The organism is Streptomyces sp. NPDC048521, from assembly GCF_043199855.1.
Classification (GTDB): domain Bacteria; phylum Actinomycetota; class Actinomycetes; order Streptomycetales; family Streptomycetaceae; genus Streptomyces.
Genome location: NZ_JBICWR010000013.1, coordinates 1 through 57671, shown reverse-complemented (window position 1 = coordinate 57671; position 57671 = coordinate 1). Strand labels below are relative to the sequence as shown.

Below are 57671 nucleotides of genomic sequence, written 5' to 3'. Positions count from 1 at the left end.
CTTCCCCTGCTCCGTAAGTCCTCGAACCCCACTGTGGTCACCGTTTCGAGCAGTGCCGGCTCTTTCTGGGCAGTGACCAATCCGGACCGGCCGGAGTTCAACTTGCCGTTGGCGCTCTACTCCGCGTCCAAGTCCGCAGCCACCATGCTCACGGTCCAGTACGCCAAGTCCCAGCCGGGCATCAAGTTCAACGCAGTGGAGCCCGGCACCACCGCGACCGACCTGACCGCGGCATTCGGCGTCGGAAGGGCGCCGGAGGAGAGCGCCAGGGTTGTCGTGCGTCTCGCAACTCTCGACGCGGACGGTCCGACAGGGACTTTCCAGGACGAAAACGGGGAAGTGCCCTGGTAGCTCCGTGAAAATGGTCGGAGGGGAGCCCGCGAGTCCGCCTGGGCTCCCCCACCACCATGCCCGCAGGCGCTCTCGTCGTAGACACGTCCACGTGGGCGTCGGTCAGGATGGAGACGTGCTTTTCAAGCGACTGGACAGCATCTACGAGCCGTCGGGTGAGTGGAGTGGTTCTCTGCCGGATGGCGCAGCGAAGGGACGCTGAACGTGACTCACGTGCGTCCCGAGCCGGTCATCGACATCGGCTCGACGTCGCCCGCGAAGCGACCGGCCTCCGGCGGCATTCCCCACCATGGCACCCAGCCGCGGCCCGACGTGTCCCTGGGAGAGGTCGCGCCCTTCCACTGCTGGGTGCCCCGGATAAGCCGGCGCATCGGTCAGGGGCAGTCACCGGACCAGTCGAAACGCGTCGGGTCACGGGGGCGTGGATCGTACAGCGCCCGGCCGCCCGGCCCGAACTGCCCCAGATCCGTCATCAAGGCAACGCCGGTGCCGATCCCATCCGGCGTCCAGCCCGTGACATCCAGCAGCAGGCCGTCCAGCGGCCCGCCGACCAGTTCGACGTACCTCCGGTTCGGGAGCGGACCCGGGTGGCCGGGGTCGGCGCCGTACACCCGGCCGCGCAACAACTGCTCATCGTCGCCGTTCATGTATTCCAGCTTTTCAGCCACCACTGACAACGGGCCTGCCCAGGGCCAACTTGGGCTGGCTCACGTTGCTGGGGCCGGGGCGTGCCGCATCAGGTGTGGCAGCGGGAGAGTCAGCCGCCGGGTTTCTGCTCTGGGGACGCGGGCGCCGGGCATGACTTACCGCAGCGGTCTATCCCATGCTGGTGCGGGCCCGCGATCAGGTGCCTCCCGCCCGGTGCGCTGGCCGGGGGTTGGTCTTCAGCCCAAGTCGTGGCCAGGGCCCACGGCTGTGGCAGAGCCGAGCAGTAGTCAGCCAGGGTCCACCAGATGGTGAGTGCCTTGAGGGCAGCTCTTCCTACTCGGGTGAAGCCGGTGCTCAAGTCCCTCGTCAGCGGTCCGTCGATGCCTCCGGGCCCGGTGACCCCACCTCCCGGATCATCCACAACAGGAAGGGGAAGTCATGCCGGACCCGAAGGCTTGCGGCCCCTTGCGGAGCTACGAAGAACGTGACGGGGTGAGAAGGTGTCCGGGCCTGTCAATCACCTGACCACGGCCGGTGCGGAGAGGTCAGGAGTGAACGCCGAAGGGGCCGAGAATGCCCGTATTGACGCGCAGGGAATCCAGCAGTGTGGCGGCGTGATCAGTGGTGAAGACGTCTGCGCCGGCCAGCACGCCGGTGTACTCGGCGGTCACGGGGTCGGCGGCCTGGCGGGCGACGGCGTCGAGGTAAGTTTTGAATACCGCCCAGGAGTTGTTGCCCGGACCGTACTTGTCGATGTAGGGGGTGGGGTCCACGGTCGCCATGGCATTGCGCACGGCCGTGTCGAGGTCGGTCAGATACTGCTTCTGCAGTTCGGCGTCCGCCCGAGCGCCGAGTCGTCCGTTGTGACCGCCGACCAGGGTGTGCCACGGGTATGTCATCGCCACGTCGTGCGCCTTCACCCAGGCGGGGATGTCTTCGGACACGGCGAGGTTCTTGTACGGCACCCAGCCCGGGTAGAAGACGTCCACCAGCATGAGGGTCTTCTGGGTGGGCGCGTAGATGTAGATGTTGTCAGGCGAGTGGTTGGGACCGTGGTGGGCGAGTTCCAGCCTCTCGCCTCCGACCTCGAGAACGTAGTGGTCGTCGAACGTCTCCGTCGGCAGTGGACGGTTGGGGTCCCGATCGAACTGCAGCAACGCGCGGGTCTCCGAGTGCGCGATGCGTACCACGTGCTTGCCCAGGATCGCCGACGCGCCGATGTGGTCGGCGTGCGAGTGGGAGTACACCAGGTGCGTGACCTTGTCGGGAAGGCCGTTGGCCTCGGTGACTTCGCCGATGGCCCGCAGTAGGTTGTGCCCGAGCGTGGGCGGCGCGTCGACGAGGACGACGCCCTCACGGGTGGTGAGGAACATGGCCTGGTAGTTGGCGTCGGTGACCCAGTAGAGGTGCCCCCGGATCCGGCCGACGTAGTAGCCCTGCGCATTCGGCGTCGGGCCGAGCGCTCCCGCGGGCACCGGCGCGAACTCCGGCAGTGCGTCGCGCTCGGCCGCGTCGGCCGTACCTGCCGGCACGGCGCCGAGCAGCCCCGCGACCGCGGGCACAGTGGCAGCGACCGCAGCCCCCTTCAGCAGAGTACGGCGCGTGGTCGGCTCGAGACGTCCGGGCCGTTGTGTCATCACTTACATCCTTAGAGGAGGCGGGACATGTGCCGAGCGTGAGTCACTGGAGGCCGGGGCACTATCACGTCGTCGCCCGCACCCGCGTCAGGGGCGTGAGCCCCGCCAGTACCACGGGAGCGCCTGGCGCCGGCCCCGCGAGGTGCCACAGGCCGCCCCGCCCCCGAAGGATGGCCAGCACGGCCGCTCCGGTCACTGTGACCCTCGCTCACGCGGTCCCCAGGGGGACCGCAAGGACCGCAGGTGGCCCTTCTTGCATAAGGGCCGGGCGAAGAGAAACAGCTCAGGCGCGGTCTTCGGGTGCGACGTACTCGAAGGTCGGGCCGGCGGCCATGCCGTCGTCGTCCTGGATGGCCATCAGGCTCTGTGCCTGTCCCTTGAGCGCGTACATCGTGCCCACCGACATTCCCAGCATCGCTGGGTTGCCGTTGAAGGCCTGCTCGAGCTGTTGCAACATCTTGCAGTACGTCTGGTTGAACGCTTCCTGCGCGGTGCGTATCGCGCTGCCCTCGGGGTGATCCTCCAGCCGCGGGTTGGGGCGCAAGGGGCGAACGCCGGCAGGGTCCACGGTCACAGCCTCCCCGGTGGGGCCGGACTCGGGCGTGTCACCGGGCTGGTAGCGCCGGCCCAGCGCGAGTTCCTGGAAACGGTAGTAGTGGGAGACTGCCTTGGTCTCGGGGTGGAACAGGTCCATGTCCCCGTCCCAGACGTCGGCACGGGCCGCCCCTTCACCCTGCTCGACGATCTCCTCCAGCGCCACAAGCGCCGAACTGAGGTCGGTGACCGGTTTGAGGTGCCCTGCCGTGTGGGCGAACGGGCCGCCGGCGACCTGACGGGTGGGGTCCCCGGTGAAGACCTGGTCCTCACCCAGTTCGGCGCACAGGCGCCGCAGACCCTTCTCGATCGCGTCGTAGAACTGCCCGATCGTCTCGTAGTTGTCGCCTTCGGCCGGATCTTCCGGGTGCGCAGGCTGTTCGATACGGAGGAACATCTCCACGGCCTCCTGCCCGAACGGCAGAAGGGACAACTCGATGGACGGGTCGGCGTGCGGCATGGTCCGCGGGTGCCGAGGCAGCAAATGCGGCGCGTCCAGGCGGGGCTGTCCGCCGACCGCGTTGAGCAGGTTCGCGGCCAGGGCGAGATGGATCATCTCCTCGACGAAGACACCGCCGATGAGCTGTGCGGCCTCCGCGTTCCGCTCGGGGTCGAGGGAGTACAGGGCCGTGAGGTACGGCGGCAGCGTGGCATGTTCGAGTTCGATGGCCCACTGCAGGTGCCTGCGCAGATCGTCCAGCGTCGCGATGCCTGTCGTCGAGGCCGTATCGACATTGTCGGACTGGTCCTGAAACATGGATGAGAGGCTCATTTCGGTGTCGTAGGGGCAAGGGTGCACACCTGCGGCAGCCGACGGCAGAACGCCATGGTCGAAAGGGCAGGCACACCCCCTGGAGTCACCTCACTGACAAGGCAGGCGACATATCTGTGACACGCGGCCGGGGAACACCCTTCACACACCGACGTCGCCCGCAGCGTGCGGTCGGTGGCGTGAACGATGCTTCCCGCAGTACACCGCCACAGTTGACACCGTTGCATCGCTGACGCTTATGCACCGTCGATGCTTGGTGTGAGATAGTGTTTCGACCGTCGGCCGGCGGTGGTGCTGCCGCAGTTTCCTTGGTTCCACCCCGGCAGGACACGTGCCGTTCCTCCTGGCCTTGTTCTCCGTATGCCCCCACTCTCCGGAGGCGCAGTGCTCACTTTCGGCCCGCTCTCGGCAGGCATGCCGCCCGGCGAGTTATCCCTGAAAGGTGTTTCCCATGGCTGAGCTGTTCTATGACGCTGACGCCGACCTGTCCGTCATCCAGGGCCGCAAGGTCGCGGTCATCGGTTACGGCAGCCAGGGCCACGCCCACGCGCTGTCGCTGCGTGACTCCGGTGTCGACGTCCGCGTCGGTCTGCACGAGGGCTCGAAGTCCAAGGCCAAGGCCGAGGAGCAGGGTCTGCGCGTGATGAGCCCGGCCGAGGCCGCCGCCGAGGCCGACGTCATCATGATCCTCATCCCGGACCCGATCCAGGCCCAGGTCTATGAGGAGTCCATCGCGCCGAACCTGAACGACGGCGACGCACTGTTCTTCGCCCACGGCTTCAACATCCGCTTCGGCTTCGTCAAGCCCCCGGCCGGAGTGGACGTGTGCATGGTCGCCCCGAAGGGCCCGGGCCACCTGGTGCGCCGTCAGTACGAGGAGGGCCGTGGCGTTCCCTGTCTCGTGGCCGTCGAGCAGGACGCCACGGGCAATGCCTTCGCGCTGGCGCTGTCGTACGCCAAGGCCATCGGTGGTACCCGTGCCGGGGTCATCAGGACGACCTTCACCGAGGAGACCGAGACCGATCTGTTCGGTGAGCAGGCCGTGCTCGCGGGCGGTGTCTCGGCATTGGTGAAGGCGGGCTTCGAGACGCTGACCGAGGCGGGTTACCAGCCGGAGATCGCCTACTTCGAGTGCCTGCACGAGCTGAAGCTGATCGTGGACCTCATGTACGAGGGCGGTCTGGAGAAGATGCGCTGGTCGATCTCCGAGACCGCCGAGTGGGGCGACTACGTCACCGGTCCGCGGATCATCACCGACGCCACCAAGGCCGAGATGAAGCAGATCCTCGCCGAGATCCAGGACGGCACGTTCGCCCAGAACTGGATGGACGAGTACCACGGCGGTCTGAAGAAGTACGACGAGTACAAGCGGCAGGACGCCGAGCATCTGCTGGAGACCACCGGCAAGCAGCTGCGCAAGCTGATGAGCTGGGTCAACGAGGAGGCGTAAGTCGTCGCACGGGAACGTCGGTTCAGGACGGCGAAGCAGTCGGGACCGTTGTCGGTCGCGCCGGAAGGTGGTGGGCATCGTCGGCGCGGTCACCGGTGGCCCGGCGGCGCGCAGGACACTGCTGATCGGTCGTTGCGGCACCGTAGGCCGCCTTCAGGGCGCGGCCGTACGGCGACCCTGGCTCTCGATGCGGGCGGTGGGGTTGTCGGCGGCGATGTTCCACCTCCGGCTGGTGGCACCGCGCCCGCCCCGTACTCTCCCCTGACCGGGCGCCTCCCCGGACGGGCAGCGCCGCCGGGCACCGGAGCCCTCGACGCATGAGGAGGCCCCCGGCGTTGAGCGGCCGGTCAGGTACGCAGGGACGGCAGGTGAGTCACGTCGGACGCGGGGCTGGGCGCCGTATGGCCGCGCATGTCATCGCGGCTGCCGACGACGAACCAGACGGCCTCCACAGGGGCATCGGACTCGTTGCTCAGGCGGTGCGGTGTCATCGAGTCGAAGGTGACCGAGTCACCCTCGGAGAGTTCGTAGGTGTCGAAGCCGATCTGCACACGGATCCGGCCGGAGAGGACGAAGCCGTACTCTCGCCCGCCGTGGCGCATCATGTCGTCGGCCGCGCACGAGGCGCTGCCCGGCTCGTAGCGGACGTGCAGGAAGTCCACCAGAGCATCCGACGCCTGGGTCAGCCGCTCCCAAGTGACGCCCGGGAAGCGGATCCGGGCTCGGCTGTCGGCCCGCTGCACCGGACTGCCCACCGCCGTGAACCGGCTCACCTGCACATCCGGTTCGCCACCGGTCGGAGAGCCGGCGGCACACCCTGATGGCACCGCTTGCGCGCCGCGGGTCGTCGCTGACTCGGCCGCCACCAGGTGATCGAGCGACAGGTCCAGGGCCTCCACGAGTGCGTAGAGGGTACCCACGCTCGCGTTCGCCTTGTTGCGCTCGAGTTGAGAGATGAAGCTCGGGGACACGCCGATCTGGCGCGCCAGGGCCCGCAGGGACATACCGCGTGCTTCCCGCGCGGCTCTGACAGCGGGCCCGATGTGCTGGCCCGGCGATGGCACCGACCGCGCTCCGTCCGGTTCCACTGTCCCCTTCACGCACCCTTCGTTCTGACGGCACCGCCGCCTTGTTTCAGTGCCATGGCGCTCGCCGAGGGGCGGCGACGCCGTGCCCCACGCATACCCTGGGCATTGTTGAGTGGCACTGTACATTCTGAAAACGATTGCTGAACAGGCCGTATGGCTCACGGTGACGATCACTGCCACCAGCGCCTCGAAGGCCGACAGTCTGTGCCGCGTTCCGCAAGGGCCGCCATGACTCCCGTAGCAACGACCTGACGCTGGTTTCCGTTCTGGGCATCGGTGGCCGTCTCGGAGGATTGGATCCATTGTGAAGGGGGTTCCGCTGCTGTCAGACGGTCGTGCACCGGTCGACGGGGTCGCATCGCTCGGGCCGTCGCCCTGGAGGGAAGGGCCGCGGGCCCCTGTCAGGCGTCGGCGCCGTCCTCGAAGAGTTCTTCGTGGCGCGCCAGGGTCAGCCGGGTCCGGTTGATGTGCATGCCCAGGATCGTCGAGGCCGTTTGTGGCTCGCGGCTGCGCATGGCCTCGATCAGCAACCGGTGCTCGGTGAACACCACCCAGGAGGTATGGGCGTCGGTGAGCCGGACCAGCGCTCGCCGGTAGTGGTGGGTGGTCTCCCAGAGCCGGGTGATGATGGCCGCCAGCGCCGGGGAACGGTGCCGCCGATAGGAACACCAGTGGAACCGGCGGTCGAGCCGCAGGAACTCCTCCGGGTCCTCGTTGGCCTCGATCAGATCCTGCAGCCGCTCCAGTTCGGCCACGTCCTCCTCGGTGAAGTGCCGCAGGCTGTCCGCGAGCAGCAGCGGCTCGATGCGCTCGCGGATCTCGTAACTCTGCTCGAGGTCGTGCCGGGTCATGCTCGAGACCCAGGCGCCGGTGTTGGCCCGCAGCACGACCAGTCCACGCGACTCCAGCAGCCGCAGCGCCTCACGGACCGGAATGCGGCTCGTGTTCAGCTCGGCCGCCAGTTCGTCCTGGACGATCCGGGTTCCGGGAGCGAGCGTTCCGTCGAGGATGCGGTCCGCGATGATGCCGGCGACGCGGGCGCTCGCAGGCTGCTTGGACCCCTCGGCGCCGTGGGTCATACGGAGTCTCCTGCCGGTCAACTGACGGTGTGCGGGTCCCGGTCGTGGGCCTTTCCGCCGGGGTAGGAGACTAGCTCACACTGCGAACCCCAAGGGTGTCTTGTGGCAGGCCCCGCGCCACCTCCGGCTCGCACCGCTGCTCACCGCCGGGCGGCCCGGCACCTCGACGCCGTGCGCGCGCAGTGCGGGGACCGCCTCGTCGAGGTCGTCCACGTGGAACGCCAGGTGATGTCCTGCGCGTGACGGGGCCGGCCGCGCGTCATGGGCCCCCCAGGAGAAGGTGTCCAGTACCGTCCGCCCGCCCCGACGGAGGAAGCGCGGCTCCCCCGGTGGGCCTTCGTCCGGGTCGGGGCGGTGAGGTCGAGGTGGTCGGCTCCGTGCAGTCCGGCAAGCGCGGTGGGCTCGCGTACACACTCTTGCATTGGATCCAATTGTGATTCACGATTGAACGAATCCCTACTGCCACCGAAGGCGGGCAACCCCTCCACACCGTGCGCGGGGACCGGATTCCCTCGGACGAGAGAGGCTGATCGTGGCCAAGCACACAGAACTCGTTCCGTCACCACCGTGGGTCGAACTGAGCCTCACCTCGGCGGAACGGAAACAGGTCGACCCGGAGGTGATCCTGCGCATGCTCGCGCTCACCCAGTGGGTGCGGACCTTCGAGGAGTACGTACTCGAACTCGCCGCCAAGGGCCTCGTCCATGGCCCCGCGCATTCGAGCATCGGCCAGGAGGGCGGGGCAGTCGGCTCACTGGTCGACCTGCGCTCGGACGACTTCGTCAACGGCTCCCACCGCGGTCATCACCAGTTCCTCGCCAAGGCGTTCGGTCACGTCGTCCCCCGAAGCCCGGGTCTGCCCGAGCTGACGAGCGAGGTGAGGGACGTCCTGCGGCGCACTCTCGCCGAGATCTGCGGGCTCGACCAGGGCTGGAGTCGAGGCCGGGGCGGATCGATGCACCTGATGTGGCGCGAGGCCGGCGCGATGGGAACCAACGCCATCGTCGGCGGCGGCGTCCCGCAGGCCGCCGGCTTCGCCTGGAATCAACGCCGGGCGGGCACCGATGCGGTGACCGTCACCTACTTCGGCGACGGCGCCGCCAACATCGGCTCGGTTCTGGAGACGTTCAACCTCGCCGCAGCCTGGCAGCTGCCGCTGTGCTTCTTCATCGAGAACAACCTCTACGCCGTCTCCACCCATGTTGCGGACGTCACCGCCGAGTTCAGGCTCTCGGCCCGCGGCTCCGGCTTCGGGATACCGGCCTGGCGCGTCGACGGCATGGACCCCTTGGCGGTGCGCTCTGCCATGGCCGAAGCCGTCGCTCACATGCGGGCGGGCAACGGCCCGACCATCGTCGAGGCCGAGGTCTACCGCTACTTCCATCAGAACGGGCCGTTCCCGGGCAGCGCGTTCGGCTACCGGAGCAAGGCTGAGGAGAAACAGTGGCGCGCCCGTGATCCGCTCACTCGGCTGCAGAACCACGCGGTGGAGTCCGGACTGCTCACCGAAGCGGACGTGGTCGCGGTGCGGACGCGAGCCGTCGAGACCATGGACGAGATCGGCGCCTCCTTCCTCGAAGAGGTGCCCGGGGGCGACCCCGGGGAGCGGCGGATCGTGGCGAATCTGTGGCCGGACACCGCTTTTGTCGACGTCGGCGTGCGCGGGGACCTCTCGGAGCTGGACGGGGTCCGGTACGCCGAGGAGGGGCCGGCCGGCGAGACCGAGGAGATGCGATTCATCGACGCCGTGTCCGCGGTACTGGCGCGGAACATGGCGAAGGACGACCGGATCGTGGTCCTCGGCGAGGACGTGCACCGGCTCAACGGCGGGACGAACGGTGCCACCAAGGGGCCTCTGCGGGACTTCCCCGACCGGGTGCTCGGCACGCCGATCAGCGAGAACGCGTTCACCGGTCTGGCCGCCGGTATGGCGATCGACGGCCGATACCGGCCGGTCGTGGAGTTCATGTACGCCGACTTCATGTGGGTGGCGGCCGACCAGCTCTTCAACCAGGTTGCCAAGGCTCGGCACATGTTCGGCGGCACGACCGAGGTGCCCTTCGTGCTGCGCAGCAAGCTCGCCGCCGGGACCGGCTACGGCTCACAGCATTCGATGGACCCGGCCGGCATCCTGGCCACGGCCCCGGGCCTGCGGATCGTCGCGCCCTCCACCCCGGGCGACTACATCGGTCTGATGAACACCGCGCTCGCGTGCAACGATCCCGTCGTGGTGCTGGAACACGTCGACCTCTACCCGACGACCGGTCCGGTCCCGGCGGGCGACCTGGACTACGCGCTACCGGTCGGCAAGGCGGCCGTACGGCGTCACGGCGACGACGTCACCGTCATCTCCTACCTCAGCATGGTCGGTCACTGCATGGAAGCGCTGGACATGGTGCCCGGGATCGGAGCCGACCTCATCGACCTGCGCTGGCTCGACCGCGCCTCGCTGGACTGGAAGACCATCGAGGAGAGCGTGCGCCGCACCAACCGGGTCCTCATAGTCGAGCAAGGGGCGCGGGGTACTTCCTACGGCTCCTGGCTGGGCGACGAGATCTCCCGACGCCTGTTCGACTGGCTCGACGCCCCCGTCCAGCGAGTCACCGGACGCGAAGCCTCACCGAGTATCAGCAAGGTCCTGGAACGGGCCGCCATCGCCCGGACCGACGAAGTGGTGGCCGCGCTGCGGGCCGTCAAGAACGCCTGAGGGGGAGCCATGCCAGAACTGATGCGTGTCCCGGAGGTTGCCGCGGGAGCCACCCATGTGGTCATGGGTGAGTGGCTGGTGCCGGAGGGTACGGAACTCACCGCCGGAGCCGCCCTCGCGGTCATCGAGACCGACAAGGCACAGGTAGAGGTCGAGGCCGAGACGGAGGCCGTGCTCCTGCGCACGTTGGTGCGGCCGGGGGCACAGGTCGCCGTCGGGGCACCCATGGCCCTGCTCGGCACCCACGCCGAGCAGGGATCCGACCTCGATGCCGACCTGGCCCGGCTCGGTGTCACCGACCCCGCAGCCGCGGACCCGGCACCTCCTGCCGCGTCCGCACCACCCGGCGCCGGGCCTGCGGCGGCATCGCCCGCCACGCCACCGCCCCCCGACACGCCGTCCACCGAGGGCCGACGCTTCGCCAGCCCTCTCGCCCGCAGGTTGCTGCGCAACGCAGGCATCGACATCAGCACGGTCACCGGCAGCGGACCGGGCGGACGCATCGTCAGACGCGACGCCGAGGCGGCCGTCGAACGAGCCGCACAGGCCGCCACGCCCCCCGCCCGCCCACCGGAGCCGGTATCGGCCGCTCGGGACACCGGTGGGTACATCACGGCAGGTCTCGGCTCGCCGACCCACGCCACTCCGCACAGCCGCTTGCGCCTGGCCATCGCGAAGAGGCTCGGCGAGAGCAAGCGCGAGGTGCCGCACTTCTACATCAAGAGAACCGTCGAGGTCGACCGACTGCTGCGGTTGCGAGCGGACCTCAACGCCGGCACGGGGGTGAGGACTTCCGTCAACGACCTTCTGATCAAGGCCGTCGCCGTGGCGCACACCGCCGTACCCCAGGCCAACGTGACGTGGACCGACGAGGCATTGATCCAGTACAGCTCGGCCGACGTGGCGGTCGCGATCGCCTCCCGACGCGGGCTGGTGACCCCCGTACTGCGCGGCACCGACGGCAAGTCGCTCGGCACGGTCTCCGCCGAGGTACGCCGCTTCGTCCGCCAGGCGGACGAGGGGACCCTGCAGCAACGGGACCTCGAAGGCGGCTCGATCACCGTCACCAATCTCGGTATGTACGGCGTCGAGGAGTTCTCCGCCATCATCAACCCCCCACAGTCGATGATCCTCGCGGTGGGGGCCATCCGCTCCACACCCGTCGTACGCGAGTCCCAGGTGGCCACCGCCTCGACCGTCGCACTGGTTCTCTCCGTCGACCATCGCGCCGTGGACGGAGCGCTCGCGGCCCAGTGGCTCGACGCCCTGGTGGACGCCGTGCACCACCCTTTCCGACTCGTGGTGTGACACGGCAGACCCGCGGCTCCGTCGAGCCGGCCGGTCAGGCGTGAGCCACGGCCCGGACCCGGCGTTAAGTCATGGACAACATAACCGCCTGTTGCGGCACGTGCGCCGCCGAGGACATCGCGTAGCGCTGGAACGCCTCTCACCAGCATCTACCAACGTATTTACCCCCGTTGACCTCTTCGTCGGCAGGGCGCCTCAGGGTCTTGCGGCCACAGCGCCTCACTCATAGCGTTCAGTATCAGTAAACAGCCGGGTACAAACCACGGAACCGGCCGGCGAGAAAGGCTGCAGATGATCAGCAGTACGGCGAGCACGGGAACCAACGGGGTCGACTGGGAGGAGAGAATCGACTACGGGCGCCTGCGCAGCGACCGGCTGGCTCGCCTCAAGGCACAGTTGAACGCCTCCGACTGCGGTGCGGTGCTGGCTTTCGACTTCTCCAACATCCGCTACATGACCGCCACCCACATCGGCACGTGGGCGATGGACAAACTCATCCGCTTCAGCCTCCTGACGCGCCGGACGGACCCGGTCTCCTGGGACTTCGGATCGGCCGCCAAGCACCACCGGCTGTACAACCCGTGGCTGTCCGAAACCACGGCGGAGGCCGACGCCGACCCCCACGCGCCGCACCACGGCGCGGTCCGTCCACGCGCCGAATCCGGAGCTCGCGCCGGAATCTCCACCCTGCGCGGCGCCTTCAGTCCGGACGCGGAGATCGCCCGCTCCGTGGCGAGGAAGATCAAGCGGGAGCTGGAGAAGTACGGCGTGGCGGACGAGCCGCTGGGCGTCGACGTCATCGAACTACCCGTCCTGTTCGCGCTGCGCGACGAGGGCATCGACGTCGTCGACGGCCAGCAGATCTTCATGGAGGCGCGGCGGGTCAAGACCCACGACGAGATCGCGTTGCTGACGCAGGCCGCGTCCATGGTCGACGCCGCGTACGACGAGCTCTACCGATTCCTGCGCCCGGGCGTGCGGGAGAACGAGTGCGTCGGTGTGGTCTCCAAGACGCTCTACGACCTCGGCTCCGAGTACGTCGAAGGCGTCAACGCCATCAGCGGCGAGCGCTGCTCGCCTCATCCGCACGTCTTCTCCGACCGGCTCATCCGGCCGGGTGACCCGGCCTTCTTCGACATCCTGCACAGCTTCAACGGCTACCGCACCTGCTACTACCGCACTTTCGCGGTCGGCTCGGCCAGCCGGGCACAGCACGACGCCTACAAACGAGCCCGGGAGTACATGGACCGTGCCATCGCACTGGTGCGCCCCGGGGCCACGACCGCCGAAATCGTCTCGGTGTGGCCCACGGCCCAGGAGTTCGGATTTCCCGACGAGGAAGCCGCCTTCGCCCTGCAGTACGGCCATGGTGTCGGCCTGTCGATCTGGGAGAAGCCGATCTTTTCCAGGCTCGTCTCACTCGACCACCCCGAAGTGCTCCAAGAAGGCATGGTCTTCGCCCTCGAGACCTACTGGCCCTCAGCGGACGGCGTAGGCGCGGCGCGGATCGAGGAAGAGGTCGTGGTCACCGCCGACGGCTGCACGGTGATCACGAAATTCCCGGCTGAGGATCTGATCGTGGCGGGACAGAGGTACTTCGCCGTGGGCGGCGCACTGCCCACGGTGCGCGACTCCCAGTCCCACCTGAACACCGTGGCCGGCAGGAAGGGCACCGACTGACCGGATGCCGACTGGGGGCCTGCATGCTGCCTCCGTTCGGTCCCGTGCGAACGGAGGCAGCATGGTCGAGGAGAGGGGCAGCGGGGACTTGGCCCTTCTCCCCGGGATCGGGGACCTCGCCAGGAGGCTCAGCCCATCTCCTCCAGCGCCTTGCCCTTCGTCTCCTTGACGAACTTCAGGACGAACGGGATGGAGAGCGCGGCGAAGACCGTGTAGATCACGTAGGTGCCGGAGAGGTTCCAGGAGGGTCAGGTCTCGGCGACGCCCCAGAACTCAGGCCATCAGCATGGACAGCTGTCGCTCGGTCGATGTGACACAAATACGCCGGCGGGGTGCCGAACGTATATGGGACGCCGACAGCAAAGAGCGCGAAGAGGATGGCCCATGGTGGACCACATGCCGAGCCCAGGGGGCCCCGATGATCAGTCGCGCCTTTCGGGTGGAGGGGTGGCGGAGGTCTCCGCAGCCGGCGGATCGGGCAGGTCTTCCAGGAAGTCCGAGGAGGGCGTGAAGAACAGGGAGCCCGTGACCGGAGTGGAGAAGTCCAGAATACGGTCGTACGGCGCTGACTCCGTGCCCAGGAACATCCGCTCCAGCATCGTCTCCGTGACCTCGGGAGTGCGCGCGTAGCCGATGAAATAGGTGCCGAACTCCCCACGGCCCACGGATCCGAACGGCATATTGTCACGGAGGATCTCCCGCTCGTTGCCGTCCGGATCGGTGACAGTGGTGAGAGCAACGTGTGAGTTCGCCGGTTTGACGTCGTCCGGCAGTTCCACGTCGGACAGCTTCCGCCGACCGATCGCCTTCTCCTGCGCCTCGACAGGCAGGGCTTCCCACGCGTCGAGGTCGTGCAGGTACTTCTGCACGACGACATAGCTGCCGCCCGCAAACCAGGGGTCTTCCTCGCCGACGAGCACAGCCGCGTGCGCCGCTGGGTCCGTCGGATTCTCCGTACCGTCGACGAAGCCGAGCAGGTCGCGTTCGTCGAAGTACTTGAAGCCATGCACTTCGTCCTGGACCGTGACCGCTCCGCGCAGTCGGCTCATGATCTCCGTGGCGAGCGCGAAGCACAGGTCCAGCCGCGAGGCGCGGATGTGGAACAGGAGGTCGCCGGGGGTGGCGACGGCTCGGTGCACCGGACCGTTCAGTTCTCGGAAGGGATGCAGCCGGGCCGGACGCGCTCCGGCGAACAGGCGGTCCCAGGCGTGCGAACCGATGCCCGTGACGCAGCTCAGCCTGCCGTCGGGCTGGGCACGGAACCCAACGGCCCGTTCCAGTTTGCCGAGGTCTGACAGCAGCTCGCGAACAGTGGCCTCGCCGCCGCCGTCGACCGTGACGACCAGGAAGATCGCCGCACTGGTCAAGGGAGACAGAACCATTTGAGGCACCGGTTCCGCTACGTCTCCGGACATGAGTCATCCCCTTTCTTTTCACACCTCAGCAGCAGATGCCCTCAGCGCCAGTAGTCGTTCAGACGATCGGTGCGGGACAACTCGCGCTCCTCCTGTCGCGTCAGCGGTCGCGGAGTGGCGGCGGCATTGATCGCGTGGAAGGCGTTCTCACTCAGTACGCCCTGGGAGTGCAGCTCCTCCAGAAGCTTGGCCAGTGCATCGGTGTTCGCGATGGTCCTCTCCATGGTCCGGCCGAGCTGCGGTTGGTTCACCAGGGCGAGAGGAGAGGGTGCCGCTACGGCCTTGCCCTCGTCGGCGACCAATTCCAAGTGGTGACGCCGCCTCCCGTCCGCGACCCGCTGCCACACGCAGCGTCCGAAGCGCATCCGCAGAGGTGTGTCGCTGATGCCTCGACGAGTGACGTCGTAGAACGCATCGGGGTCCCTGAGGAGCTCTTCCAGGCGTTCGTCGTCCTCGCCGGTGACTTCCGCGACGAGCGTCACCGTGACAGTGTCCTCGTCGACCTGCTCTTTGTACCTGCTCGGAAAGAGGCTCAGTCCTTCGATCTCCAGAGCTGAGGCCTCGAGGACCTCGACCTCCTGGACCTCCATCCGGTAGATGTAGATCTCGGGTCGGCGTCCCTGGGAGTCCGCCGTCCAGCCCTCTGAGACGCGCCAAGCGGCGTCCGTCCCGTGAAGGTGCTTTCCATCGTTCGCGGCGGCCTCCTCCAGCTCGGCGTCCAGTTCCTGGTGCCGCTCGTCCGGAACGTGAAGTTCCAAGGCGAAACGGCGCAGGGGCCGGCCACTGTGGACGGAGGTGACAGAGGGCAGCTGTACGGCCGCGAGTTCGCGGACTGCGCCGAGCAGGGCGAGTTTCAGTGACGTCATCGGTGCTCTCCCCTACTTGGGTTACTTCTCAGATTAGTTCTTTACTGGAGCGCCCTCAGCGTCTCGTACGCCTCGCGCACCTTGTCACAATGAACGGGTGTGTCAGCGCGATGGGCAGAATCACACACCGACTGGCCCAGGCGTCACGGGGTGATCTCGGGCGCAGGGCGACTGGTGAACCACTCGCGGTAGCTCGTCTGCGCGATGAACGCGTCGGCACCAGGAAGAAGGTCCGTGGGCCGCAGATGCGCGCCGAAGAAGGGGCTGCGGACGTTCGTGAAGACACGGCGGTACTCCGAGTCCCCAGTGAGGGCGGCACGCACGAACGCATCCAACCTGAACTGCTCGGGGCCGGCGATCTCACGGACGCCGATCAGGGGGCGGGACACGGCGGTGTGCGCAAGCAGCGTGGCCACATCGGTCAGGGATACCGGGCGCACTTCGACCGGCGGCACCCAGACGATCCAGTCTTCGGTACAGGCAGTCGCTATGTCCTGGGCCGACTCAAACATCTGTGTGGCACGAAGTATGGAATAGGGCATTCCGGACCGCTGAATCATGGCTTCCTGAGCCTGGAGGGCTCGGAAAACACCCTCACCGCCTACACGGTCCACACCTACCACCGACAGGCAGACATGATGCCTGACACCAGCGGCCGTCTCGGCCTGGAGGACGTTGCTGGTGGAACGGAGCCATGATCTGACGATGGCCTCCTCGTCCAGGACAAGGCCGTGATCATCTGTGAGGGTCCCGAGGTCCAGGGACGGCAGATGACAGAGGTCGATCACTACGGAGCAGTCGTGCAGAGCCTCGGCGATCTCTTCTCGTGTGAGCGAGTCAATGCCATGGGGTGCCGAGAGCATGTCGACCTCGTGTCCGTGGTCTCTGACCCAGAGCGCGGTCTCGACGCCTATGAGTGCGCCGTCATCAAGCACAACGACCTTCATTCAGGCGCTCCCCTGTGCCGACAGGTCCGCGTCGCGGTACTCAACTGGACTCTGCAGGCGTGGCCGCCTGGATCCCCACGAGCAGACCGGTGGACTGGCCCACCTCGATGAGGTAGCCGTCAGGGTCGCGAAGGTAGCAACGCAGCTCGGATCCGCGGTCGACGGGCTCGGTGAGGAAGTCGGCCCCTGTCGCGACGGCATGCGTGTAGAAGGCGGCGATGTCGGCCACCCGCACATTGAGGAAACTCGAAACACGCTCACCACTCCGGGGTGCCTCCAGTGTGACCCCTGGCTTGTCGGGGGTGGGGCCGCCGCCGGGGCTCATGATGATCCAGCTGTTGGCGACCTTGACGATCGCTGGATTCTCCTCCATCACGACCTCGCCGCCGAAGACGTCGGCGTAGAAGCGCCGGGACACCGCGACATCGCGCACCGTCAGGAAATGCGTGAGGAGGAGTCCGTGTTGCGGTGCGGGAAGGTCCTCGTGAGGTGCCATTGTCCGTCATCCCTTCATGGCCGAGTTGTCGTGGGTCGGGTCAGACGTTTCCTGACCCACTGCGCTCACGCAGGTGCGGAACTCACACCGGCGTGCAGCTGAGACGTTTGACCGAGCAGGGACCCGATCTGTGACACCGGCGGTCGTCCATGACAACGGCCTGCGGAACCGCCCGATACGCACAGGCGAGTGTCCGTGGCGCCGGCCTCTGAAGGCCGGCGCCACGGTGCGCCAGTGGTGACCAGGTCGCCTCACGGGCGTACGGCAGCCTCAGTGGCGGGCGATCTGCGGGGCGATGTCTTCGGTGAAAGCCTCACCGGCGGAGCGGGTGACCTTGCTGTTCTTGACGGGGTCGACGCCGCAGAAGGCGGCCTCCAGAGTGCCGGCGAGGACGGTGTTGACGGTGCCGTTGTTGGACGTGTTCGCCATCGACGTCATGCTGCGCTTACCGTCGGCCGTCGTGAAGGCGTACGTGTAGTAGCCCTGCACGGTGCCGGTGTGACCGTAGACCGTCACCCCGCAGGAGAGCTTCCTGCCCCGTAGGCCGAGTCCGTAGTACTGGGTGCCGTCCGCGTTCACCGGGACCATGCTCATCATCTCCTGCAACTGCTGCTGAGGGACGAGCTTGCCAGAGACGATCGCGGCGAAGAACCGGTTCAGATCCGACGCGTTCGAGATCACGGCTCCGGCGGACTGAGCCCAGGACACGGTCTGCTCGGTGGAGTCCACCAGCGGCAGCGTGGTGTCGTCGTCGCGGACGTAGCCGCGCGCGTAGGAGCCGGTGATGGTCGTCTGCGGATGCACATAGGAGGTGTTCTTCAGACCGAGCGGCTGGAAGATCCGCTGATCGTAGTGCTTGGCCATCGGCACACCGGTGACGTGCTCGATCAGCTCGCCCAGTACCACGAAGTTGGTGTTGGAGTAGCTGTAGGCGGCCCCCGGCTCGTTGGTGGGCTGGTGCGCGGTCGAGAGGTCGATGAGTTCCTGGTAGGTGAACACCTTGTTCCGGACCGCCTCGAAGCCCGGAACAGTGTGGTAGAACATGTCGTTCGTGTAGTCCCACAGGCCACTGCGGTGGCTCAGCAGGTGCCGGACGGTGATGCGATCGTCCGGCAGCGGCTTGGGGAGATAGTCGTTCGCCGACGCATCCAGGTCGACGCGTCCCTCGGCGACGAGCTGCAACAGCACGACGGTGGTGAAGCTCTTGCTGACACTGCCGACGCGGAACCTGCGGTCGGCGTCCATGGCCGTACCGCCCGCGGTGTCTGCCTTTCCCACGGCGATCCGGTAGCTGGAGGCACCGGAGTCGATACGGGTGAGCGCGCCGGGCGCCCCGTAGGTCATCGCCTGCTTCTGCACGGCGAGCACACCCGTGACCGACGGGCTGGGAAGGCTGGTGGTGGCGGCACCGGCGGGCGTCACAGCCAAGGTAGCCATCACGGTGGTACCGGCGAGCACGATGCTCGCGTTCTTGATGCGCATCCGATTCTCTCTGACGTGATTCGGGTGAAGACGCTGAAAGCGATCTGCAGGCGGTGGGACGGTCCCTGACAAGAGACGTCGCTGATCCTCGCTCCTGAGGACAGTCGTGGGCCGGAGAGCGCTGGCCACGACCATAACGCACACGGTGGACCACAGTGGCAAAGGAAACCGCCGGAGTGGCAGACGGGCGAATCACCGAACCAGCCCTGAATGCCCGGCAGTCGGTGGTCCTGGTGAGGTCGGCAGGGTCGCGCGACGGCACCGCGACCACGACGCACCGAGGTCGAAACGCGTCTCATCGTGTGGGCGCGGAAGGGGTGGCTCGGCCAGCGGTGGCTACCGCTGCGACCGGACAGTCGCGGGGGCCGCGATCGCCCTGCCCGTCTGCTCCTGCTGATTTCGAGTGAGTTAACGCCCTGCCGACCACACTCGAACCCGCAGCGACGGAGCAGGCAGCCACTTCCAGGAGTCGCCCCCATCCGTAGGGCCTGTGCCGTGAGGCCTGCGGCATCGCGGCCTGTTCGAGAAAAGCGACTCTTCGCGAATCCGACCCCTTCGAGACGGACCATCCCGCCCGACCTCCAGGAGAACCTCATGACGGAATCGCCATCCTCCGCGTCCCCGATCAGCGCCCCGGCCGGATCGTTTCCTCGGTGGTACCGCTCCCTGCCGCGCAAGCACCGGCCCGTCTTCTGGGCCGGCTTCGCCGGGTGGGGGCTGGACTCCTTCGACTTCAACACGCTGCCGCTGGCCCTGGGTTCCATCACTGCGGCGTTCGCGCTGAGTTCCGCCCAGGCGGGCTGGATCATGACGGTGACGCTGCTGGCCTCGGCGGTAGGTGGGGCTCTGGCGGGTCTGCTGTCGGACCGGTTGGGGCGGGTACGGGTCCTGATGATCACCATCGCGACCTTCGCCGTGTTCACCGCGCTGTCCGGGCTTGCCCAGAGCTACGGCCAGATGCTGCTGTTCAAGGGACTCCAGGGGCTGGGCTTCGGCGGTGAGTTCGCGGCCGGCGCGGTCCTGATCGCCGAGGTGGCCCCTGCTCAGCACCGCGGCCGGATCCTGGGATTCGTCCACAGCTCTTGGGCGGTCGGCTGGGGCCTGGCCGTACTCGGTTACACCGTCGTCTTCAGCCACGCCGGACCTGACGCCTGGCGCTACCTGTTCCTCCTCGGCATCCTGCCCGCCTTCGCGCTGCTCTTCGTCAGGCGCAAGGTGAAGGACTCCGACGTCTCGACGCAGAACCGCCGCCGGGCCGCAGCCGAGACGGCCGGTACGGCCTGGGGCGGCCTTGTCGCTCTGTTCCGCCGCGACCTGCGACGCATCACACTGCTGGCCGTGCTGGTCGGAATCGGAGTCCAGGGCGGCTACTTCGCCATGTTCACCTGGCTGCCGTCCTATCTGCACACCGAACGCGGTCTGACGGTTGTCGGCACCAGTGGTTATCTCTCGGCGGTGATCGCCGGCTGCTTCCTCGGCTATGTGTGTGCCGGGTACCTGCACGACTGGATCGGCCGCCGCGCGACGTTCATCCTCTTCGCGGTCAGCGGTGTGGTGTGCGTGGTGGCTTACACCTGGATCCCCGAAGGTGCCAACGGGCTGCTGCTGGTACTGGGCGTGCCGTTGGGGGTGGCGGCGTGCGGGTCGCTGGCCGGTACGGGCGTCTTCTTCAGCGAGTTGTTCCCCAGCCGGGTGCGCGGCGCGGGCGTCGGAGTCGTCCACAACGTCGGTCGAGGAGTCGCGGCCTTCTTCCCCTCCACGGTCGGAGCGCTCTCCTCGGTGTTCGGACTGAAGGCGGCCATGGGCGTCGGGGCCCTCGGGTATGTCCTGGTGATCGTCGGGGTGCTGGGGCTCCCGGAGACCCGGGGACGACAGATCGCCTAGCCTCGCCGGAAACGGCACCGCGGACGGCACTACACTCACCGAGCCCCCGTCAGGTGGCACATCTGCGAAGTGAAGAAGGCCGTGTTCATGGTGAATGCAGCAAGGGCGAACGGCACGCCACACGATGACCGGACGCAGGCCCAGAAGGCTGTCCAGGAACCCGACGTGATGGCGTCGGTGTTCGCCAATTTCCGTCAGTACCTCATGGGATGGGACGCGCAGAGCCGTCCCGGATCCGTCGTCGATCAATTCCGCAGCGGGCTCGCCACCCCGCAGTTCAACGGCGTGGTGCGCATGCGGTCCACGTCCGCGGTCGGGCCGGCCGTGGCGGCCGTCCGCAGGGACCTGGCGGGCCTTCCCTGGTGGTGGTGGGTGGGACCCGACAGCCCCGAGGACACCGCCGACGCCCTGCAACGCCACGGAGGACGGGAGCTCACCGTCCTTCCGGTGATGGTGAGGTCGCTCGGCGACCCGGCAGACCCGGGCGGGACGCCCACTCCGGCCGGCTCGGGCGATGCACGCGCCGGCCTGCGTGTGGAGACGGTGCGGGACGGGGAACGGCTGGCGGAGCTGGTCTGGACGTACCGGACGTCGATGGGTATCGCGCCCGGCCTGGAGGCCGAGATGGTGCGCATCGAGTCGCGACGCGAGGACAACCCGGACATCATCCGGCTGGCCGCGGTGCTGGACGGCCGGGTGGTCGGGTCGACGGTGGTCATCACCGCCCACGGGGTGGCCGGGATCTTCCTCGTGCACGTGGCCGAAGCGCATCGCCGGCGGGGCATCGGTGCGGCGTTGACGGTCGCCGCGCTCCGGGCAGGCCAGGAGAGAGGGATGCGCTCCGCCGCGCTCGTGGCCAGCCCCGCCGGGGAGCCGCTGTACCGGCGCTTCGGCTTCACGACGCTGTCCGAGTACCGCCTGTTCGCCTTCCCTGCCTGAGCTTCCGCCCGCCGCAGGGGCTGGGGCGGCATGAGGGACGAACTGCGGCACCACCCGACGACCGACAGGCGGCACAGCGGAGCGGCGACGCGCTCCCGCCCGGTCGCGTCGGGCCGCAGCAACGTCGGCACGGAACCGGTTGGTGGTCCTGTGGAGCACGGCGTGGCCACCGGCCTTTCGGCCAGGACGTAGGGCGCGCCGAACTGACGGTCGCCGCCTGGCGCTCGCACGTCACGGGCGCCGCAGCGCTGCCGTCCGCTGCCGTCCGCTGGTAGGAGATGAGCAGGCGCGTAAGCGTCACAGATCCACTCGGTGCATGGTCAAGTTGAGAGAACACTTACCACCTGGTACGCAAAACCAACGTTGTGAACCGTGTCGAGGACTCCCGTGAACGCCGTACGTCGCTCCAGGCTGTGGACCGCTCGCAGACGCCCCGATCGCATACCGGCCGCTGCGTGGACGGGCTGTGCCGTCCTGGCCCTGGTCGCCGTGTGTACTTCGCTCCCCCATGACACCGACGACGGGGGCGACGACCGCGTCAGCGTCGGGCGCACCTGCCGCTCCGCTCTCCCCGCCGACCAGGAGCTGTCCTGCGGCACTTACGGTTTCGGTGACCTGCGCTACGTGTGCCCCGCACCCGACGTGCCGCGGCCTTGCAGCACGACCACGCGGGTACAGGTACGCAACACCGGGCCGTCCACCGTGTACGTGACCGTCATCCACGGCCCGCGTCAGGGTGAGCGCCTGCAGGGCCCGGAACGGGAGATCGCCCCTGGTCACAGGGCTGACCTGCGCCCCGGGCAGGGACACCTGCTGTTCGACCTCACCTTGCGTGGCACCGGCCCCGTCAAGTCCCTGACGGTCGTGTCGGTACGCTGACGCGCGGTGCCCGTCCGGGCTCGCCTCGGCCGTCGCCGCCGAGACGTGGGACGACGACGGGACAGCGGTCGCGGCACGCCCTGTACGTACCGCTCGCGCCACCGGAGCGCTGAGCGAGCTGCCGCTCGCCCTGAACGCACAGGTCGTCGTGGACGTGTTCGCCGCTGCCCGCCTCTCGGCGGAAGCCGATCACAGATCACGCCGCCATTCGACCGCGGGGGCCGATGAAGAGCTGAGCCCCGGTCTCATGACGGGTGAGTCCGTTCCGGGCCGGGTGCGCGATCACGTCCTACACCAGTTGCCCGCCGCGGGAACGGCAGCCGTCATGTTCCCGAGGCGGGCGATACGCGCTTCGCCGGTCAGGAGAGCCAGTCGGTGTAGCGGGTGGGCGCGAGGTGAGCGTCCTTGTCGGTGAGGACGTCACCCTTGACGGCGGCGAACATGCCGGCGGTGGGGTCGGTGACGACGGTGCGGTTGTCGCCCTTGCGGGACAGGGTGATCCGGCCGAGTTCGTCGAGGGTGAAGACCTCGGGGCCGCCGATGTTGCGGATGCCGTTCAGCGGGGCGCCCGCGGCGACGTCTGCCACCGCGCGGGCCACGTCCTTGGCGGCGATCGGCTGGATCGGCGTGGCGGGCAGCCGGACGGTGTCGGCGTCGGCGGTCCAGGACATGACGGCGTCCATGAACTCCATGAACTGCGTCGCCCGGACGATGGAGTAGGGGATCTGCCCGGCCTTGAGGATGTCCTCCTGCAGGACCTTGGCCCGGTAGTAGTCCAGCTCCGGCACCTGGTCCACGCCGACGATCGAGAGGATGACGACGTGACCGACGCCGCCCTTCCGGGCCGCGGCCAGCAGGTTGTCCATCGAGGTCTGGAAGAAGGCCGGGGACGCTTCGTCGAAGGTCGGGGAGTTCGTCAGGTTGACGACGACGTCGGCTCCCGCCACCGCCTGGTCCAGTCCCTGGCCGCTGATGACGTCGACTCCGGTGGACTGCGAGTGCGGTACCGCCTCGTGTCCGGCGGCGTTCAGGTCCTTGACGACCTGCGACCCGATCAGCCCGGTACCGCCGATGACTGCGATCTTCATGAGGTGCCTTTCATCAGTAGGTGGTGCAAATCCAGGCATAGTGTGCGTCTATGCATGCTTTCACAGGGCGACGCGCACTCCCTCTTCCCGCGCGCCCACCTGCGAACACAGTGGTGACCGGGCACGCCGCTTGTTTGTGACACGGCATGCCGGCGGTACGGGTGGATCGGCTGTCCGTCAGTGATCGTGCGAGTGGTCGGGGCCGGTATCGGTGGGCGGGAAGAACACGACGTGCGGCTCGGCGTTCTCGTCCAGGCGGAGGCTGTGGTACATGGTGAGCGTGTGGTTCACCCCTAGGGTCTCCACACCACCCAGCCGTCCGGACCACTTCTCGATGACGGGTCGGGCGGCCTCCGCGGCCGCTGCCTCGTACATCGTCTTGAAGTAGAGATAGATGTGGTCGGTTCCGACCGTGTCCCGGGCCAGCCTGCGCTTCACCGGAGTGATCTCCAGCGCGTGCTGGGCCGCGGCGCGGATGTCGTGCATGTACTCGCGTTGGATCTCGATGTCCTGCCGAGTACCCAGCCGGGTCAGATGCCCGGTGATCATGGTGTCGAAGTCGAACGCGAGCGCGTGGTCGTGGTAGGCCATGAACCCGCCGATGTTCTTGGACTGGGCGATGTTCGTGAACGGCACCCAACCGGGGTAGATGACGTCGACCAGCATCAGGATCCTCTGACGCGGCAGGTGGACGAAGCTGTTGCCCGGTGCGTGGTTACTGCCCTTGTAGTGCATCTCGATCACCTGGCCGCCCACCTCCAGTCGGTAGGAGTCCCGGAAGGTGACGTCGGGGAGGCGGCGCAGGCGGTCGCCGGTCTCGCTCAGCATCGCGTGGGTTTCCTGCTGCGCGATGCGGACCGCCTCGTCCGGGAACTGGTTCACCGTTCCGATGTGGTCGCCGTGGAAGTGCGTGTACACGACGTGGGTGATGGGTTTGCTGGTCACGTCGCGGATGGCCCGGGTGACGAGTCGTCCGAGCGAGGGCGGTGCGTCGATGGCGACGACCTCGTCGTCGCACACCACGAAGGCACATTGGTAGCCTCCGTCGGTGACCCAGTGCACGCCGTCGGCGATCTCCTGGACGAGATAACCGGAGGGCGGGACCGTGGGGCCGATCGCGTTGTGCGGAATCGGGGGGATCTCGATACCGCGGGCTGTCTGCGTCATCGTCTCTCGCTTTCGGGCGGACGGCGCTGTGGTCTTGCAGGTCAGACCAGGGCGCACCGAGGGTTCTGGATGTGCGGGCGGCTGGATGGGGCCGGGGCTCCCGCGACACGGGCGGTGCGCGTCGGGAACCCCGGACTCCTGCGCGGTCGGTCACACGGAGGCGATGTCCGCCGTGGTGACCGCCTGGTTCACCAGGTCGATGGCCCGGTACGCGGAGCGGTCGTGTCGTGCGTCATCGAGACTCCCCACCCTCGGGGAGGGCCCGCCAGTCGTCCGGGAAGAAGAAGGCGTCGGAGGTCGGCGGGATGGGCGACTGGACCTCGATCCAGCGGGCGGGCTCGTCACGCTCGTTGACGAAGCCATGTGTTCCGTCGGTGCTGACCCAGACGAGGTCGCCGGTCTGGGTGACCTCTTCGTTGCCGTCGATCCAGCCGCGCATGCCACCGCCGATGAAGTAGTAGATCTCCTCGAACGGGTGGTAGTGCACCTTCGCGGCCTTGCCCGGCCCGGAGCGTCCGGCGATGCCGGCGATGAACGTGGTGTGGTGCTGAGCGCCGAGCAACTGGTCCACCATCATCCGGATGCCGATGTTCTTGATGTTGGGCCCGTGGTATCCCGGCATGGACAGGTCGCCGAAGGGCACCACGTCGCCCGACTCGCTGTAGTGACCGACGAAACGATGCCGGGGGTCGGTCTCCGAGGGCCGGCCCATGTACTCGCCGGACAGCGGCTGCGTGGAGATGCGGCTTCGGGCTCCCTCGAAGGAGGGCGGCTTCGGCGCCCGCACGGAGAACCAGCTCAGGCCCTGGTCGCCGGCCGAGAGCGAGTGCGCCAGCCCGACGGGCGCGACACCGTAGTCCCCGGCGCCCAGGTCGTACTCGAGGCCCGCCAGGGCCGCCCGGCCGTTGCCCGCCGTCACGAACCACGACTCCTCGAACGGACTGCGGTTCCAGCCGAGCGTGCTACCGGGAGCGAGCTCGTACAGGGAGATCTCCATGTGATGCGATCCGTGTATCTCGCCGACCAGCAGCGCCTGGCGAAGCCCGGGCACGTCCTTGACGTCGACCCACTCGCGTTCTGCGGCACGTGCGATGTGATAAGCCATGAGGTTCCCTCCACGGTCGGCAGGTTGTGGTGGGCCCGAGTGTGGTCGGACGGGCGTTAATCGCCTCGAAATCGAAGGCCGTCGTTCACCGCCGCAACTGCGCCACGAGCCGGCGCACCTCGGCTGACGGCGCGACCCCGACCTCCCGCATGGCCGCCGTGTAACGCCGGTACAGGGACAGCACGGAGTCGTCGCTGCCGCTCGCGTGGGCCAGTGAGATGGCGAGCTGCCATGCCTGCTCTCGGTACGGGCTCTCCCTGAGCACGTCGTCGACGAGTTGCCGCGCCTCGCGGTACCTGCTCAGCCGGAACGCCAGTCTGGCCGCTTCGAGGCGGCCGCCGGCGATCCGTTCGCCGATCTCCATGCGGCGCTGCTCCACCCAGGTGCTGGACAGCGTCGACAGGTAGGGCCCCCGGTCGGCGTGCGCCAGCGCCTCCGTCATGGTGCGCAGCCGGATCTCCCCGTCCTGGCGCTCGGCCTGTGCCAGGGAGTCGAGCAGGACCTGTGCCGAGCCGCTGACGAGATCGGGGCAGGTGAGGCGGAACCGATCGCCGTCCTGCTGGGGCGCGAGCTCCTCGGGGAGCACCTCGCGCAGCCGGTAGAGCGCCTGGCGCAGGTAGCTGCGGCCGGCGGCGTCGTTGCGGCTGTCGAACAGGGCGTCCAGGAGTTCCTGCCGGGACACCTCGCGCCGCGCTGCCAGCAGGTAGCTGAGCAGCTCCATGCTCTTGCTCAGCCGCAACGGGGCCGGCTGTCCGTCGAGGGTCAGGACGGGTTCGCCGAACTCCTCCAGCAGCATGCGCGGTGCCCGGGCGGTGACCCGCAGTGTGTCCTGGCTGGACAACGCGGCGGTGAGCTCATGCCAGCGGGACATCCGGGTCGGGGATGCGTCCGCTTCTCTGACCGCCACGGCGGGGACGTCCGCGAGCGCGGTGAGCAGCAGATGCTGTGACCCTTGCGCCGCGGATTCGCTGAGGGCGAGTTCAGCGGCCGCGTCGGAGGCGTCCTCCTCGCCGAGCCGCCAGTACGCCTCCGCCAGGTAGGCCGCGGCAGTCGCCAGTTCGAGCCGCCGGTCGCCCCGTCGCATACTGTCGACGCACGCCTGTAGCTCCCTGCGTGCCTCGGCGTTGCGGTCGCGGAAGAGCAGCGAGAGCCCGCGCCACAACTGGTACAGCTCCCGGCTGAACGCGTAGTCGGTGGCGCCGCACGCCTTCGCCTCGGCGAGGGCGTGGTCGGCGGCCTCGGTGTCATGGTGCAGCCGCAGGCACAGTTTCGCCTCGTTCAGCCGGCCGAGGACGTGGTACTGCAGTGAGCCCGTCTCGGCGATCAGCCGGCGTCCGCGTTCCAGGGCGGCCGATGCCTCCTCCCCGCACCCGAGGTCGATCATGAGGTCGACCGCGTCGACCGCGTGCAGCCAGGGCGGCTGCCACGACTCACGGCGCACCTCGTACATCGCCATGGCCTCCTCCAGGCGTCCCGTCGCGCGCAGTCCGGCGATGATCCATGGGACACCGAGCACGGTTCGCCACGGCTCGAACGCGGCCGGACGGTCCAGCCCGCGTAGCCTGCCGCGGAAGTAACCGATACGCATGTGCATCCCGTCGACCGTGCTCGAGGACGCCGGCGCGTAGTCGGGGAACGGTGGTGAGCTGCCGTCGGCCAGGGCCAGAAGGTTGTCGGCGACCTCCCGGGCACGGCCGTCGGGCAGTCGCTCCGCGAGGGCCCGCGCCTCGCTCAGGCGGCCGGAGTGCCACAGGCACCACGTCGCCAGGAGGAGCGCTTCCTCGAAGTGGGGTGAGTCGGGCCCCGGCAGCCACTCGTAGCCGTGCCGGTCCAGCAGTTCGTTGCCGCGTCGGCTCTGTTCGAGTGCGAACGACACGCGTAGGACCACGGTGCCGATCTCGGGGGTCGGGGTCCTCCTCGGGACGTCCAGCGCGTCCAGCCACCGGGCGGCGGAGGCGAATTCCATGTGGGCGACCAGGTGGGGCAGGACGACCGCTGCCTGTCGCCAGGCATCCTCCATGTCGCCCAGGCGCAGCAGTTCCTCCACGGCGTCCTCCAGCGCTCCTTGCCGTACCAGCAGGTCGGCGTGGAGCCGGTGAAGCCGGCGCACCGTCTCCGGGTCCTCGGTCCGGGCCAGTTCGGCGGCCAGGAACGTGCGGAACTGGGGGTGTGGGGTCAGCCGGGTGCCGTCCTGGGACCAGCACACCGGCAGGCGCTTGTGGCGCAGGCCGGACATCAGCCGGGCCGCGTCGCTCTGCCCGAGTGCCACCGCGTCGTCGGCCGAGACCTCTGTCAGGGGGCTGGTGTGCAGCAGGAAGGTGCGTTCGGCGGCGGAGAGGGTACGCAGGATGTTCGCCGAGAGGTAGCCGCGCAGAGCGTCGGCCCTGTGATCGGCCGGCTCGCGGGTCCGCGATCCCTCGATCAGCACTCCGGCCACCCAGCCGCCCGTGGTCGCGAAGACGTCCTCGCCGTCGGCGACCGGCCGGCCCATGAGCCGCAGGGCGGCCGCCGTCTCGTCGGCGTCGAAGGCGAGGTCGTCCTCGCCCAGTTCGCCCACACGGGAGAGGTCGCTGATCGAACCGAGGTCCAGTGTGATGCCCGCGCGTGAGATCAGTACCAGATTGACGTCTGCGGGCAGATACCGGGCCAGCGCCGACAGAACGACGAGCGAGCCCTCGTCCGCCGTGATCCGCTCGACGTTGTCGCAGACCAGCACCAGTCGGCTGCCCTGAAGGCTCTCCGCGAACAGTCCCGCGGCCTCGCCGATGTGGATGCCCTGGCGCAGGACTTCGGACGCGACGCCGCCCGCCGCGGGAACGTGCGGCTCGACCGCCGCTTCGAGATAGACCAGCAACCGGCCGGGAGCCTGCTCGGTGCCGTCGAGCGACAGCCAGGCGACGGGACGGTCGAAGTCGCGCAGGGCCAGCGCGACGGCCGTGGTCTTGCCGCCGCCGGCGGGCGCGCACACCGTGACCACGGGGTGGCGGTCGAGGAGAGAGCGGATCGCCAGTGTCAGCCGGTCCCGCCGTACGACGTCGTCGCCGGGCTCGGGCGCCGCGAGCTTCCGTCGGATCACCCTGGGCCCGCCGCCCCCGCCCGCACTGTGATGGTCTTCCACCGTGGCCCGCCTAACTCAGAGGTCAGCACAACGCGCCGTCAGGTCCATGACCGACAGTCACCGGCCGGAGCCGTCACGGCGCCCGCGCGGCTCCAGGGCGTCAATGATCGAGCGGGCGGTGTCGACGGTCAAGCGCTCCTTCGCGGGCGTTGACAGCCCGTCAACACGCCGGTCAGTGCTCGGATTTCAGGTACCGGCCGGGCTCCGTACCGCACGGCGCCGACCGGGCGGCGCTCAACTGAAGGCCGCCGGGTTGCGGAAGTACGCCTTGCCCTCGGGATAGGACACCAACTCGCACTGCAGGCCCCACGGCGACAGGAAGTAGACCCACCGCTGGCCCTCGTGGGGCCCTCGGCTCCGCGTCGGGTCTCCGAGAACTCGCAGACCCCGTCGCCGCAGTTCGGCTGTCGCGGCATCGATGTCATCGACGTACAGGGCCAGGTGATGGCCGCCGATGTCACTGTTGAGCGGCGGTTCCAGCCGTTGGTCGGGCGCCTGGTACTCGAAGACCTCCAGGATCGCCTGGCCGCCGACGCGGAAGAAGTAGATGCGCGGTGAGACCGCCCTGTCGTGGACGTTGAGGTGCTCGCTCATCCAGTGGCCCGTGTCGTCCCGCAGGGGACCGAGCCGGTACAGGTACTCGAAGCCGAGCACGTCCTCGAAGAACTCACGCGCCTGGTCGAGGTCGGGCACCGTGATGCCGAAGTGGTCGACGCGTGTGAGACCGGGGATGGGCATGGAACCTCCGTCAGTTCCGATGGGTGTGGGGTGTGTGTCACGGGATCAGCGGAACACCACGGTCCGCTTCCCGTGCAGAAGTACGCGGTTCTCGCAGTGCCAGCGGACCGCGCGGGACAGCGCCAGGCACTCGACGTCCCGGCCGAGGGTGGTCGCCTCGGCCGCCGTCATGGAGTGGTCGATGCGTGCCACCTCCTGTTCGATGATGGGGCCCTCGTCGAGGTCCGGAGTCACGTAGTGCGCGGTGGCGCCCACGAGCTTCACGCCCTTGGCATGGGCCTGGTAGTAGGGCCGGGCGCCCTTGAAACTGGGGAGCATGGAGTGGTGGATGTTGATGGCCCGGCCCTCCAGCTTCTTGCACAGTTCCGGCGACAGGATCTGCATGTAGCGGGCGAGCACCACGAGGTCGACCTCCAGGTCCTCGACCAGGCCGAACAGTTCCTTCTCCGCGGCCGGCCTGGTCTCCGGCGTGACCGGGACGTGGTGATAGGGGATGCCGTAGGTCTCGGCCAGGTAGCGCAGATCCGCGTGGTTGGACACCACAGCGGCCACGTCCGCGTTCAAGGCGCCGTTGTGGGCGCGGAACAGCAGGTCGTTGAGGCAGTGCCCGAACCGGCTCACCATGATGAGCACGCGTTGCGGTCTGCTGCCGTCCGTCAGGCGCCATTCCATGGAGAACCGTTCCGGTACGCCGGTGAAGTCCGCGCGCAGGTGGTCGACCGTGGTGTGCGGGTCCAGTGCCTCGAACTCGACCCGCATGAAGAACTTGCCGGCCTCGCGCTCGATGAACTGCTGGCTCTCCACGATGGTGCAGTCGTGTTCCAGCAGGAACGCCGCGACCGCGTGCACGATACCCGGCTGGTCGGGACAGGTCAGGGTGAGAACCCAGCGTGTTCCGCTCATTTGCATCACATCCTCCGCAGTGCAGGGAGTGCCTCGACGCACTCCGTCGGGGCGCCGGTCACACCAGGGGGCGGGTACGGAGCGTGGCCCGGATGTGCCGCTGGACATGCCGTTCGACGGTGGGTTTGGCCGAACCGCCGTTCTCCTCGCCGATGACGATCGTCACCTCCCGGCCGTCGATCGCCTCCGCCTCGTCCACCATGCCCAGGGAGGACCAGCCTCCGACGTTGACCGTGTAGCCGTTGTTGGCGGAAATGCCCACCAGCCGGCCGTCGACGAGCACCTTGTCGTAGGTTCCGGTGGCGTAGTTGGAGACCGGCATCTCCAGGTACTTCGCCCGTTGTCCGGTGCCGAACAGGCTGTCGGCGATCAGCTCCGCGGTGTCCCGGTCGTTCCAGCGCAGCCATACCTTTCTGCGGTGCGGCTGATCCGCCATCCGCTCCAGCGCCGCCCGTCCGACGAAGTCGTGGTCGAACTTGATGACGCGCCCGTAACCGAGGTCCCACGGCGTGACGTAGTAGTCCTCGATGTCGTCCGACACGAAGCTGCCGCCGATGGAGGCGTTCGCCTCGAACCCCTCGGCGGACAGCCACTCCCGGAACGGTCTCATCGACTCGCCGGTGTAGAGGGCCGGCACCGGCGCGGGGATCCAGCCGGATTCGATGGCGGTGGACGGGTAGGCCCGTGCGCCGCCCTGACGCAGCCCGAACTCCTCCCCCGCCGTCAGCAGCGCCTCACGGACCCGTTCGCCGTGTGCTGAGGGACCGACCAGTTCCAGGCCGGTGAACTCCTGCCCGGGTATGCCGACCATGGTGTGGTTGAGCGCTCGGATCGGGACGCCCGCGATCTCGATCTCACCCATGCCGAAGAACCTGATCCGCGGGAGCGGCACGCCCGCCGCCTTTTCGACGATCTTGTGGGTGGCCGGGCCGTTGAGCTGGAAGCGGAAGGTGAGCCGCCGGCCGTCGTTGGCGATGGAGCGTTCGTCACGCGTGACCGTGACGCGGTATTGACCTGTTTCGGCGTGGAAGGCGGCCCAGTTGGGCGCGACCGGTCGGCCCACCAGGCTGAACTCGTCGTCCTCGAAACCGAACAGGATGGCGTCACCGACGAAGTACCCGTCGTGGTTGCACGCCACGAACTGCTTCGCCTTGTTCCGGCCGAAGTTCTTGAACCCGTTCACACCGAGGTCGGACATGAGCCGCAGTGCGTCCGGACCCTTGAAGTAGATGTCCGTCATGTGGTGCGACTGGTCGAAGAGCACTGCGGTCTCATGCCACGCCCGCTGTTCGTCCCGCCAGTTGGTGTATTCGGCACGCATCGGATACACGTACGGACCCTGGGGCGCGTTGCGCAGCATGTGCGCGACGTTGCCGACCTGCTGGATCTTCTCTTCGAGATTCATGAGAATGTCACGCTCGACCTTCTGTCAGCGGGTGGAATCTTGGTGAAGGCGTCGGGTTTCCGTAGTCACCCGGTCTTCTCCGTACCGGTGGCACGAAAAAGCCATTCGAGTGTGGCGTCCACCTGATTGAAGGAGAACAGATGCAGACCTTCGACCGACAATTCGGTGAAGGAGATCTCCTTTTGGACGGCGCGCAGCAGGTCCATGGGGTCATAGGAACGTCCGAGCAGGAGACTGCCGACCATGCCGTGCTGTTTGGACAGAAACCTTACGGACTGGCCGACGCCGATCTTGACCGAGAGTTCGATCAGTTTCCTGGTCTGCAGGGGAGCCGCGACGCCGACGCGCAGCGGCAGAGTGATGCCGCGTTCGCGGGCGGACCGCAGCCACCCGGTCAGAGCGAAGGCGTCGAAGCAGAGCTGGCTCACCATGTAGTCGGCATAGTGCTGCTTGAGCGACAGGACCTCGAACAGCCTCTCGTCCGCGATTTTCGGGTGGCCTTCCGGATAGCAGCCGATCCCCAGCCGGGTCAGTCCGTGGTCGAACTCGCCCAGTTCCTGGAGTATGTCCAGGGCCTCGCTGTAGGCGCCGACGGGCTCCTCGCCGTCGCCGCCGACGATGAACAGCTCCTCGACGCCGAGGTCGGTCACCCTGCGAACGAAATCCCGCAGGTGCGGCCGGCCTTCGACCATCCGGGCCGCCAGATGCGGCACGACCCGGAGCCCCGACCGGCAGGCCGCCGCAACGTGGTCGAGCGTCCGTGACAGTCCGAACTTCGGCGAGCAGGTGATGCTCACTGTCGTTCCGGTCGGCACGGCGGCCGCCTTCTTCTCCGCGTCTTTCAGTGGAATGATCTCAATGCTGGATGCACGGACGATTTCATCGATCGTCAGTCCCCGGCCAGCAGGTCGCACCATTGCAGTTTCCCGCCTTCTTGAGCTGGAGCACACTAGATGTGGTGCACACCCTCGAGGTTGGCGAGATCGTACGACAGCGATTGTTAGACGCTTGTTAATCGCATTTTCGCCGAGTTATTCCACCCGTTAGTCGTCATTGCCGTGCGGCCGTCCGCGCTTCAGGCTCAGCGTGGCGGTACGGCGCCGCCGGATACATGGACGGAGAAAAGGCAATGACTCTTGGTGTTCGACTCGACGGACGCACCGCCCTCATCACGGGAGGCGGCAGTGGTCTCGGTCTCGCGGTGGCGGAGGCACTGCACCAACAGGGCGCCGCGGTCGCCCTCCTCGGCCGCACCAAGGCGAAACTGGAGGCGGCGGCGGAGAGGATCGCCCAAGGCGGCGACAGCCCTGTGCTGACCCTGGTGGCCGACGTCACCGACGACGACGCCGTGGCCGACGCGGTTCGTGAAGCGCACGCCTGGCAGGGCCGACTGGACATCGTGGTCAATTCCGCAGCGCCACTGCTGGCGGTCAGCCCACTGGCCGATGCCGATGAGGCGGTGGTGAGCGACGCGCTGAACGCCAAGACCGTCGGCTACCTCCGGGTCGCCCGCGCCGCCCTCCCCCTCATCGAGAAGGGCGGCACCGGACGCATCATCAACATCGCCGGCATGGCGGCGCACGTGCTGGTCCCGAACATCGGGGTGGCCGCCGCGGTGAACGCCGCCGTCGTCGCTCTCACCAGTTACCTCGCGGCCGAAGCAGCCCCTCAGGGCGTGCTGGTGAACGGCATCTCGCCGGGCATGACCCTGACGCAGGTCTGGCAGGACCGGCACGCGGCCACCGCCGAGGCGAAGGACATCACGCCCGAGCAGGTGCGGGACGGAATGGTCGACAACCTCGGTATTCGCCTCGGCCGCTGGGGCCGCCCCGAGGAGATCGCGGCCGCGGCCCTGTTCCTGGCCTCCGATCTCTCGACCTATGTGACAGGCCAGACCCTCCAGGTCGACGGCGGGCTCGGCAAGTCGGTCATCTGACGGCCGGAGAGGAACATTCACATGGCACAGGTCTCGGTTGCCGGTCTCGGCAACATGGGCCGCGGCATGGTCCGGCGTCTGCTGTCCGAAGGACACGAGGTGACGGTCTGGAACCGGTCCCCCACCGTCGTCGACGACCTCGTCGCACTGGGTGCGCAACGCGCCGGCTCGGTCGGCGAACTGTTCGCCGCCGGGCCGGTACTGTCGACGCTGGCCGACGACGGCGCCGTCGCCGCTGTTTTCCACGAGTCGGTGCTGGCCGAGGCCGGGCCCGAGGCCGTCCACGTCGGCATGTCGACCGTCTCGGTCGAGGCCGGACGGGCACTGGCCGAGCGGCACCGGGCGGCCGGGGTAGGCTACCTCGCTGTCCCCGTACTGGGCCGTCCCTCGGTCGCCGAGGCAGGGCAGCTCAACCTGCTGGCCGCCGGTGACGGCGGATTGATCGATTCCCTGGAGCCGGTGTTCTCGGCGCTCGGTCGGCGGACCTGGCGGGTCGGTGAGCAGCCCTGGCAGGCAAACGCGGTCAAGATCACCATGAATCTGCTGATCATCCACGCACTGGAGGCACTGGCGGAGGGCTTCACACTGGCGGAGCGCCACGGGATCGACCCCCACGACCTGCAGAAGGTGATCGCCGGCACCGTGTTCCCGGGCCCGGTGTACGAGGGGTACGGCACGTCGATGGCGGACCGCGCGTATCTGCCGGCCGGATTCCGCACGGCGCTGGGCGGCAAGGATCTCGCGCTGGCCGAGGCCGCCGCGGAGTCGGCGGGGCTGCAGCTACCCGCGCTGCCCGCCCTGCGCCACACCTTTCAGACCGCGATCGACTCCGGCCTGGCCGATCACGACTGGGCGTCGGTCGCGGAAGTACTGCGCAAGGGCTGACCGGCGGACATGTCCCACACCATTCGATTCGAGGAGGGTCCTACCATGGCGCTCGTGCCCTTGGTGGCCGAAGAAGACATCGACGCGACCGATCTGCCGATGATCGAGGCCGGTGAGGAGACGTTCGGCACCCTGCTGAACACCTGGCTGGCCATCGCCAACTGCCCCGGTATGTTCGCCACCTATCTGCCGTTCATCCGCTCGGTCACCGGCCCCGGTGAGCTCGACCCGCGCATCAAGGAACTCACGGCCGTCTACGTCTCGTTGCTGAACCACTGCCGCTACTCGGTGAGCCACCGCTGCTACTCGGCGCTGAAGAAGGGCGTGGGCGAGGCGGACCTGGAGCGGCTGGCCGCCGGAGACTTCACCTCGTTCACCGACAGGGAGCGGCTTGCCCTGCGGTTCACCCGCGCCATCACGCTCGACCTTCCGGTGACCCGCCGTCAGGACAGTGTGACCGGCGTCCAGCCCGAGCTGTCGGCAAAGCTGCGGGACGCCTTCGCACCGCGGGAGCTGGTCGAGTTCGTCATGTCCGTCAGCCTGTGGAACGCACTGAGCCGGTTCCACCGGGTCATGGACCTTCCTCTCGACCTCGGGAACCCACCGGCAGCGGTGGACGCCGCCGTCTGAATGGAGGTGCCCGCGGTCGGCGGTGCACTCCTCGAACCACTGCGGACGCGGGTCTGCCGCCGACGGCTGGTGTCCCGGGGCAGTGTGACGAGAACGTCGGGACCGAACGCGATGCCCGTCACCGCGGCCGCCGCATGCTGCGCACCCGGGGTGGCGGCGGTTGGCGGGGGCTTCGAGTGCCCGCGGTCCGCTCCCGCCTCCGGATGTCGTGCCCGCGCCACCGTGCGCGCCGACCGGGGCGGCACCTCGTCGACCGGCCCCCTTGTGGGCGGCTGGGACCGGGCCCGGGGCAAGGACGCTGCCGGCTGATGGGTGGCGGCCGCCGAGAGGGGCGAGGCGGGCCGAGAGCGGCCCGTGCGGCGAGCACCCACAAAGCCTCCACTCAGCTCGATGGGTGAGCAGTCCGATCACGTCGGCTGGAACCGGGCAGTCACGCCGGGCCGTTACGGCCCGGCGTCGCGTTCTCCGGCGCCGGCGTCAGCTCCGAGAGGGCCGTCGAACGCACGAGGCCACCCCGTGCTCGCGTCAACGCTGCGACAGTGCCCGGAACGACGTCCAGCGGGTGCGGCCGTGCAGGGTGAAGTCGGCCCGGACGGCCACGCCGGGCTGCATCAGCTTCTGGTGCACCACCGGGTGCCGGCCGGGGTAGGCGACGACGATGGCGATGTATCCCTCGGGCAGGCCGGTCACGGCGTACTCGCCCTGCGCGTTGGTCGTGGTCCGCACCAGCTGCCGACCGCGGGTGTCCATGACGGTCACGGCGGCATGACGGATGGGTTGCTGCTCCTCGTCACGGACGGCGCCCTCCAGCATGGGCAGCGGCTCGCCGAAGTGGTGGTGATGGTGGACCGGGAGCGCGGTGGGTGCGGGAGCCTCCACGGAGGGATCCTCGACCGGAGGCTCCGGGACGTCCTCCTCGGCATCCTCCGTATCCTTCCCGGCGGCCTCGCGATGGTGCCTCCACGCGTCGAGCCCGAGCAGGGCGAATCCGGCGACGATCCACGCACCGAGCACGAGGACTGGTCTGAGCACGCCCGCTCCGTCGAAGTACAGGAGCCCCTTGAGAGCGTCCACCGCGTTGCCCAACGGCATCGCGGCATGCAGATCCTGGAAGAACGTCGGCAGCAGCGGGACGGGAGCCACGCCACTGGTGGGGACGCTCAGCACGATGAACAGACCCATGCCCACGAGGGGGAAGAACTGCCGTGTGAACGGCGCGATGCCGGCGGAGAAGGTGGCCACCGCCATGGTGAGCAGGAAGCCGATCGCCAGCGCCGAGGGCTCGTCGGGAAGGTAGTTCAGCCATGTGCCGACGAGATAACCCACCGCACTGAAGAGCGCGGCGACACCCGCGATGGTCATCAGCTTCTTGCGGCGGTTGAAGGTCACCGCACGCAGCAGGGTGGTCGCGAGTATGTAGCCGGGAACGCTCCAGGCGACTCCGAGGTAGACCAGGGTGGTGCCGTTCTGGTCCTTGCGCACGGTGGGTGCCACGTCCGTGATCGTGAGCTTTTGGTGGTCGTGCGACGCCAGTCGGGTGAAGCCCTGGGCCAACGTCTGTTCCAGCGACTTCCCGTTGGCCTGGGCCACGTACAGCACGGGGTGTCCGCCCACGGCTGCGTATCCCGCCACGGCGTCCCGCTGGAGCACTGCCCGGCGGGCCTGCCCCGCGTCTGCCACGACGGTGACGTCGAACCCACCGGGATGCGCCCTCTGCAGGGCGGAGTCGACCTTGCGTTCCGTTCCGAGGTGGGCGACCACGATCTTCACGTGGTGCGGCTGGGGAGCGTGGAAGGCCGAGGTGAAACAGAACAGAAGGCCGAGGAAAAGTACCATCGGGAACATCAGGGTCTCGGCCAGGGTCCTGATCCAGGGTGTGCCTTCGGCGTCCCCCTTGCGGTGCTTCACAGAGCCGCCCCCCGGACGCCGCGAACCGCCGCGCGGCCGCACCTGGGCAGGTGGACGACTGGGTCACGTCCGGCCCCACGTCTCGTGACCGTTTCCCGCAGTGCAGCAGCCCGCTCCATGAGATCCCTTCACGTTCTTCGCACTTCGCCGTCGCTGACGCAAACGCCTGATTAATGTACCGATCGGCACGCCAACACCTTGCGGACCCTACGCGTACCGACCGGTACAGTCAAAGTCATGCCTCGCCCAGTCAATGTCGAAAAGCGCGCCGAGCTGCTGCAGCAGGTGGTGGCGCACCTGCAAGACCACGGGCTCGCCCAGATGTCGCTGAGCCCGCTCGCCGAAGCCATCGGCACCACCAAACGCATGCTTCTGTACTACTTCGGCAGTCGCGAGAACCTGCTGGCGCAGGCACTGCTCGCCAACCGGCCCGATGCCCGTGCGATGTTCGACGGCGTCCACGACACCGCCGGCCTGCGTCGGGCCGCCCGCGCGCTGTGGGAGGCGATGACCGTCGGGGAGCAGTCCGGACCGATCCGCATGCTGTTGCAGTTGCTGAGCCTGGCCGCCACCGACCCCCAGCAGTACGGCGCACTGGCCGCCGATACCGTCGAAGTCATGATCGGCCCGATCTCCGCCGCTTACGTCCGGCTGGGTCACTCGCCGGAGCAGGCACGGGCCGCGGCCACACTGCTCGTTTCCGGCCTGCGCGGATTGTGCCAGGACCGTCTGGTGACCCATGACGTCGCCCGTACCGACGCGGCAGCCGATCGCCTCATCGACGGAGCCGTCGCAGGGCCCCGCTGACCGGGCGCGTCGATCACCTCACCGCTCCGCGAGACCGGTCTTCCCGGTCCTCGGCCGGCGGCGCCTGCTCCGGGCGGCGCGCAACGCCGGAGACCGGCCTCAAGTCCCCGTCGGAAGCCGGGTGACAGCAGACTTCGGCATTCTCCGGCGGGGACGGCATCGGTCCCGCTCGCAGGGCACCGCCTCGTCGGGGAGCGGGGGCCGGTCGGGGACGCCCGCGCCGACGCGGCCATGGGCACGGGAGCGACGGCATCGGCGCGATCGCTCCCTGTGCACGACGACTTCCCCGACGGCGTGCGGCGACCGGTAACCGGACCGTCGCGCCTTCTGTGCGGTTGCAATCCAGCGCGGCCTCCGGCGTGCACTGGATCATCCACTCCTCCGCCGACACGGCAGGACCCGCCACCGCGGGGTCCGGCGCGGTGAGCCGGTCCGAGCCGAGTGACCTGGGCGGGCTCCTTCGGCTCGCTGTGAGGGCTGGCCGAGGACGGCTGGGTCAGATGAGTTCCAGACCGCCGTCGACGGTGATCACCTGACCGGTCGCATGACGCCCGGCCGGGTCGGCCATCCGAAGGATCCAGTGAGCCACCTCGTCCGCGCTCGCGATGTGGTGGGTGGGGATGCGGTCGCGCTCATAGGCGTACATGTCGTTGGCGGCCTCGGGGGTGAGACCGGCGTGGAGCATGACATCGGTACGGGTGGGGCCGGGAGCGACGGAGTTGACGCGAACACCTTCACCAGCGAGTTCCAGGGCCCAGCTCCGCGTCATCTGTTCGATGGCCGCCTTGGTGGCCGAGTAGTGCGCGCCGCCGGCCATGGGGCGGTGCCCGTAGGTGCTGGAGAGGTTGATGATCGTTCCGGAGGACCTGCGCAGGTGCGGCAGGGCCTCATGGGCCAGGAGGCTCGGAGCGACGACGTTGAGCGCGAGCAGATCGACGATCGTCTGCTTGTCGGTCTCCGCCAGCGGCATGACCGCCGTCGCGCCGGCGTTGTTGATCAGATGGTCGAGGCGTCCCCACCGCTCCACGGCAGCAGTGACGACCTTGGCGGGTGCTCCGTCGCCACAGACGTCGATCGCCAGGATCTCGATGTTGTCGTGGACCGCAGCGGTCTCCTGCAGCGGCCCCTCACGGCGGCCCACACCGAGTACGTGTGCGCCGGCCTCGGCGAAGGCGATCGCCGTGGCCCGGCCGATACCGGAGCCGGCGCCGGTCACGATCGCCACATGGCCGGAGAAGGCTTGGTCGAGGGAGTTGGCAGGCATCAAGTGCTCCGTTGTTCGATGTTCGTTGTACATAGAACAATATGAGTGGCCTTCGCGCTCCCGTCAAATGTGGAAGGTGTGTACGTTGGGCAACAGTTCCACAGCGTGTGATGTGTGGCGTGGGCTTCAGGGCGTATTCGGGGCGTCCGTCACCATGGGGACAAGGCGCGGCATTGATGCCACAGCGTGGGGATGGCTGCGACCAGTGTCTGCACGGGGCGGCGAGCAGTGACGCCGTTACACCTGCTCGTCGCGCTCGGTGACGTGCTCTCCGATGTTGTCGGTGACCGCGGCGGACAGCAGTGCCGGCAGAAGGCCGGGGAAACGGGCCTCGATGGCGTCACCCCGCAGCTTCACGTAGCAGCGCGTGCCCTCCTGGCGGGTCTGCGTGACACCCGCCTCGCGCAGCATCTTGAGATGATGACTGAGCGTGGACTTGGCGACCGGGGCACTGAATTGCCCCCATCCGCGTTCGGCGCCGTCCGACAGGATCCGGACGATCCCCAGCCGCGTCGGATCGCTCAGCACTCCCAGCAGGCGCGGCAGGGCGATCTCGCTGTCGGCAGGTGACGAGTGGTCCGGCATGCCGACCATGCTACCGGCTGTTCGGCGCATGTCGAACATTCCTTGAGGTCACGAACGCGACCCCTGGCACAGTGACCCGAGTCACGGCTCTGGCTGTCACGCACCGCCAGTGCCCTCAGCCGTACGCTGCAGGCGAGCCGGCTCAGGAGACACCCGCACGGACGACGCGGAACCGGGCTGTCGCTCATCAAAGAGCGGGCACTTGCCGGTTGGCCGGTCGAGGGGTCGCGCCGCCCGCGCTCCCCGTGAGGTAGCGGAGCAGGTCTTCGTCGGTGTCCTCGGCGCCGAGTTCCCGTACGACCTCCTCGACCGCCAGGTGGAGGAGGGGCGAACCCACCCTCAGCACGTCGTGTGCGACGGCGGTGAGTTCGATCTCGACGCTCCGACGATCCCGCGACGAGGTGTGCGTGGTGATCAGGCCACGGTCTTGCAGACGCGTCACGAGACGGCTGGTGGCGGACTGGCTCAGCCCTATCCCGTTGGCCAGGTCGTCGAGGTAGAGCAGACCCGTGCCGGCCCGCACACCCTCCCGCAAGGCCCGAAGTGCGTAGAACTCGCTCACTCCCAGGCCCAGATGCTGATGAAGGTGTCGCTCCATCCGGGTCTCGATCCGACGATGGACACGGGTCAGCGTGTTCCACTGCGTGATCAACGTGGCATCGTCACTCATGGGCGATGGCCTCCCTGCTGTCCGCGGCGTCCGACTGTCACCTCCCGGAGGGACGTCCCGGCAGGAGAGTGCGGCGAGTGAGCCGCCGCCGCTTGTCCGCACCAAGTAGACAAGTCCGCGGCCGTCGTTGTGACAGCCGTGTCGCTGCTGTCGTACAGCGTCGACGGGTTCCGCCGGCCCGGTCGGGGACGGGCGCCGGCAACCTCGCCCGTACTGGGGGCCGTACGGTCGGCTCGCAAGGTGCCTCTATGCGTCTCGTCCTGCCGTGGCCGGTAGCAGACGCCATCTCTTGATCATCGACTCGTGGGATGCCTCTGTCCGCCTCGCCGCCTGCTCTCACGCGGCGTTTCGGGCGGCTTCGTGACCCGGGCGGGGTGATCGGCGGGCCGATGAGGGCAGGCGGTGGACATTGCCCTCGGGTACGAGAAGCCGCACAAGGCCTTCCAGGTCACCGGTGCCGGCCGCGGTCCGGAACGCGGCGACGAGGCGACTGTGCGACTCAGCGGGGACCGGCCGCTCTCGGTCGCACTCGAGGCGGGCCTGCGCGCGGTGGACCACTACGCGTGCGTGAGGGGCGCTGATCCGAAGCAGCCCCGCAAGATCGGCATAGGCGTAGTCGAACCCTTTCCGCAGCACGTAGGCGGCCAGCCGGTCCGGCGTCAGCCTCGCCATGAGCAGGGCCAAGGCCGCCTCGACCGCCACGGCTTGCTCGGCACGCAGCACGGGGTCCTGGGCGGCCCGGTCGCCGAGGTCGGCCACCTGTGAGTCGGCCGGGGTTTCGTGGCGGTGCCGCGCGGACTGGACGACGTTGATCGCCAGACGGGTCGTGGCCGTGGTCAGGAACGCGGCCGGATTCCTGATCTTCGCGCGGTGGGTGAGCTGCCAACGCAGCCAGACCTCCTGGACCACGTCTTCGGCTCCCGAGGCGTCACCGAGAATCTGGTAGGCGATGCGGAACAGTCGTGTCCGCTGGGCCAGGAAGACGTCGAGGGCGATGTCCAGGTCGTCCTCGTCCGGCCGGGCGGCCGGGGGTTCGGTCGGCGTTGTCGTCTCCGGGCTGGGCGCGGACATCGGGAACTCCTCTTCGTGGACGGGCGCCCGTCGAGGGCGATGGTTCCACCCTCGGTCGGGGGCACCGTTCACCGCGCCCTTGTCGCCCATGGTCGAGTCCGTAGGGGTCCCGTGGGGGTCCGGGGGGTGCCCGCACCGGCCCTCAGCCGGATCGCACCGTGCCCTCGTCCAGGGTGTCCGTGGCCGGGGCGCTCGCGAGGGCACCCGGCAGCGCGCGTCGTGAGTTGATGCCGAGCTTCGTGTACACCTTCCGGAGGTGCCACTCCACGGTGTGGGGGCTGATGAACAGCTCCGCGCCGATCTTCGCGTTCGTCATGCCGTCGGCGGCGAGCGTCGCGACCTGCGACTCCTGGGGGGTGAGGACGCTCGCCGGCTTGTCCTCCCGCGCCCTGACGTGCTCGCCGGTGGCGAGCAGCTCGCGGCGAGCTCGCTCGGCGAACGCGTGCGCCCGCATTCCGTCGAACATCTCGTGAGCCGTGCGAAGGTGCTCGCGGGCCAGCGAACGGCGGTGGCTGCGGCGTAGCCACTCGCCGTACAGCAGGTGGGTGCGTGCCACCTCCACGGCCACACTGCCGCGGCGGAACTCCGCGATCGCGGTCCGGTACAGACGATCGGCCTCGTCACCGTCGGTGAGGAGAGCCTGGCTGCGGGCGCCGGCGCCACGGGCCCAGCCGGAGTCGGCGGCACGGGTGAGTTCGACCAGCCGGGCCAGCGAGGTGCGGGCCTGGTCGAGCTCACCGCACCGGGTAGCGGCCTCGACGTGTTCGACCAGCGACAGGCCGGTGAAGTTGAACCCGTCGTGCTCGATGCCCGTGCGAGCGGCCTCCAGGGCCTCCTCGTAGCGTGCGAGGCCGTTGAACAGCACGCCTTGGATGTAGCCCATGGCGCCCAACAGAGACACCTCGCCTCGTTGTTCGGCACTCTGCCTGGCTTCTTCGATGATGCCGGCGGCGACGTCCGCCTCGCCTCGCCACGCGGCCAGGACAAGCGTCGCGTACTTGTGCGGGGCGTGGCCGGTCGCGGCGGCGAGCGCGTCGGCTTCGTCGATCATCCGGGATGCCTCGGCGAAGTCGCCGTAGTGGATGTGCACCCCGCCGGCGTAGATGAGGGCCGGTGGCAGCACGCCGAGCGCTCCGATGTCGCGGGCCAGGCGCACCGCGCGGCTCGAGAGCGTGTCCCACGCGTGCAGGTCCCAGGCGTAGTGAATGAACGCCTCCAGCGCGACCGGGGCCAGCAGGAGCCAGCGCACGGTCGCCTCCCGGCTGCCGAGTTCCTCGTGTGTGAGCAGCTCCAGCGCGCCGCGCAGTGCCGGGACACCGGTCTCGCACCCGTCCGCGAGGAGCGCGGCCACACCGTCGAGCAGCAGGTCGGCGGCCTTGGAACCCGAGGGGGGCGCCCCGGACCCGCGGGCCGCGATCGCGGCGGCCCGGGCACCTGTCGGGCCGTGGACCCGGCCGGCGAAGATGGTCGCGCTGATCGCCTCCAGGTACGTCTCCCGCGCCAGTGGCGACCCGGCTGCGGTGAACTGTGCGGCGGCCTCGAGGAGCAGAGGTGCCGCCTCGTCGCTGCGGCTGCGGGCGAAGAGGATCCTGGCCCGCAGGCGCGCCAGGCGGGCGCGATCCAGGACGCTCAGGGGACACAGTTCGGCCACCGTCGCGAGTTCCGTGGCGCGGTCGGGCGCCGCGGCCGAGAAGTGCGCCTCGGCGGCCGCGAGGGCTCGGCGCCCCCGCCGCCACGGGTCCGGCGTCACCTCGGCCGCACGCTCCAGCAGTACCGCCTCGGCCGCGATGCCACCGCGCTGACGCGCGCGGTCGGCGGCCTGCTCCAGCCCCGCGGCGACCTCCTCGTCCGGCCCGTCGGCGGCCTGGGCGGCGTGCCAGGCGCGCCGGTCGGGGTCCAGGACCGGGTCCGTGACCTCGGCCAGCGCCCGGTGCACCGCTCGGCGTTCTTCGGGTTCGGCTCCGTGGTAGACCGCCGAACGGACCAGCGGGTGCCGAAACCGGATGGACTCACCGAATTCGATGAGGCCGGCCGCCTTGGCCGGTGCGGCATGGGGAGCGATCTTGAGAGAGGCGGCTGCGCGAACCAGCAGGCGCGCGTCACCGACCGGTTCCGCCGCGGCGATCAGCAGCAGTGTCCGGGTCGCCGCCGGCAGCGCACCGAGCCGGCTGGCGAAGTCCCGTTCGACACGGCTCGCAACCGGCCCCGGGATGCTCGGGAAACTCGACGAGTCCAGGCCGTACGCCAGCTCGGCGGCGCTGCGGCCGCGGGAGAATTCGAGCAGCGCGAGTGGGTTGCCGTGCATCTCGGCCACGAACCGGTCCCGGACCCGTTTCTCCAGCCGCCCGCCGACGGCGGCCTCGAGGAGCTCACCGGCCGCGGCGGTGTCGAGACCGCCGATCCGCAGCGCCGGCAGACCGGCAAGTGCTTCCTGTCCCTCGGGGTCGCGTACCGCGAACGCCATCGCGACCGCCTCGGCGAGCAGCCGCCGGGCCACGAACTCCAGGGTCTGCAAGGACACCTGGTCCAGCCACTGAGCGTCGTCGACCAGGACGAGCACCGGTCGGGTATCCGAGGCCCGGGTGAGCAGAGTGAGCACGGCCAGGCCGACCAGGAAGCGGTCGGGCGGATCTCCGGCCGCCATCCCGAACGCCACACGGAGGGCGTCGCGCTGGGGTTCCGGCAGCGCGTCGAGCTCGCCCAGGAACGGCGTGCACAGTTGGTGCAGGCTCGCGTAGGGCAGCTCCATGTCGGCCTCGATGCCGTGCGCCCAGGTCACCTTCACCCCGGACGCCTGCGCGGCCACGTACTCCAGAAGCACCGACTTCCCGATGCCGGCCTCGCCACGGACCACCAGTACTCGGGACCCGCTGCCGCGCAGGCCGGCCAGCAGGTCGTCGAGCGCCGCGCACTCGCGATGCCGACCGACCAGGTCGGGAAGCGGACTGGCGATCATGCGAGGCGGCTCCTTCGGGGAATCCGGGGATGCAAGCTCCCACAACGGTTGTCGGAACGATCCTTGCAACGATACCTGGGGCAGCACCCACACGTTGTGTCGAACTGTTGTGACGGACTCCACGCCAGTAAGTTCCCCAACGCTGTCACACGCGAGCCTGTTGTCCGGTCGACCACTGCCTATGATCTCGTCCGTCCGCTGCCGCAGGAGGTTCCATGTCTTCGCTCGGACACCAGCTCGCCACGTCCGTTCTCGTGGTGGGAGCCGGTGGGTCAGGCCTTCGCGCGGCCGTCGAAGTCGCCGAGGCCGGTGTCGCCGTCATCGCGGTGGTCAGACACACGGCCGACGATGTCCACGCTGTCATGGCATACGGAGGTTCCGAGAGGGCGCCCGCCACCGCCGGCCACGACGACACGTGGGAACGATGGGAACGGCACGCGGCCGACACGTTGCACGAGGGCCACTTGCTGGCCGACCCACGCACCGCGCAGGTCGTGGCCCGCTACGCCGCACAGGGATTCCACGACACGGGACGCTACGGCACGCGTCTCGACCGCCAGGGCTACGGCGGGCCCGCCCAGCGTCAGTTCGGCGACCACAGGTACCGCCGCACCGCGTTCGCCGACGAGTACACCGGCCCGGAGGTGCGGCGAGCACTCCGCGAACGCGCGAAGCAGCTCGCCATTCCCGTCCTGTCGAGTGTGTACGTCACCCGGCTGCTGGTCGAGGACGGGACGGTGTTCGGTGCCTATGGATTCGACCTCGTCGACGGCTCGCGCTATCTCGTGCACGCCGACTCCGTGATCCTCGCGACCGGAGGACACACGCGCATCTGGCGGCGTACGTCCTCGCGTCGCAACGAGAACACCGGCGACTCGTTCCGCCTCGCCGTCGAGGCCGGTGCCCGGTTGCGTGACCCCGAGCTGGTGCAGTTCCACCCCTTCGGGCTGATCAGGCCGGAGAACGCGGCCGGCATGCTCGTCAGCGAGGCGGCACGCGGCGAGGGCGGCATCCTGCTCAACAACCTCGGGGAACGGTTCATGACGCGCTACGACGCCGAGCGGATGGAGCTCGGCAGCCGGGACAAGGTCGCACTGGCGTCCTACACCGAGATCAAGGAGGGCCGCGGCACCCAGGGCGGCGGCGTATGGCTCGACCTGTCCCATCTACCGCGTGAGACGGTCCTGACGCGGCTGCCGCGGGTGCACCAGACCCTGTTGGACCTGCAGATGCTCGACATCACCCGCGACCCCGTCGAGGTCGCGCCGACCGCCCAGTACTCCCTGGGCGGGGTCTGGGTCCGGCCCGAGGACCACAGCACCGATGTCAGCGGGCTCTTCGTGATCGGGGAGGCGGCCAGTGGTCTGCACGGCGCGAACCGGCTGGAGGAGAACTCGCTGATCGAACTGCTCGTCTACGGCCGGATCGCCGGCCGGGCCGCGGCGGAGTACTCGGCCAGGCTCACCGCCCAGCGACGGTCGCCGGCGGCGGTTCGCGCCGCGGAGGCGGACGTGACCCGGCTTCTGGCCGCCGACGGCGACCGGAGCGTCCGCGCGCTGCTGCGGTCGGTGCGCCGGCTGATGACGGAGCGCGCCGGTGTCGTGCGGGACGAGGCCGGGCTCACCGCCGGGCTCGCCGAACTCGACGAGATCGAGGCCCGCATGCCGGACGTCGGCGTGCACATCGACATCGGCGGCTTTCAGGATCTGGCGTACGCCTATGACCTCAGGTCCGCCGTTCTCGCCGCTCGCGCGACACTCGAGTGCGCGTTGGAGCGGCGGGAGACACGGGGCTGTCACCTCCGGTCCGACTACCCCGAGGTCGACCCGGACCTGAAGGTCAACCTGGTCTGGTCCCCGACGACGGGTGTGCGGCGCGAACCCGTCCCGCCCATCCCCACCGACATCGCCGAGTTGATGCACGACGTCTCAGCCGACGCGTTGCTCGAGTAGGAGTCAGCCGGTCCGGTACCCGGGTAGTGGCGGTCGGCGCGGGAATCCGCCTCCCCGATGCCGCCGACGGGCACCGGCGGTTCATCGGGGAACGCCCTCGCGGAGTCATGGCGTTGGCGGGCCCGCCGGCCTGGGCCGCGGGCAAGAGCTTCGGCGCGATGGCGATGGCGATGGCGCCGAGGGTGCGTGCCGTGAGGATGTCGGCCGGAACGGGCGGGCCCCCGCTCGCGCCGTCACTGAAGCGTCGGCTTCCTCACGGCGTGCCCGGGGCGGACGTCCCCTCGGCGATCGGCAGAAGGGACAGCAGTCGGAGGTTGGTGTGGCTCTCCGTGCCCGGTGTCGCGGTGTAGACCACGAGCCGCTGCGACTGGTCGGGGTCGACCAGCGTCTGGCAGTGCAGTTCCAGCGTGCCGACCTGCGGGTGCCGGAAGCGTTTGGAAGCGCAGTAGGGCCCCAGCACGGGGCGCTCGCGCCAGATGCCGGCGAACTCGGGGCTTTCCCTGTTGAGCGCGTCCACGAGCTCGGCGGCACGCGAGTCGTCGCCGTCGCGGGTGTAGGCGCCGTGGAGGTCCGCCACCATCAGACGGCTCTGCTCGGCGTGGTCGCTCTCGGGGCGGACCGAGCGGGAGACCGGGTCGGTGAACCAGCGGTAGTGGGCACTGCGTGCCAGCCCGGTGTAGGCCGTCTCGTCACCCAGCAGCGTCACCGCCGAGCGCGTCTGCTTCAGTGTCTCGCCCAGGTGGTTCATCACCTGGGCGGGGGTGTCCTCGAGCCGGTCCAGGATGCGCATCATCCCTGGACTGATGTGGTCGCCGCGCCGCACCCGGTGCGGCAGGGCGTGACCGGCGAGCTGGAAGAGGACATCGCGCTCTTCCAGTGACAGGTGCAGTCCGCGGGCCATCGCGGCGAGCATCTGTTCCGAGGGGTGGGGACCTCGCGGCTGCTCGAGCCGGCTGTAGTAGTCCACGGACATGTCGCAGAGTGCCGCGACCTCCTCGCGGCGCAGCCCTCCGGTACGCCTGCGCCGGCCGCGGGGCAGCCCGACGTCCTCCGGTTGCAGGGCTTCGCGGCGCGCCCGCAGAAAGGCTGCCAGTGCTGCCCGGTCTGCCATGGCTGTCCTTTCTCACGGGACGGTGCCGTCCCCGACAGGATGTGCCGGTCCGCGGATGTCCGGGACGGGCTCGCGGGAGGGACGTGCCGCCTCGACCGCGGCCGCCCACTCGTACTTCAACGGTGTGAGCAATGCGGCCAGGAGCACTCATTCCCCGAAACAGTGTGCCGTCCCGCACCCATCGCGGATCGAGCGGGAGCTTCTTCGCCGGCGTTGTTTCCGCCGCGGGGCCGACGGCTCCGGCGGCCGTGGCGAGGGGGTGTTTCGTCCACGGCCGCGCTGGGCCCGGGAGGAGCGTCGAGGTCCCGGCTCGCCCCTCGGGGCGGTGGCGACGCGGTGTGTCAGCGGGTGATCGCCTTGGTCTCGAGGAACTCCTCGAGACCGGCACGGCCCATCTCCCGGCCGTTGCCGGACTGCTTGTACCCGCCGAACGGGGCCTGGAAGTTGTGCTGTCCACCGTTGACGTCGACCTGGCCGACGCGCAGGCGCCGGGCGATCGTCACGGCGTGGTCCTCGTCACCGGTCACCGCGCCGTTGAGTCCGTAGATCGTGCCGTTGGCGATCTCGACGGCGTGGTCGTCGTCGACGTAGGGGATGACGACGAGGACGGGGCCGAAGATCTCCTCCTGGGCGATGACCGACTGGGGGTCGACGTCGGAGAAGATCGTGGGCTTGACGTAGGCACCGGTCTCGAAGCCCTCCGGCCGGCCGGGGCCGCCGACCACGAGCGTGGCGCCGTCGGCGATGCCACGCCGGATGTAGCCGTCGACGCGTCGGCGCTGGGCCTCCGAGGCGAGCGGGCCGATCCGCGTGCCCTCGTCGCTGGGATCACCGACGACGTACTCCTCGGCCGCGGCCCGGAGCTTGTCGACCACGGTCTCCTGAAGGCCCTCGGGCACGAGCATGCGCACGTAGGCGCCGCAGGCCTGACCGCCATTGGCCCAGGCATAGGCCAGTCCGCGGCCGACGGCGAAGTCGAGGTCGGCTTCGGGGAGGACGATGTGGGCCGCCTTGCCACCCAGTTCGAGTGCGACCCGCTTGATCGTGTCGGATGCCGCGACGGAGACGCTTCTGCCGGCGCGGGTGGACCCGGTGAAGGAGATCATGTCGATCTTCGGGTGGCGGGAGAGGGCCTCGCCGACGACCGGGCCGGTGCCCTGCACCACGTTGAACACACCGTTCGGGAGACCCGCCTCGGTGGCGATCTCCGCGAACATCCGGGCACTGAGAGGGGAGATCTCGGAGGGCTTGAGCACGACGGTGTTGCCCGCCAGCATCGCGGGGACGACCTTGGTCACCAGTTGCTGGAGCGGGAAGTTCCACGGGGTGATGGCCCCCACCACGCCGATGGGCTCGCGGATGACGAGCGAGTTCTCGACCACCTCCGTCCACTCGAACTGCTCGGCCGCTGTGATCGCGGCCAAGGTCGACGCGACCGGGAACCCCACCTGCGCCTCCCGGGAGAAAGCGATCGGGGCGCCCATTTCCAGGGTGACGGTGGCCGCCAGTTCCTCGGCGTGCCGCTGAAGGCCCTCGGCCAGGCGCCGCATGACGGCCGTACGGTGCTGGGGGGACGTCGAGGCCCATCCGGGGAAGGCGGCGAGCGCGGCCTCCACCGCCATGTCCACGTCCTCCGCCGTGCCTTCGCGCACCGTGGCGATCACCGATTCGTCGGCGGGATTCACCACGTCGATCAGTGGCCCGGAGCCCTGGACAGCCCGGCCGTCGACCCAGTGGGAGGGAGTGGGGAAAGGAACCGTAGGGTTTTCGTTCATGCCGCCAAGACAACATCGGTCGCCACGGGGCATCCATGCCATCCCATGCCCATGATCCGCGTCACGTGCCCGCCGTGCGCTGCCCCACCGTCACCCGGTTCGGTGCCGGTGCTTTCGCCCGCCGCACGGGCCGCGAGTTGCAGGCCATCGGTGAGACCGTGACCCGGCATGTCATCGCCGCTCCTGCGGAGCTCACCGCTCAGGAGGCACAGATCGCGGGATTGGCCCGGGACGGACTCACCCATCCCGAGATCGGGGCCGAACTGTTCATCAGCCCCCACACCGTCGAGTGGCACCTGCGCAAGGTCTTCGCCAAACTCGGCATCACCTCCCGCAGGCAGCTCCGCACCACACTCACCGGCCGTCCCACAGCCACGCCCGCATAGGGAGGCGGGTCCAGGCAGGCAGGATGTGCCGCGGGCCACCCACGTGGGCTCTGCGCCGTCCTGCGATCTGACCGACGTCCACCACGAGGGCGCCGCCGGCACGTCACCCGCAGCCGTCCAGGCTGGTGCGCCCTATGGCATCCCGCAGAATCCTCTGCACCTCGATGTGCTCTGCCGCCACGGGCATCCCGCCGCGCGCCCGCCGCTCCTGGGCGCTGTTGGCGCGCTCCATGGCGGTGTGCACGGCGTCGGGGACGTCACGGGCCTCGTCCACCACGTAGTACATCCAGATCACACGGGAGCCGCCGGGCCGGAAGGGCACGCCGATCAGCCATTTCACGGGCTGCGTGAGCAGGGGACGAACGGAGGGCTGTGGATCACACGCCGTCCGGTCGGACTCGCGGAGAGCGGAGCCGGCGGCCAGGGTGCCCTCCCCCGCGGTGAGCCCCGCGCCGCCAGTCTCCCGAAGGCTGGGATGATCCATCTCGAGCAGCATGTGATCTCGTCTCCTCTCCGCCTCCGATGTCACGCCGGTATCCCGACGTCGCAACATCAGCCGAAGCCCGGAAGGGCTGTTTCTCCCTGTTTGACTGGGTAGCCCTCCCCTTTGTGACAAGCGCGACAGGAAGAGAAGGCAAGCGCAGGGTGCGAACGCACCGCCAGGGCCGCGGCCCGGCGAGATTCCGATGCGCGTCCCTTGCCCGGCCGGACGGCCGAACTCATCATGGGGCCGCGGAGCTGCTGGAGGCCGGCGCAGGCGAGTTCTCCCGGACTGTGAGGCGACGGGCAGCGCTTCCGGTTCCGCCACCTCGCGGCGTCGCCCCGCAAAGGCGCGATCCCAGCCGACATGCCTGCCTTCGCCCCGGAAAACAACGTTCCTGCGTGTTCGCGCAGGAGAAGCGGGTGGCGGAGGCCCATGGCACACCCCGGCGAGCGGCCGGCAGGACGGGCCCCGTCGTCGCGGACCAGGCGCCCACGGCCGGGCTCCGGACGCGTGTCCACCTCGGACGCGTCGCTGATCCACCACGGGTCCACTACGGACCACTACGAACCCGCCTACGGTCTCCCCGGGGCGCGATCGGCCACCCCCGGGTGTGACGTTGGGTGTCAGCCGCCCTCCGGGGCACCACCCCGTCGAGCGAAGGAGCCGGTCGTGAACCCGCAACTGACCAGAGCCAGGCCGGCCCGGAAGATACCGGGCACGGCGCCCCGCCCGGCCGCCGACGAGCTCGGTGAGGCCGTGTCGGTGTTCGTCCGGGCGCGGCCCGGACTGCTCAGGATCGCCCACCGGATCACCGGCGACGCCGTCGAGGCCGAGGACATCCTCCAGGAGGCGTGGGTGCGGTGGCAGGGCACGGACCGGGCGGTCGTACTCAACCCGTCGGCGCTGCTCAGGACGACGACGATCCGGCTGGCCGTCAATGTCGTCCAGTCCGCTCGCAGACGTCAGGAGGCCTGCGCCGGCCCCTGGCTGCCGGAGTCGGCGGACCACCAGGCCGGTCCGGACACGGTGGCCGAGCGGCAGGACGCCGTCGAACGGGCCGTCCGCCTGCTGATGGAGACGCTGACGCCGAGGCAACGCGCGGTGTATGTCCTGCGGGAAGGATTCGGCTACCCCTACGCCCGTATCTCCGAGATCCTGCACGTCAGTGACACCAACGCCAGGCAGCAGGTCTTCCGTGCGCAGGAGCGTCTCGCCCAAAACCGTCGCCCCCGGCCGGTGGACCCCATCGCGCATCGACGGCTCGTGAAGGCCTTCCTCGCGGCGGCCCGGTCGGGCGACCTCCTGCCGCTGGAGGGGGTGCTCGCCGCGGACGGCGCCCTGCGGCCCGCACCAGGACCGCTGCCGTGTGGGACGAGCGAGTAGAAACACAGCGGTGAGGAGCACGGAGGCGGGTCGGCCCGTCCCCCTCGCCACGACGACCTCGGCCGCTCGCGACGTTGTTATGCTCCCCGCGTGCGGGGGTCACGGTGAGTGGGAATGGTCCGGAGCGGTTGCGTGGTCGGCGCCGCGAGTGCGATGCGCTCGACGATGTGGTCTCGGAGGTGGAGGCAGGACGCAGCGCCGTTCTGGTCCTGCGCGGTGATGCCGGGATCGGGAAGTCCGCTCTGCTGGATCACCTGGCGGCACGGGTCGTCGGGCACCGCGTCGCCCGTGGGGCGGGTGCCGAGTCGGAGATGGAGCTTCCGTTCGCGGGACTGCACCAGTTGTGTGCCCCGTTCCTCGGACGCGTCAGCTCTCTTCCGCCGCCGCAGAGAGAAGCCCTGGCCACGGCGTTCGGACTCAGCACGGGACCGCCTCCGGACCGGTTCCTGGTCGGTCTGGCCGTGCTCGGACTGCTGACCGAAGTGGCTGCCGAGCAGCCGCTGTTCTGCCTCGTGGACGACGCCCAGTGGCTGGACCGGGTCTCCGCGCACACCTTGGCGTTCGTGGCGCGACGGATGCTCGCCGAACCGCTGGCACTGATCTTTGCCACCCGTGAGCAGCGGGGACGCGACGAGTTGGCCGGTCTGCCCGAGCTGCGGGTCGACGGCCTGAACGACACCGACGCGCGCGCTCTGTTGGATGCGGCGGCCGGCGGCCCGATGGACGAGCGGATTCGTGACCGCGTCCTCGCGGAAGCACGCGGCAACCCCCTCGCGCTGTTGGAACTCCCCCACGGCCGTATCGAGACGGGACCGGCCGACGTGCTCGACCTGCCCGATCCCGGACCGGTGACCAGCCGTATCGAACGAAGCTACCTCGCCCGGGTCCGCTCGCTGCCGACCGCGACGCAGCAACTGCTGCTGATCGCCGCCGCCGAGCCGGTCGGAGACGCGACGCTGCTCAGGCGTGCCGCCGAGCGACTGGACATCAGCCCCGGCGCGGCCGGCCCGGCGGTGACGGCGGGGTTGCTCGACATCGGGGCTCTGGTGCGCTTCCGGCATCCGCTCCTGCGCTCCGCGATCTACCGGTCGGCCGGGCTTGCCGAGCTGCGCGAGACCCATCGCGTCCTGGCGGAGGTGACCGACCCCGTCCTCGACCCCGACCGCCGCGCATGGCACCTGGCGCGGGCGACGGTGCGGCCGGACGAGGCCATCGCCGCCGAGCTGGAGTCCTCGGCCGAGCGGGCGCTGGCGCGAGGCGGCACCGCCGCAGCGGCGGAGTTCCTCGCACACGCGGCCGTACTGACGCCCCACCCGCGGCGCAAGGCGACGCGTGCCCTCGCCGCGGCTCAGGCGAAACTCCGCGCCGGTGCGCCCGCCGCGGCACGCGATCTGCTGGCGCTGGCCGGGAGCGGAGTCCTGGACGAACTCGGTCGCGCCCGCGTGGATCTCCTACAGGCCCAGATCGCCTTCGCCTCCAGCCGCGGCGACGAGGCGCTCCCCCTGCTGCTGGCCACCGCGAGGCGCCTGGTGCCGCTCGATGTCGGCCTGGCTCGCGAAACCTTCCTGGACACCCTGTCGGCCGCCATGTTCGCCGGACGCCTCGCCTCCGGCGCGAACGTGCGCGAGGTGGCGGCGGCGGCACGGAAGACACTGCCACCCGTCACGAGGCCGCCGCGCACTGCCGATCTGCTCCTGGACGCCTTGACCACCCGGTTCACCGACGGCTACCGCGACGCGGTCCGCGTCTCGCGTGAAGCGGTACGCGCGCTCCGCCGGGAGACCGACCCGGAGGAGGTCCTGCGCTGGTCGTGGCCGGCCTCTGCGCTGGCGGCCGAGATGTGGGACGACGAGGGGTGGACGGAGCTGGTGACACGCCATGTCCGGACCGCCCGAGCCGTCGGCGCGCTGACCGAGTTGCCGCTCGCGCTCAACTCGCGGGTCGTCGTCCACACGTGCGCCGGTGAACTGGACGCGGCGGCGCTGCTCGTCGCGGAGATGGCCCGGGTCCAGGAGGCGGTCGGCAGCAGCTTCGCGCCTCACGGCACGATGACGCTCGCCGCCTGGCAGGGACGCGAACGCGAGGCCGCCCCGCTGATCGGGGCCGGCATGGACGATGCCGTGCACCGTGGCGAGGGACTGGGCGTGGCCGTCGCACGACGGGCCGCAGCCGTCCTCCACAACGGTCTGGGCAGGTACGAGGAGGCGTTCGACGCGGCCCGTGTGGCGAGCGCGCACCAGTGGGACCTGGTCGCGGCCAACTGGGGACTGGTCGAACTGGTGGAGGCCGGAGTGCGCAGCGGTCGCCACGACGCGGCCGAGGCCGCACTGGTCCGGCTGGCCCGGGCCACGGACGCCGCCGGCACGGACTGGGCGTTGGGCCTCCAGGCGCGTTCCCGGGCGCTGCTCAGTCGAGGCGACGCGGCCGAAGAGCTGTACCACGAGGCGATCGAACGACTCGGACGTACCCGGGTCCGGGTGGAGTCGGCCCGGGCGCACCTGCTGTACGGGGAGTGGCTGCGGCGGGAGAGCCGTCGCGCTGACGCCCGGGAGCGACTGCGCGCGGCGCACGCGCTGTTCACGGAGTTCGGTGCGGCTGCATTCGCCGAGCGCGCCGTCCGCGAGTTGCGGGCCACCGGCGAGACGGTGACCCGGCGCGACGGTGTCGCCACGGCGACGCTCACCGCCCAGGAGCGCCAGATCGCGCACCTGGCTCGGGAAGGGCTCACCAACTCCGAGATCGGCGCCCAGTTGTTCCTCAGTCCGCACACCGTGGAATGGCACCTGAGGAAGGTGTACGCCAAGCTCGGCATCACCTCCCGGCGGCACCTGCACACGGCGTTGTGACCGACACCTCGTCGGTGAGAGCGCCGATGTGACGGTCTTCGCGGTGCGACCGGTCCGAGGGCGGAGCCCACGCTCGGGCGCCTGTCACCGACCGGTTGTCGTGGCACGTTCCAGGGACGCGAGGTGGTCGTCGAACGTCCGGCGGCCCTGGACGTACTCGCCGCGCGGCAGCAGGCCGCCTGCTGACATGGCTTTGCCTACCTTGCCCGGAAGCGTCACCGGCACGACGAGCCGGCGCCGCCCCTGGGAGCGCACGATACGACGCGTCATGTCCACCATGTCCAGCCGGTCGGGCCCAGCGATCTCCCGGGCCATTCCCGAAGGGCCCTGTACCGCGTGTGCGACGAGCTTCTCGGCGACGTCCTGGGCGGCGACGGGTTGGGTGAGCATTCTCGGCATCACGACCACCGGCGACCGGTTGTCCAGCAAGGGCTCGGGGAACTCGAAGAACTGGGTGGCGCGGAGCACGGTCCACGGCACACCTCCGTCGCGCACGAGTTCCTCCTGCACGCGCTTGCCGAAGTAGTAGCCGAGATCGACCTCGTCGCTGCCGACGATCGACAAGGTGACCAGATGCTCGATGCCGTCCGACCGGGCTGCGGAGAGCAGGTGGCCGGTGGTCCGGGAGAAGAAGTCGACCGCGGCCTTCTTCCTCATCGTGACGATGTTCGTCACATTGATCACCGCAGCACTGCCGGACAACCTCTCCTGCAGGCCGGCACCGGTGGTCAGGTCCACGCCGTGCGAACGGGCGAGTACCACGGGTCGATGTCCCGCGGCCCGCAGCTCCGCGACGACGAACTTCCCCACCAGACCGGTTCCTCCGGCCACGGCCACCTGCATGTGATGCCTCCTCGTACCAATGGCGGTTCTCGGCTCCGCCCTACAGACAGGACAGGTACTCCACCTGTGACAGGACGCGGTGGGGATGCCCGCCCGCACGGCGCGGCGGAGGCGGCAGACAGGGCCGCCGCACGCCGGCCCCCAGGTACGACATACTCGCGGTCCGCTACGAGGCAACCGTCCTCGTTGCCGCCATCAACGAGTGGTTGTGACGTACTGGTCCGACGACAACGCGAACACCCGGACTCGCCGACCGCCGGTGGGATTGACGGTCTCACGGACCGGATGCATCCCCAGTTTGGTCATGATCCGTTCGGAGGCGTCGTTGCCCACCTGGGTGATGCTGACGATCCGCTCCAGTCCTCGCTCTTCGAACCCGAACCGTACAGCGGCCGCAGCGGCCTCGGTGGCCAAGCCCTGCCCCCAGTGGGAACGTCCCAGCCGCCAGCCGACCTCAACCGCCGGCAGTACCTCCGGCAAGAAGGCGGGCACCGAAAGGCCGGTGAACCCGGCCAGCTCGCCAGTGGACCGGATCTCCACGGCGAACAGGCCGAAGCCCTGTGACTCCCACTCGCTCTCCCACGCCTGGATCCCGCCGCGAGTCTGCTGTTCGTCACGGACGCTGCCGTCACGGATCCACCGCATGACCTCGGGGTCGGCATTGATGGCAGCCATGGGCGCAACGTCTTCCTCGCGCCAGCGACGCAGGATCAAACGGGGAGTCTCAAGCGTGACCATCCAATCATTCTGGATCACAAAACCACCAGGCAGATCGGCGGACGCGCCCGGGCCACCTGTCGCCAACTGGTTCAGGATGGCCGGCCCGAGCAGGAACGCGTTCGGTGGCGGTCCCTTGGGAAGGCCGAAGGCGATGTCGAGCGCCTCACGCTGCCGGGCGAAGAGGCAGTGCTCCGGCTGTGGCCGGGACGCGCGCGGCTAACCGTTCGCCGGCCGGCCCACCGGTGCGCTCGCGGGCCGTCCGACGTCGCTCAGGAGGACCTGCTCCAGACCGGCCAGGTCACCTGCCTGTGCGGCCGCGAGGAACGCCTGCACGAACCGGCGATGCGTGACGGAATCCACGGACTGCCGGCGGCGCTGTGCACCGAGACGCTGCTGGGCGCGTGTGACCTGCTGCCTCGCGTTGACGACGCTGAGGTGCAGGAGCCCGGCGATCCTGTCGTAGGGGTACCCGAACCCCTCCCGGAGGACGAATGCGGCGCGCTGCCGGGGTGTCAGGGTCTCCAGCAGCAGGGCGACCGCTCGCTCCACGGCGTCCTGCCGCTCGGCCACCGCGTCCGGAGTGGCCTCGGGGTCCGGCGGCTCCGGAAGCCACGGGGTGGCACAGTGCTCCCGCCGTCTGCGAGCCGACTGGAGCACGTTGATCGCCACCCGGACGGTGATCGTCCGGAGCAGCGCCGATGGACTGTGCACGGCTGTGCGGTCGGTGCGCTGGATCCGCAGCCAGACCTCCTGGAGGACGTCTTCGGCCTCGCTCACGTCGCCGAGGATCCGATAGGCGATGTTGATCAAGGAGGGCCGGGCCCGCAGGAACAAGGACGCCGCGCCCTCCAGGTCGTCGATGGCCGAGGTCGCCGCCCAGCCGTCCGGCACCGATGAGCGCCCGGGTTCCATCAGGTACGTGTCCACGGTCGGCTCCTCCGCTGGGGTGGGTCTGCGGCCTCGGAACGCCGCTGCGACCAACCTCGCGCGGGCAGCGCGGGGACCGCGCCATGGAGAACCCGTGGGAGCTGCGTGGTGGTGCCCTGGTGATGCCGTAGGGGGACCGTGGCCGCCCTCCACGGCATGAGGCTCGGGGGCCGGCACCGCACGCACTCCCCCGGGCCGGCCTGTCACACGCGCGTACGCCGCTCGGTCTCTGCAGGAGGGGGATGAGCTACACCATGGTCCCCGCACCTCGGTCGAGAGGAAGACCCATGACCACGCGCATCGTGTCCATTGCCGAAGGCAAACGGCTCACCCGCTCCATCGCGATCGGCACTCACAACCTGACAGCCGACGAACCCGAGCCGATCAGTACCGATGCGGGTCCCACCCCGGGAGAGCTGCTTCTGGCCGCGCTGGGGTCGTGCACCTCCATGGCCGTGCGGGCCCTGGCGGACCGACACGGCTGGCCACTGGACCGTATCGACGTGGCCGTACGATTCGGCGACCAAGGGCGCATCGTCAAGAACGTGGGGCTGACCGGGGACCTGGAGCCGGCTCAACGGGAGCAGTTGCTGGCGGCCGCCGGACGATGTCCCGTTCACCGCCTGCTGACCAGGGAGGTCACGATCGTCACCGTGCCCGCTTTGCTGGCGGAACCGGACGTGTCCCACGCCTAGGTTCTGTCTCTTAGGTCAGCGTCGGGTCCAGATGAGGATGCCGGCGAGGTGGAGTGCGGCCTGGTAGGCGATGGCGAGTTTGTCGGTTCGT

General features: G+C 69.1%; 46 protein-coding genes and 2 pseudogenes (1 of these 48 running past the window's edge). 17 read left to right on the top strand and 31 right to left on the bottom strand.

Annotated elements, in window-relative coordinates; genetic code table 11:
- On the top strand, positions 1-351 hold the 3' portion of the coding sequence (locus tag ACGFRF_RS27520; protein WP_393744369.1) for an SDR family NAD(P)-dependent oxidoreductase. The gene continues 336 nt to the left of window position 1, outside the view; the window shows 351 of its 687 coding nt (coding positions 337-687); its start codon lies off the left edge, out of view; the stop codon is at positions 349-351.
- A 374-nt stretch (positions 352-725) separates the two neighbouring features.
- Here the strand turns inward: ACGFRF_RS27520 and ACGFRF_RS27515 are convergent, their stop codons facing one another.
- The 3 genes from ACGFRF_RS27515 to ACGFRF_RS27505 form a co-directional block, all read right to left on the bottom strand.
- Entirely contained in the window at positions 726-998 is a 273-nt protein-coding gene (locus ACGFRF_RS27515; RefSeq protein ID WP_393744650.1) for a hypothetical protein, read from the bottom strand.
- A 546-nt stretch (positions 999-1544) separates the two neighbouring features.
- On the bottom strand, positions 1545-2636 hold the full coding sequence (locus ACGFRF_RS27510; RefSeq protein WP_393744368.1) for an MBL fold metallo-hydrolase: 1092 nt from the start codon (positions 2634-2636) through the stop codon (positions 1545-1547).
- A gap of 283 nt (positions 2637-2919) precedes the next feature.
- On the bottom strand, positions 2920-3987 hold the full coding sequence (locus tag ACGFRF_RS27505; protein ID WP_393744366.1) for a ferritin-like protein: 1068 nt from the start codon (positions 3985-3987) through the stop codon (positions 2920-2922).
- Between the two features lie 466 nt (positions 3988-4453).
- Between ACGFRF_RS27505 and ilvC the strand changes: the two genes are divergently transcribed.
- Entirely contained in the window at positions 4454-5452 is a 999-nt protein-coding gene (gene ilvC, locus ACGFRF_RS27500) for a ketol-acid reductoisomerase (RefSeq protein WP_393744364.1), read from the top strand.
- Between the two features lie 347 nt (positions 5453-5799).
- Here the strand turns inward: ilvC and ACGFRF_RS27495 are convergent, their stop codons facing one another.
- Complete coding sequence (locus ACGFRF_RS27495) at positions 5800-6666, bottom strand: helix-turn-helix domain-containing protein (protein WP_393744648.1); 867 nt, start codon at positions 6664-6666, stop codon at positions 5800-5802.
- 275 nt (positions 6667-6941) lie between these two features.
- Positions 6942-7619 (bottom strand): GntR family transcriptional regulator, encoded by a 678-nt coding sequence (locus ACGFRF_RS27490; RefSeq protein ID WP_393744362.1) that lies wholly within the window; start codon positions 7617-7619, stop codon positions 6942-6944.
- Between the two features lie 532 nt (positions 7620-8151).
- On the opposite strand from ACGFRF_RS27490, the gene ACGFRF_RS27485 reads away from it, so the two are divergent.
- The 3 genes from ACGFRF_RS27485 to ACGFRF_RS27475 all read left to right on the top strand — a co-directional run bounded on the left by ACGFRF_RS27485 (position 8152) and on the right by ACGFRF_RS27475 (position 13314).
- Positions 8152-10326, top strand: coding sequence for a thiamine pyrophosphate-dependent enzyme (locus tag ACGFRF_RS27485; protein ID WP_393744360.1), 2175 nt, complete (start codon positions 8152-8154; stop codon positions 10324-10326).
- A gap of 9 nt (positions 10327-10335) precedes the next feature.
- Positions 10336-11634 carry a dihydrolipoamide acetyltransferase family protein gene (locus ACGFRF_RS27480; RefSeq protein WP_393744358.1) on the top strand — a complete coding sequence of 433 codons (1299 nt, stop codon included), beginning with the start codon at positions 10336-10338 and terminating at the stop codon, positions 11632-11634.
- A 291-nt stretch (positions 11635-11925) separates the two neighbouring features.
- Positions 11926-13314, top strand: a complete 1389-nt coding sequence (locus ACGFRF_RS27475) for a M24 family metallopeptidase (RefSeq protein ID WP_393744356.1) — start codon at positions 11926-11928, stop codon at positions 13312-13314.
- A gap of 128 nt (positions 13315-13442) precedes the next feature.
- Here ACGFRF_RS27475 and ACGFRF_RS27470 read toward each other — a convergent pair.
- The 6 genes and pseudogenes from ACGFRF_RS27470 to ACGFRF_RS27445 form a co-directional block, all read right to left on the bottom strand.
- A pseudogene (locus ACGFRF_RS27470) lies at positions 13443-13556 on the bottom strand (MFS transporter); the annotation flags it as partial.
- 180 nt (positions 13557-13736) lie between these two features.
- Positions 13737-14729, bottom strand: a complete 993-nt coding sequence (locus ACGFRF_RS27465) for a Dyp-type peroxidase (protein ID WP_393744355.1) — start codon at positions 14727-14729, stop codon at positions 13737-13739.
- 41 nt (positions 14730-14770) lie between these two features.
- Positions 14771-15595, bottom strand: coding sequence for a hypothetical protein (locus tag ACGFRF_RS27460; RefSeq protein WP_393744353.1), 825 nt, complete (start codon positions 15593-15595; stop codon positions 14771-14773).
- Positions 15596-15738: 143 nt separating this feature from the next.
- A complete protein-coding gene (locus ACGFRF_RS27455; protein WP_393744351.1) occupies positions 15739-16542 on the bottom strand; it encodes an SDR family oxidoreductase in 804 nt (267 codons plus the stop codon).
- Positions 16543-16582: 40 nt separating this feature from the next.
- A complete protein-coding gene (locus tag ACGFRF_RS27450) occupies positions 16583-17038 on the bottom strand; it encodes a VOC family protein (protein WP_393744349.1) in 456 nt (151 codons plus the stop codon).
- 270 nt (positions 17039-17308) lie between these two features.
- Positions 17309-18520, bottom strand: a complete 1212-nt coding sequence (locus ACGFRF_RS27445) for a serine hydrolase domain-containing protein (RefSeq protein ID WP_393744347.1) — start codon at positions 18518-18520, stop codon at positions 17309-17311.
- Positions 18521-19114: 594 nt separating this feature from the next.
- Here ACGFRF_RS27445 and ACGFRF_RS27440 point away from each other — a divergent pair.
- From ACGFRF_RS27440 to ACGFRF_RS27430, 3 genes are all read left to right on the top strand, one after another.
- Positions 19115-20404, top strand: coding sequence for an MFS transporter (locus ACGFRF_RS27440; RefSeq protein WP_393744345.1), 1290 nt, complete (start codon positions 19115-19117; stop codon positions 20402-20404).
- Positions 20405-20491: 87 nt separating this feature from the next.
- Entirely contained in the window at positions 20492-21343 is an 852-nt protein-coding gene (locus ACGFRF_RS27435) for a GNAT family N-acetyltransferase (RefSeq protein WP_393744343.1), read from the top strand.
- Positions 21344-21730: 387 nt separating this feature from the next.
- A complete protein-coding gene (locus tag ACGFRF_RS27430) occupies positions 21731-22222 on the top strand; it encodes a hypothetical protein (protein ID WP_393744341.1) in 492 nt (163 codons plus the stop codon).
- Positions 22223-22581: 359 nt separating this feature from the next.
- Here ACGFRF_RS27430 and ACGFRF_RS27425 read toward each other — a convergent pair whose 3' ends face one another.
- The 8 genes from ACGFRF_RS27425 to ACGFRF_RS27390 all read right to left on the bottom strand — a co-directional run bounded on the left by ACGFRF_RS27425 (position 22582) and on the right by ACGFRF_RS27390 (position 32663).
- A complete protein-coding gene (locus tag ACGFRF_RS27425; RefSeq protein WP_393744339.1) occupies positions 22582-23310 on the bottom strand; it encodes an SDR family oxidoreductase in 729 nt (242 codons plus the stop codon).
- Positions 23311-23487: 177 nt separating this feature from the next.
- A complete protein-coding gene (locus ACGFRF_RS27420) occupies positions 23488-24477 on the bottom strand; it encodes an MBL fold metallo-hydrolase (RefSeq protein WP_393744338.1) in 990 nt (329 codons plus the stop codon).
- A gap of 232 nt (positions 24478-24709) precedes the next feature.
- Entirely contained in the window at positions 24710-25582 is an 873-nt protein-coding gene (locus ACGFRF_RS27415; RefSeq protein ID WP_393744336.1) for a cupin domain-containing protein, read from the bottom strand.
- A gap of 85 nt (positions 25583-25667) precedes the next feature.
- Positions 25668-28658: a BTAD domain-containing putative transcriptional regulator gene (locus tag ACGFRF_RS27410; RefSeq protein ID WP_393744334.1), complete on the bottom strand. Its 2991-nt coding sequence runs from the start codon at positions 28656-28658 to the stop codon at positions 25668-25670.
- 276 nt (positions 28659-28934) lie between these two features.
- Positions 28935-29438 carry a VOC family protein gene (locus ACGFRF_RS27405; protein ID WP_393744332.1) on the bottom strand — a complete coding sequence of 168 codons (504 nt, stop codon included), beginning with the start codon at positions 29436-29438 and terminating at the stop codon, positions 28935-28937.
- A gap of 45 nt (positions 29439-29483) precedes the next feature.
- Positions 29484-30341: a formyltetrahydrofolate deformylase gene (gene purU, locus ACGFRF_RS27400; RefSeq protein WP_393744330.1), complete on the bottom strand. Its 858-nt coding sequence runs from the start codon at positions 30339-30341 to the stop codon at positions 29484-29486.
- A gap of 58 nt (positions 30342-30399) precedes the next feature.
- Entirely contained in the window at positions 30400-31746 is a 1347-nt protein-coding gene (locus ACGFRF_RS27395; RefSeq protein WP_393744328.1) for an aminomethyl transferase family protein, read from the bottom strand.
- Between the two features lie 65 nt (positions 31747-31811).
- Entirely contained in the window at positions 31812-32663 is an 852-nt protein-coding gene (locus ACGFRF_RS27390) for a methylenetetrahydrofolate reductase (protein WP_393744326.1), read from the bottom strand.
- A gap of 212 nt (positions 32664-32875) precedes the next feature.
- Here ACGFRF_RS27390 and ACGFRF_RS27385 point away from each other — a divergent pair, with 212 nt between their 5' ends.
- From ACGFRF_RS27385 to ACGFRF_RS27375, 3 genes are read left to right on the top strand one after another with little or no spacing between them, the layout of a single operon-like run.
- The gene (locus ACGFRF_RS27385) at positions 32876-33682 is read left to right on the top strand and encodes an SDR family NAD(P)-dependent oxidoreductase (protein ID WP_393744324.1); all 807 of its coding nucleotides are present in this window, start codon (positions 32876-32878) and stop codon (positions 33680-33682) included.
- A 21-nt stretch (positions 33683-33703) separates the two neighbouring features.
- Positions 33704-34567 (top strand): NAD(P)-dependent oxidoreductase, encoded by an 864-nt coding sequence (locus tag ACGFRF_RS27380; RefSeq protein WP_393744322.1) that lies wholly within the window; start codon positions 33704-33706, stop codon positions 34565-34567.
- A 45-nt stretch (positions 34568-34612) separates the two neighbouring features.
- Entirely contained in the window at positions 34613-35197 is a 585-nt protein-coding gene (locus ACGFRF_RS27375; protein ID WP_393744320.1) for a carboxymuconolactone decarboxylase family protein, read from the top strand.
- Between the two features lie 525 nt (positions 35198-35722).
- Here ACGFRF_RS27375 and ACGFRF_RS27370 read toward each other — a convergent pair.
- Positions 35723-37105, bottom strand: coding sequence for a carboxypeptidase regulatory-like domain-containing protein (locus tag ACGFRF_RS27370; protein WP_393744318.1), 1383 nt, complete (start codon positions 37103-37105; stop codon positions 35723-35725).
- A gap of 237 nt (positions 37106-37342) precedes the next feature.
- Between ACGFRF_RS27370 and ACGFRF_RS27365 the strand changes: the two genes are divergently transcribed.
- Entirely contained in the window at positions 37343-37912 is a 570-nt protein-coding gene (locus ACGFRF_RS27365) for a TetR/AcrR family transcriptional regulator (RefSeq protein WP_393744316.1), read from the top strand.
- Positions 37913-38408: 496 nt separating this feature from the next.
- Here the strand turns inward: ACGFRF_RS27365 and ACGFRF_RS27360 are convergent, their stop codons facing one another.
- The 5 genes from ACGFRF_RS27360 to ACGFRF_RS27340 form a co-directional block, all read right to left on the bottom strand.
- Complete coding sequence (locus ACGFRF_RS27360; RefSeq protein ID WP_393744314.1) at positions 38409-39176, bottom strand: SDR family NAD(P)-dependent oxidoreductase; 768 nt, start codon at positions 39174-39176, stop codon at positions 38409-38411.
- A gap of 237 nt (positions 39177-39413) precedes the next feature.
- Entirely contained in the window at positions 39414-39761 is a 348-nt protein-coding gene (locus ACGFRF_RS27355; protein ID WP_393744646.1) for an ArsR/SmtB family transcription factor, read from the bottom strand.
- Positions 39762-39948: 187 nt separating this feature from the next.
- On the bottom strand, positions 39949-40431 hold the full coding sequence (locus ACGFRF_RS27350) for a MarR family winged helix-turn-helix transcriptional regulator (RefSeq protein WP_393744312.1): 483 nt from the start codon (positions 40429-40431) through the stop codon (positions 39949-39951).
- A 336-nt stretch (positions 40432-40767) separates the two neighbouring features.
- The gene (locus ACGFRF_RS27345) at positions 40768-41502 is read right to left on the bottom strand and encodes a sigma factor (protein WP_393744310.1); all 735 of its coding nucleotides are present in this window, start codon (positions 41500-41502) and stop codon (positions 40768-40770) included.
- Positions 41503-41644: 142 nt separating this feature from the next.
- Positions 41645-44458, bottom strand: a complete 2814-nt coding sequence (locus ACGFRF_RS27340; protein ID WP_393744308.1) for an AAA family ATPase — start codon at positions 44456-44458, stop codon at positions 41645-41647.
- Positions 44459-44673: 215 nt separating this feature from the next.
- Between ACGFRF_RS27340 and ACGFRF_RS27335 the strand changes: the two genes are divergently transcribed.
- Positions 44674-46410, top strand: a complete 1737-nt coding sequence (locus ACGFRF_RS27335) for an FAD-binding protein (RefSeq protein ID WP_393744306.1) — start codon at positions 44674-44676, stop codon at positions 46408-46410.
- A 253-nt stretch (positions 46411-46663) separates the two neighbouring features.
- On the opposite strand, the gene ACGFRF_RS27330 is transcribed toward ACGFRF_RS27335, so the two are convergent.
- Positions 46664-47521 (bottom strand): helix-turn-helix transcriptional regulator, encoded by an 858-nt coding sequence (locus tag ACGFRF_RS27330; RefSeq protein ID WP_393744305.1) that lies wholly within the window; start codon positions 47519-47521, stop codon positions 46664-46666.
- 341 nt (positions 47522-47862) lie between these two features.
- Positions 47863-49329, bottom strand: a complete 1467-nt coding sequence (locus tag ACGFRF_RS27325; protein ID WP_393744644.1) for an aldehyde dehydrogenase family protein — start codon at positions 49327-49329, stop codon at positions 47863-47865.
- A 59-nt stretch (positions 49330-49388) separates the two neighbouring features.
- On the opposite strand from ACGFRF_RS27325, the pseudogene ACGFRF_RS27320 reads away from it, so the two are divergent.
- Positions 49389-49682 (top strand): annotated as a pseudogene (locus tag ACGFRF_RS27320) (helix-turn-helix transcriptional regulator); the annotation flags it as partial.
- Positions 49683-49785: 103 nt separating this feature from the next.
- Here the strand turns inward: ACGFRF_RS27320 and ACGFRF_RS27315 are convergent.
- On the bottom strand, positions 49786-50178 hold the full coding sequence (locus ACGFRF_RS27315; RefSeq protein WP_393744303.1) for a hypothetical protein: 393 nt from the start codon (positions 50176-50178) through the stop codon (positions 49786-49788).
- A gap of 657 nt (positions 50179-50835) precedes the next feature.
- Here ACGFRF_RS27315 and ACGFRF_RS27310 point away from each other — a divergent pair.
- The gene (locus ACGFRF_RS27310; RefSeq protein WP_393744302.1) at positions 50836-51549 is read left to right on the top strand and encodes a sigma-70 family RNA polymerase sigma factor; all 714 of its coding nucleotides are present in this window, start codon (positions 50836-50838) and stop codon (positions 51547-51549) included.
- Between the two features lie 104 nt (positions 51550-51653).
- Complete coding sequence (locus ACGFRF_RS27305) at positions 51654-54395, top strand: AAA family ATPase (protein WP_393744300.1); 2742 nt, start codon at positions 51654-51656, stop codon at positions 54393-54395.
- An 84-nt stretch (positions 54396-54479) separates the two neighbouring features.
- On the opposite strand, the gene ACGFRF_RS27300 is transcribed toward ACGFRF_RS27305, so the two are convergent.
- From ACGFRF_RS27300 to ACGFRF_RS27290, 3 genes are all read right to left on the bottom strand, one after another.
- The gene (locus ACGFRF_RS27300; RefSeq protein WP_393744299.1) at positions 54480-55238 is read right to left on the bottom strand and encodes an SDR family oxidoreductase; all 759 of its coding nucleotides are present in this window, start codon (positions 55236-55238) and stop codon (positions 54480-54482) included.
- Positions 55239-55433: 195 nt separating this feature from the next.
- Positions 55434-55976, bottom strand: a complete 543-nt coding sequence (locus ACGFRF_RS27295) for a GNAT family N-acetyltransferase (RefSeq protein ID WP_393744297.1) — start codon at positions 55974-55976, stop codon at positions 55434-55436.
- Positions 55977-56174: 198 nt separating this feature from the next.
- Positions 56175-56885: a sigma-70 family RNA polymerase sigma factor gene (locus ACGFRF_RS27290; RefSeq protein ID WP_393744295.1), complete on the bottom strand. Its 711-nt coding sequence runs from the start codon at positions 56883-56885 to the stop codon at positions 56175-56177.
- A 287-nt stretch (positions 56886-57172) separates the two neighbouring features.
- On the opposite strand from ACGFRF_RS27290, the gene ACGFRF_RS27285 reads away from it, so the two are divergent.
- Entirely contained in the window at positions 57173-57580 is a 408-nt protein-coding gene (locus tag ACGFRF_RS27285) for an OsmC family protein (protein ID WP_393744293.1), read from the top strand.
- The last annotated feature ends 91 nt before the right edge of the window (positions 57581-57671 follow it).

What these genes read in the sequence shown, in the direction of transcription:
- ACGFRF_RS27495 (WP_393744648.1), bottom strand. Translation starts at nt 6,666, where the DNA reads ATGTACAGTGCCACTCAACAATGCCCAGGGTATGCGTGGGGCACGGCG.
- ACGFRF_RS27515 (WP_393744650.1), bottom strand. Translation starts at nt 998, where the DNA reads ATGAACGGCGACGATGAGCAGTTGTTGCGCGGCCGGGTGTACGGCGCC.
- ACGFRF_RS27480 (WP_393744358.1), top strand. Translation starts at nt 10,336, where the DNA reads ATGCCAGAACTGATGCGTGTCCCGGAGGTTGCCGCGGGAGCCACCCAT.
- ACGFRF_RS27510 (WP_393744368.1), bottom strand. Translation starts at nt 2,636, where the DNA reads ATGACACAACGGCCCGGACGTCTCGAGCCGACCACGCGCCGTACTCTG.
- ACGFRF_RS27450 (WP_393744349.1), bottom strand. Translation starts at nt 17,038, where the DNA reads ATGGCACCTCACGAGGACCTTCCCGCACCGCAACACGGACTCCTCCTC.
- ACGFRF_RS27355 (WP_393744646.1), bottom strand. Translation starts at nt 39,761, where the DNA reads ATGCCGGACCACTCGTCACCTGCCGACAGCGAGATCGCCCTGCCGCGC.
- ACGFRF_RS27295 (WP_393744297.1), bottom strand. Translation starts at nt 55,976, where the DNA reads ATGGTCACGCTTGAGACTCCCCGTTTGATCCTGCGTCGCTGGCGCGAG.
- ACGFRF_RS27475 (WP_393744356.1), top strand. Translation starts at nt 11,926, where the DNA reads ATGATCAGCAGTACGGCGAGCACGGGAACCAACGGGGTCGACTGGGAG.
- ACGFRF_RS27415 (WP_393744336.1), bottom strand. Translation starts at nt 25,582, where the DNA reads ATGGCTTATCACATCGCACGTGCCGCAGAACGCGAGTGGGTCGACGTC.
- ACGFRF_RS27505 (WP_393744366.1), bottom strand. Translation starts at nt 3,987, where the DNA reads ATGTTTCAGGACCAGTCCGACAATGTCGATACGGCCTCGACGACAGGC.
- ACGFRF_RS27345 (WP_393744310.1), bottom strand. Translation starts at nt 41,502, where the DNA reads ATGTCCGCGCCCAGCCCGGAGACGACAACGCCGACCGAACCCCCGGCC.
- ilvC (WP_393744364.1), top strand. Translation starts at nt 4,454, where the DNA reads ATGGCTGAGCTGTTCTATGACGCTGACGCCGACCTGTCCGTCATCCAG.
- ACGFRF_RS27460 (WP_393744353.1), bottom strand. Translation starts at nt 15,595, where the DNA reads ATGACGTCACTGAAACTCGCCCTGCTCGGCGCAGTCCGCGAACTCGCG.
- ACGFRF_RS27420 (WP_393744338.1), bottom strand. Translation starts at nt 24,477, where the DNA reads ATGACGCAGACAGCCCGCGGTATCGAGATCCCCCCGATTCCGCACAAC.
- ACGFRF_RS27465 (WP_393744355.1), bottom strand. Translation starts at nt 14,729, where the DNA reads ATGTCCGGAGACGTAGCGGAACCGGTGCCTCAAATGGTTCTGTCTCCC.
- ACGFRF_RS27440 (WP_393744345.1), top strand. Translation starts at nt 19,115, where the DNA reads ATGACGGAATCGCCATCCTCCGCGTCCCCGATCAGCGCCCCGGCCGGA.
- ACGFRF_RS27300 (WP_393744299.1), bottom strand. Translation starts at nt 55,238, where the DNA reads ATGCAGGTGGCCGTGGCCGGAGGAACCGGTCTGGTGGGGAAGTTCGTC.
- ACGFRF_RS27395 (WP_393744328.1), bottom strand. Translation starts at nt 31,746, where the DNA reads ATGAATCTCGAAGAGAAGATCCAGCAGGTCGGCAACGTCGCGCACATG.
- ACGFRF_RS27325 (WP_393744644.1), bottom strand. Translation starts at nt 49,329, where the DNA reads ATGCCCCGTGGCGACCGATGTTGTCTTGGCGGCATGAACGAAAACCCT.
- ACGFRF_RS27455 (WP_393744351.1), bottom strand. Translation starts at nt 16,542, where the DNA reads ATGAAGGTCGTTGTGCTTGATGACGGCGCACTCATAGGCGTCGAGACC.
- ACGFRF_RS27380 (WP_393744322.1), top strand. Translation starts at nt 33,704, where the DNA reads ATGGCACAGGTCTCGGTTGCCGGTCTCGGCAACATGGGCCGCGGCATG.
- ACGFRF_RS27365 (WP_393744316.1), top strand. Translation starts at nt 37,343, where the DNA reads ATGCCTCGCCCAGTCAATGTCGAAAAGCGCGCCGAGCTGCTGCAGCAG.
- ACGFRF_RS27360 (WP_393744314.1), bottom strand. Translation starts at nt 39,176, where the DNA reads ATGCCTGCCAACTCCCTCGACCAAGCCTTCTCCGGCCATGTGGCGATC.
- ACGFRF_RS27340 (WP_393744308.1), bottom strand. Translation starts at nt 44,458, where the DNA reads ATGATCGCCAGTCCGCTTCCCGACCTGGTCGGTCGGCATCGCGAGTGC.
- ACGFRF_RS27385 (WP_393744324.1), top strand. Translation starts at nt 32,876, where the DNA reads ATGACTCTTGGTGTTCGACTCGACGGACGCACCGCCCTCATCACGGGA.
- purU (WP_393744330.1), bottom strand. Translation starts at nt 30,341, where the DNA reads ATGAGCGGAACACGCTGGGTTCTCACCCTGACCTGTCCCGACCAGCCG.
- ACGFRF_RS27375 (WP_393744320.1), top strand. Translation starts at nt 34,613, where the DNA reads ATGGCGCTCGTGCCCTTGGTGGCCGAAGAAGACATCGACGCGACCGAT.
- ACGFRF_RS27445 (WP_393744347.1), bottom strand. Translation starts at nt 18,520, where the DNA reads ATGCGCATCAAGAACGCGAGCATCGTGCTCGCCGGTACCACCGTGATG.
- ACGFRF_RS27435 (WP_393744343.1), top strand. Translation starts at nt 20,492, where the DNA reads ATGGTGAATGCAGCAAGGGCGAACGGCACGCCACACGATGACCGGACG.
- ACGFRF_RS27315 (WP_393744303.1), bottom strand. Translation starts at nt 50,178, where the DNA reads ATGCTGCTCGAGATGGATCATCCCAGCCTTCGGGAGACTGGCGGCGCG.
- ACGFRF_RS27350 (WP_393744312.1), bottom strand. Translation starts at nt 40,431, where the DNA reads ATGAGTGACGATGCCACGTTGATCACGCAGTGGAACACGCTGACCCGT.
- ACGFRF_RS27285 (WP_393744293.1), top strand. Translation starts at nt 57,173, where the DNA reads ATGACCACGCGCATCGTGTCCATTGCCGAAGGCAAACGGCTCACCCGC.
- ACGFRF_RS27405 (WP_393744332.1), bottom strand. Translation starts at nt 29,438, where the DNA reads ATGCCCATCCCCGGTCTCACACGCGTCGACCACTTCGGCATCACGGTG.
- ACGFRF_RS27330 (WP_393744305.1), bottom strand. Translation starts at nt 47,521, where the DNA reads ATGGCAGACCGGGCAGCACTGGCAGCCTTTCTGCGGGCGCGCCGCGAA.
- ACGFRF_RS27335 (WP_393744306.1), top strand. Translation starts at nt 44,674, where the DNA reads ATGTCTTCGCTCGGACACCAGCTCGCCACGTCCGTTCTCGTGGTGGGA.
- ACGFRF_RS27390 (WP_393744326.1), bottom strand. Translation starts at nt 32,663, where the DNA reads ATGGTGCGACCTGCTGGCCGGGGACTGACGATCGATGAAATCGTCCGT.
- ACGFRF_RS27490 (WP_393744362.1), bottom strand. Translation starts at nt 7,619, where the DNA reads ATGACCCACGGCGCCGAGGGGTCCAAGCAGCCTGCGAGCGCCCGCGTC.
- ACGFRF_RS27425 (WP_393744339.1), bottom strand. Translation starts at nt 23,310, where the DNA reads ATGAAGATCGCAGTCATCGGCGGTACCGGGCTGATCGGGTCGCAGGTC.